Origin of the sequence: uncultured Roseovarius sp., assembly GCF_913057115.1 — a bacterium.
Taxonomy (GTDB): domain Bacteria; phylum Pseudomonadota; class Alphaproteobacteria; order Rhodobacterales; family Rhodobacteraceae; genus Roseovarius.
Genome location: NZ_CAJXNN010000022.1, coordinates 1 through 57,671, shown reverse-complemented (window position 1 = coordinate 57,671; position 57,671 = coordinate 1). Strand labels below are relative to the sequence as shown.

Genomic DNA, 57,671 nt, shown 5'->3' with positions numbered 1-57,671 from the left:
CATCTGGCCCGACAGCCAAAGCATGGCAGATTTTGCCCGTTCCAGCGGCCCGCATGCCCGCGCCATCCAAGCGGTGCGTGACGGCGATTGGTTCCGCGAGGAACTTTATGCCCGTTTCCGGATACTTAGCGATCATGGCACATGGCATGGGCAAAGCCCCCTTTCCAAGCTGGACATCACCACATGAAGACCCCTTTTCCATTCTCCGCCATCGTCGGCCAAGACCAGATGAAGCGCGCAATGATCCTAACCGCAATTGATCCCGGCATCGGGGGCGTTCTGGTTTTTGGAGACCGCGGCACCGGGAAATCCACAGCCGTACGCGCCCTTGCCGCATTGCTACCATCGATTCGCGCCGTGCGGGGCTGCCCGGTGAACTCTGCAAACCCAGCGGATTGCCCAGAGTGGGCCAGCGTCAGCGACCTAGAGGTGACAGAACGCCCCACGCCGATGATCGACCTGCCACTTGGCGTAACCGAAGACCGCGTCACAGGCGCGCTGGATATCGAACGCGCCTTGACGCAAGGCGAAAAAGCCTTTGAGCCGGGTCTTCTGGCGCGCGCAAACCGTGGGTACCTTTATATTGATGAGGTCAATCTTCTTGAGGATCACATCGTCGACCTTTTGCTTGATGTTGCCCAATCGGGCCAGAACGCGGTTGAACGTGAAGGCCTTTCAATCCGCCATGATGCCCGCTTTGTTCTGGTCGGTTCCGGCAACCCCGAAGAAGGCGAGTTGCGCCCACAACTCTTGGACCGGTTCGGTCTGTCGGTCGAGGTAACCTCGCCGGACAACATAGATGACCGGATCGAAGTGATCCGCCGTCGCCATGCGTTCGAAACTGACACCGATAATTTTCTGACCCATTGGCAGGCGGAAGATGCCAAGCTGTGCGACAAGATCCTGACCGCGCGCAGCGCGCTTCCAAACATCTCCTCCGATGATGGTATATTGCGCGCCTGCGCGCAGTTGTGCCTGACCCTTGGCGCAGACGGCTTGCGCGGTGAACTCACGCTTTTGCGGGCTGCGCGCGCCTTTGCGGCGTTTGAAGACACAGATCAAGTGACCCGCGGTCACCTCTCCGCCATTGCCCCGATCGCCCTGAGCCACCGCTTGCGGCGCGATCCGCTTGATGAGGCAGGGTCCACCGCACGTGTGAGTCGGGCCGTAGCAGAGGTGCTCGGATGACAGGCGACACGCCTCATCCATGGGCGCGCGCCATGCGGGCCATGGCGGCGCTCGCTGTGGACACCGACACATTGAAAGGTATGACGATCCGCGCCCGGGCTGGCCCGGTTCGTCAATCCGCCGAAGCGGCTTTGGCCAAACTTCCCGGCCCAAAACACCTGGTTCATCCAAGCGTCACGGACACACAGCTTTTCGGGGGTCTGAACATCTCTGCCTCGGTAGCCGAGGGGCGTATGGTGCATGATGCTGGTCTTTCGGATAGGCCCGGTATGCTTGTTATACCCATGGCTGAACGCTGTTCCCCCGGGCTTGCGGTTCGGCTTGGGCAAATTCTGGATTGCGGGCATGGTCACTCCCTTGTTCTGCTTGATGAAGGGGCCAGTCCCGAAGAACAAGCGCCCGCCGCTCTACTTGACCGGCTTGCGTTTCACATAAACCTGACTGGGCTGCGTTGGTCGGAGGCGTCGGTTTCCCTTCCCGCCCCTGCTGATATAGAGGCCGCGCAAAAGCGCCTGCCACAAATCACTGTGCCACAGAACGCACTTGAAAGCCTAACCTTTCTTGCCGCGCGTTTTGGGATCGACAGTTTGCGAGCCCCACTGCTGGCCATTGCAGCCGCACGCGCCCTTGCCTCACTCGATCATGCAACGCAGGTGAGTGAGGCACATCTGACCGAAGCTACCGAACTGGTCTATCCTGCGCGCGCCACAACGTTTCCGCAGGCCCCAGTTGAAGCTGAGGCTGAGGCTGAGGCTGAGGCTGAGGCTGAGGCTGAGGCTGAGGCTGAGGAAAACCCCGCCCGCCCAGAGACACAAGAGGATACCAAAAACGAAACCGATGGCGACTTGGGCCAAGGTGAAACCCTGCCCGGCGAGATGTTGATCGCAGCCGTGGCCGCCCTGCTTCCGGATGGCCTTCTGGATCGAGTGACCGCCAAGTCACGCAGCACGAAACCTGCATCAGGCAGCGGGGCAGGCGCGCGGCGGCGCGGCAACCGTATTGGCCGCCCGCTCCCGTCACGCCCCGGTCATCCCGATGGGCGCGCCCGGATCGACGTGATCGCCACCTTGCGCGCGGCTATACCATGGCAAGCTTTGCGCCCCAAACAAGACCATTCCCGCGTAAAGATTTATCCGTCTGATATTCGATTGCGCCGCTTTGAGGACCGCTCGGACAGGTTGGTGATTTTCATTGTTGATGCCTCAGGTTCAGCCGCAATGGCCCGCTTGGCTGAGGCAAAAGGCGCGATCGAGCTTCTTTTGGGTCAAGCCTACGCGCGTCGCGATCACGTGGCCTTGGTCGCGTTCCGCGGAACCACTGCCGAAACCCTGCTCCCCCCGACAAGGTCGCTTGTACAGGCCAAGCGCCGTCTTGCTGCTCTTCCGGGGGGCGGGGGAACGCCTCTTGCCGCAGGACTTGAGACGGCAGCGCAGTTGGCCGCCCAATCGCGTGATCGCGGGCTCAGCCCCGCGTTCGCGCTGCTGACTGACGGCCGCGCCAATATCGCGCTAGACCGAACGTCTAACCGCGCCCAAGCGCAAAGCGATGCGCAAAGAAGGGCCGCGCATTTACGCATGTTCACATTGCAAGGCTGTGTCATCGACACAGCCCCGCGCTCCAGCCCCGAAGCCACCTCTTTGGCACAAGCCCTTGGCGTTGACTGCATCGCCCTTCCTCGCGCCGATGCACAGCGCCTGTCCAAGGCAATTGATCAAGTGCTGGATGCGTAGCGCATGGATTGGGCACGCGACCTTCCGTCATGGCCGAACCATGAGACCTCAAAGCGCCTAAGCATCAGGCCGCACGAATGGCACATCCAAGAGATGGGCACGGGTCCGACGCTCCTTTTACTCCATGGTGCAGGAGCCTCCACACACAGTTGGCGTGATATCCTGCCGTATCTTGCAAAAACCCATCACGTCGTGGCGCTGGACCTGCCCGGTCAGGGGTTTACCCGGGCAGGCTCTTTGCGCCGCTGTGGCCTTGATCCGATGGCCGAAGACATCGCTACCCTTTGCGAGGCCAAAGCTTGGAACCTGCGCGCCATTATCGGGCATTCGGCGGGCGCGGCCATTGCACTTCGTCTTTCAGAGACTATGCCTGTTCCAACCCGTCCGGATATCATCTTTGGCTTAAATCCAGCCCTCGGGAATTTTCAGGGCATCGCCGGTTGGATGTTCCCGATTATGGCGAAATTTCTGGCCTTAAACCCTCTCACCTCATATCTGTTCGCTGGCCAAGCACCGCACGTTGGGCGCACAAGGCGCATTATCGAAAGCACTGGATCGCAGTTGGATGACGATGGGTTGATGCTTTATGCACGTCTCATCGCTGACCGCGACCATGTGGAAGCCACGCTACAAATGATGGCGCAATGGCAAATCGACCCACTGCTTGGCCGCCTCAACCGTATCGAAACGTCATGTCATTTCATAACCGGGGCGCGTGATCGGGCGGTGCCGCCTGAAACCGCTCAGACAGCGGCCGCCAGTATCCTAAATTGCAGGCTGACAAAATTCCCTGGCCTCGGGCATCTTGCACATGAAGAAGCCCCAGAGATGTTTTCGCGTTTCCTGAGCGAAAACTTATCCGAGCGGCCAGCATAGAAAGGCGTAGCATGCATGAACCAAAATCCAGAAAATATGTTGGCGCAGAAGCGGCTTGGTGCCCTAGAGGAAGCGATGGAAGACGCACCGCAGATGGTTTTCAGCACGAGACAATTCCGCGTTTATGTGTTCCGCACGCTTGCCACGATCATGCTTATAACCGCCACTAAATACCAGCAGCCCCGGTTTATGACTCACATGGGATTCCCTTCAGTTCGCCGCTGCGATTCCCTTCCATCGAAGCATGGCGGTTGCGATCACACGAACGGACTTGTCGGCGCGCGCGCTGAGGGCGGCGGCTTCGAAGGCGAAGGATGCCTAGGCGGCGCGGCGCGGGCTGGCGATCGCGCTGGTGCTGGAGGGGGTAGATCGCAAGACCTCCGCCGAGAGCTGCGGGATGGATCGGCAAACGCTGCGTGATTGGGTTCACCGCTACAACGCGGAAGGGCTGGAGGGGCTGTCCGACCGCCGCTCGGCCGGGCCTAGGCCGCGGTTGAGCCCGGAGCAGAAGGCGCAGCTGGCTCAGATGGTGCGCGAGGGTCCCGACCCGTCCGTGGACGGGGTGGTGCGCTGGCTGCGCGTCGACCTTCAGCGCAAGATCGAGGCCCGCTTCGGCGTCGCCATGCACGAGCGCACTGTGGGCAAGCAGTTGGCCGCGCTCGGATTTCGCCGCCTCTCGGTGCGCCCGCAGCACCCGAAATCCGATCCCGAGGCCCAGGAGGCGTTCAAAAAAACTTCGCCGCGACCGTAACCGACGCCCTCCCGGAATACGTCCGGGGCAAGCCCTTGGAGATCTGGTTTCGAGACGAGGCGAGGGTCGACTAGCGGGGCACGCTCACTCGCATCTGGGCCCCGCGCGGCAGTCGCCCGCGCGCCCCGCGCGACACCCGCTATACCTGGGCCTAAATTTTCGGCGCCGTCTGCCATGAACGCGGAGCTACCGCTGCGCTGGCCATGCCCAACGCCGACACCGCTGCCATGAACGCCCACCTCGCCGAGATCTCGCTTACCGTTGCCGAGGACGCACATGCCGTTCTCGTGCTCGACGGCGCAGGTTGGCACGGGTCGAAGGCGCTTCGCGTCCCCGACAACATTACCCCGCTGCCGCTGCCGCCCTACGCGCCGGAGCTGAACCCGATCGAGAACGTCTGGGCCTACCTGCGCGCCAACCGCTTCGCCATCTCCGTGTTCGAAACCTACGAGGACATCGTGGCACGATGCTGCGACGCTTGGAACTTCTTCGCCAACGACAGCGCCACCGTGCGCTCGATAACCACCCGAGAATACGTCAAAACGGTCAAAGGCTAAGGCCGGTAGTATAAACTGTCGATTTTTTCCCAGATAACGACGGCTCCGGCCCCACGCAAAAGATCATGCCCTGTCACGAACTCCGGATTATCCATCAGTTCGAGATTCCAGTCGTTCCGCTTTGCGGCGCGATCGAGGATTTCAACAGTTGCGGTGATGAGCAGGGGGACGACATACCGAACTGCTGGACCGATCTAGCAACCTTCTGGACCTACTTATTGCACAGTTTTCTATCGGGATTTTTCGGTGGCTAAAGGCTGTTGAGAGGAACATCATTCCACTCGAGCTTCGGAGCTGTCTTGCGACACACACTGCCCATCCAAAGACGAAATGAAGCAAAGAGCCCGTAGCCACGATAAATGCTGCGCCCGCCAGTTCCCAGCGGAACACAAGGCTGCACGACCGGCCCATCCTGGTGCCTTGTGTGTCACGCACCCTGACTATCCATTATACCGACTACAGTGGCGAAGCGTATGATTCCGAAAATCCAGCGCTCGCAAAAACTGGGACATGCTGTCTACCTGGTCATCGTATTTGCCATTGGGGAAGGCTGCGACCTCAGTCCGAAAGCCTTCTAGCCAATGTGCATTCTTGGGCAGGCGCACCTGACCTTCCTCGATCTTATTCGACTGCGCAATCATGCGTTCAATCTTTCCTTTTTCAGGAGAAAGCCAACAGGCCTCCGGAGCTCCCCGTTTAACCAAATCAGGCTTAAGCGAGAATCCCGTGACGGCCTTCTCAATAACTATGAGATTTGGCCTCCATGCCTTTCGCAATTTGAGCGCCGCGCCCAGCAATTGCGGGTACAGATGCTGTTCCCGATGCACGTCCAGAAGGTCCACATACGGCCCGATGAGGCCCCAGGTGGTGCAAACCGAGTAATCATTGGATTCTCCGGGCATGGCCGCTGTATCCCAGCTCTGAACCACCGCTTCGTAGTGATCTCGTGGCAGTGGTATCTCGTAGGTCTTGAACCATTCCAACTTGACCAGGTTTCCACCGGGCAAGACGGGCCGTTGCTGATATTCCGCTTCGAAAGCGCCGTTGCCGATTTCTGCTCGGATTTTGTCAAGCTCCTCAATACGCAGGCGATCCGGGTCCAGTGGTTCGCCGGGAACGCGCGTGAGAGCCATATTGTCGCCGAGGTCTAGTGTTTGCTCTTCGACGGCGATAGCCGGCAGGCTGATGACCTCCCAGTTCCCTGTCTGTTTCAGCCGTCCAATCAGATCATCCTCGTGAAGGCGCTGACCGACCAGGACAATTGCGCCTGCCTTTGGGTCATCAAGGCGGGTCGCGATCGTCTCCTTATAAATTTTGTGCGCATTATCGCGTGCCGCTTGAGAGTGTGTATCCTGCGCTTTCATGACATCATCAAGGATAACGATGTCCCCGCCCTTGCCCGTAAGCGTGCCCCCCATGGAGGTTGCCAGCCGAAAGCCCTTTTGGGTCGTATGGAATTCCGTCACGGCATTTTTCTTGGGGTCGAACTGCAGCCCCGGAAAGCATGCGCGGAAAAATGGCTCTTGCATGAGGCCACGGCACTTGTGACTGAAGGATTGGGCTAGGTCATTGCTGTAGCTGACACACACGATCCGCTTCGATGGGTCGCTTCCGAGAAGCCAGGCGGGAAATGCAACGGTCGCGATGGTGGATTTCAGGTGGCGTGGCGGGAGTTCGATGATCAAGCGCCGCGTTTCACCTCGAGCTACGCGCTCGAGAGCATAGCAGAGTCCGCGCACGTAATGCGCGCCGGAGAGCTGTCGCCCTGGGTTCAGCGACGGGAACGACCGTCCCAGCAGGGCTCTCAGACGGGTCCGAATGAGGATTCTGTAGATATCATTCGGAACCATCGGCCTTGAACTCTTTATGGGCTTCCCGGACCTCTGCAATCCAGTCCACCTCTTCCATCAACGCGTTAAAGTCATCGTCGGTGAACTGATATTCTGTCGGCTGCTGAGCGACGGCTTCACCATCTTTCAGCAAGTCGATGAGAAGCTTCAGCGATTGTGGGCGGCCTTCGAAAGATTTGTTCACCAGGACCCGCATGGCTCCTTCCAGCTTCTCGACCACCATTTTCTTACCGGCATCCGTCACCGTAATCTTCTCGTTCAGGATCTTTGACAGAACGTGATGGACATTTTTGCTACCTTTGGGCCGACCCTTTGGGTTGCCGCTTTGGCCGGGCTGGAATTGATGTTGTTTTGGAGGCTTGCCTTTACCAACCTCATAATCGTTATTTTTCCCGTTGCTCATCAGAAGTCTCCCTGCGCCGAGTGATCATCTTGCGGCTGCTCCACCGCGCGTTCGTCGTAGGTCTTGCCGCTCTCGACGTGCACTGCCTCTTCCCCGGTCATGGCCTGCCATCGGCGTATTGCGAGATCGACATACGCAGGTGAGATCTCCAGACCGAGGCACCGCCGTTGCATTCGCTCAGCCGCGAGCAATGTCGAGCCACTACCAAGGAAGGGATCCAGCACAACATCGCCGGCGCCTGTCACGTCAAGCAAGGCCTCGTCGATCAGCTTCAGCGGCTTGACTGTGGGATGCGACTTGAAATCATCAGCATCATCGGTCTTGCCACCGGTCGCACCAGGAAACTGCCAGACATTGCTGCGGTTCCGGCCGTGCGCGCCCAGCATAATGTTGTTACAGTGCGCGGCGCCTGGCTTCTTTACGACATAAACAAGCTCGTGCTGAGATCGGTAGAACGATCCCATGCCGGGATGATCTTTCACCCAGACACAAAGCTGGATCTGCTCCAGCCCGATGCGTTCGAGCGCCGCAGACAACTCTTTTGTGTGGCGCCAGTCGATGAATGTGTAAAGCAGCCCGCCTGGCTTCAACGCCTCGGATGCATGTCCCAGCGTTAGCGCAAGAAAATCCTCATAGCCTGGCGAACTGAGCTCACCATGCGCTTCGAGGAACTCCGGGTGATGACTGGAAGATGTCACGTGGCCCTTATTGGGCACGTTGAAAGGCACGTCGGTGAAGCACATCGAGATAGGCTTGCCATTGACCAGAGTGGTCACATCCGGCTTGGAGCGCGCGTTGCCACACAGGATCAGGTGTTTGCCCAGTTGCCACAGATCGCCGGTCTGGCTTACTGAACTGGCATTGGGATCGGGCAGTTGGACAACTTGGTCACCATCGTCGCCACCCTCGACTGCTTCGCCGATTTCGAGAACGGCATCGATTTCCCAAGCGTCGAAGCCTGTGACCGACAGGTTTGTGTTGATCTCCAACTGATACGCGAATTCCAGCTTCAGCGCGAAATCGTCCCAGGTGCCTTGTTCCTGGATTTTGTTCAAAGCGATCCTGACAAGCCGGATTTCATCATCGTCGAGATGTGAAACATCGATCGTCGGGATGTTCTCAAGACCGAGTTCTAGGGCGGCTTTCAAGCGAACATGCCCATCAACGACTTCGTCGCCGTTGACGAGGACAGGTTCGCAAAATCCGAACCTTTCAATTGACCGTGCTGCGCGCTTGACATGCTTGGGCTTGACCTGGCGGACCTGATGTTTGCTCGCCTTCAATTCATCAGTCCGGCGATATGTGATCTTAAGCTGAGGCATGAGATCATTCTTCAGGTTGTGGCCTGATGCAAAGTTAGAATCGTAGTTTTCAGATGCCATGATGGCCTCCTCATTCGAGTTCCTTATTTTCAGAAATCGCGAGGAGGTCGCTGGGCTAGGTCAGAAGTGGTGCGGCCATCGCTTTGATTCGGTGCGTGCGAACCCTAGCCTGAACCACCGAATTACAACTCGTTTACGAAATTCCGTTTCAAGCGTCAACCCCCTAACCCATTGACTTAAAACGCGTTTGTCAACCAGGGCGCCTTATCCGCCTCTTATTTCTTGACTACTTCATGAAAGGAAGCGTGACTTGATTGAGCGATTGAGTTCACCGAATTGCTTGGTCGCCACACGAAACAGAAAGCCCACCGTGTAAACTGCTCCATCTTCAACGCGGGATTTTTTCAAGGCGGAAAGAGTTTTGCGAGCTTGCGCCGAAAACGAGAGGGGTTTCCCTGCATTTCCCTGTTATGCACCCCTGCTCCACTTACCTATCATCCTGAAAATTCAAACTATAATCGCATCGAAGCTAAAATAGACGGCTCGTTTCTGCGATTTTCCCTGTATTTTTCCCTGTTAGCAGGGAAACTTTGCGAGACTGGATAGCCGGAGACTGCGTCCACAGCCAGTTTTCCTTAAGCGTCAAATTGATCGTCCACACGGATGCCATGCGGATGACAAGCACCAATCTGGTGCCCCGCGACGGGTGGTAGCTTGAGAACCCGGCGGAACGAGGTTTTCGGGAAAAAGCGAGAATTCGGCTTTAAGCCTCGCATGATGCTTACGCCGCTCTGACCCCACTCCGGGCATGCCTGACTTGAAAAGGTCATCAGGCATGGGGCCATCGGGCTTTTCGCCATTTGCGATCACGCCGAGGATGTCGCCCGTCATCAGGAACGATGTGCCCGTCGCGTCAATCACCGAAGCCGAGCTTTGCGTGATCAACGTTTAGGTCCGCCAATCGCGGCTGTGCCAACCGAAGCCTCGTCACATTCGATCGGCATTGTCGCGTGCCGCCGAGGGACGTCGGCAGCACGCGTTTCAACAATCCTAGAGGCAATCCGCCAGTGCCGTGGCGAGGTTGCGAAGGACCTTGCCATAGAGGTCCGGGCCGGGCTTGAGGTCAGAGCCCAACGGATCGAGCACGCCGGTGTTCGCCCTTGACCCGTCCATCACCGCGTCGACGATGCCGGGATCGAATTGCGGTTCGGACAACACGCAGGTCACACCCTGATCGACAACGCGCTTCTGGATCTCGGCGATGCGTGCAGGGCTGGGGTCGGAGGCATCGGAGACGGAAATGGCACCCGAGGCCGGGAAATCGAACGCCGACTCGAAATACTGGTAGGCATCGTGGAATACGATGAAGTTGCGGTCGCGCACCGGGTCGAGAATACTGTTGATCTCGTCACTCAAAGCGGCCAGCTCTTCGCGCCCCGCCGCTGCATTGGCGAAATAGGCACCCGCGTTGTCCGGATCAGCGGCAGACAATTGCGACGCGATGGCGTTCAGCCAGACCGCGCCATTGTCAGGTGACAACCAAGCGTGGGGGTCGTGGTCACCGTGGTTGTGGCCTTCGTGCCCATGGTCGGCGTGCTCTTCGTGGTCGTGATCGTGCTCTTCGTGATCGTGATCGTCATGATCATGTCCTGCTTCCTCGGCATGTTCCGCATGACCATGACCGTCGTGGTCCTCGTCATGCGCGTGATCATCGTGATCGTGATCATCATGCTTATCGTCGTGATCATGCGCCCCATGATCATGATCGTCGTGGCCCTCATCTCCGTGGGAATGCGCCTCGAACAACGCGCCTTCCCGGAACGGCAGTTCCATCGTCCCATCGACCTCAAGCAGTGCCGTAACAGTCGCGTCGCCGGCCAGTGTTTCAATCGCATCGTCCAGCCAGGGTGTCAGGTCGGGGCTCACCCAGAAAACAAGGTCAGCCTCCTGCAACGCGGCCGCCTCGGAGGGGCGCAGATTGTACTCATGCGGGGTTGCCCCGGGGGCCACGATGAGGGATGGCTCGCCCACACCCTGCATCACGCGCGCCACCAGCGAATGAACGGGCGCGATATCCACAGCCACACTTGGCACATCCGCCATGGCCGTGCCGCCAAGCAGAGACGCGGCGACAGACAGGGGAATGAGGTTTCTGGACATATCCGGCTCCATGTGATTATATAACGTTACCTTCGGACTACATGAAATGAAATAACATGACAAGCGCCTCCCAAGCAGGAAAAACTGTCCCCAACGACCCGATCGGGTTTGAAAAGCATGATCATGGGTCCTGCATCAGCGCCGGACTCGCGGCAGCCGAGGCGCATTGCGAAGCGGAAGGGCTGCGCCTCACGCCGGTGCGCCGCAAGGCGCTGGAAATTCTCTTGCAAGAGCACCGCGCGCTCGGGGCCTATGAAATGCTCGACAGGTTGCGCGACGCCGGCTTCGGGTCGCAACCACCCGTGGCCTACCGGGCGCTTGAATTCCTCGTTGCCAACGGCTTTGCGCACAAGATCGAACGGCTCAACGCCTTTATCGCCTGTGCCCATCCCGGGGCCATCCATTCCCCGGCGTTCATGATCTGCCGACTGTGCGATTCGGTGGCCGAGGCACAAGCATCCCCGGCGCGCGGAGCGCTGGGAGATGCTGCACGGAGCACGGGTTTCAAGATCGAACGAACCGTGGTCGAGGCGACGGGCATTTGTCCCGCCTGTGCGGAAAAGGCCGACGCATGACCCTGATCACAGCGGAAAATGTCAGCGTCAGCTATGGCGCGAACCGGGTTTTGCATGACGTGTCTCTCGCGGTGGAACCCGGCGAGATCGTGACGGTCGTCGGGCCCAACGGCTCCGGCAAGACCACCTTGCTGCGGTTGCTGATTGGTGCGGCCAGCCCATCATCGGGGCGGATCACCCGCAAACCGGGGCTGCGCATCGGCTATGTCCCCCAGAAGCTGCATATCGACCCGACGCTGCCGATCACGGTTGACCGGTTCCTGCGCCTGCCCGGAGGCACCACGAGGTCTGCCAGCGCCGCCGCCCTGGAACACGCCGGCGTCCCGGACCTGTCACACCGTCAGATGTCCGCCCTGTCGGGCGGCCAGTTCCAACGTGTTCTTCTGGCGCGGGCGCTGATCAATACGCCTGACCTTCTTTTGCTCGATGAGGCGACTCAGGGGCTGGATCAACCCGGTTCTGCCGCTTTCTACCGGCAGATCGAGGAGGTACGGCAAAACACCGGCTGCGCCATCCTGATGATCAGCCACGAGTTGCATGTGGTGATGGCCGCTTCGGACCGGGTGATTTGCCTCAATGGTCATGTCTGCTGCCAGGGCACACCCGAGACCGTGTCCGCCGCGCCGGAATACCGCGCGCTGTTCGGCACGGGCACCGGCGGCGCACTGGCCCTCTACCGGCACGAACATGACCACACCCATGACGAAACCTGCGCGCATGGCCATGCGGCGCCGGACAAGCAAACCGAGGCCGCCGAATAATGCTGGATGATTTCATGACCCGTGCCGCGCTTGCTGGCGTCGGCGTAGCCCTTGCGGCGGCCCCTTTGGGCAGTTTCGTGGTCTGGCGGCGCATGGCCTATTTCGGCGACGCCACGGCACATGCCGCGATCCTCGGCGTGGCCCTCTCGCTGGCCTTGCAAATCTCCATCTTCACGGGGGCCGTGGCCGTGGCGCTTGCGATGGCGCTGATCGTGACGGTGCTCACTGGGCGCGGCTATGCGATGGACACTCTGCTTGGTGTTCTGGCGCATTCCGCCCTCGCCTTCGGGTTGGTCGCCGTCTCGTTCCTGTCGGGAATCCGCATTGACCTGATGGCCTATCTGTTTGGCGATATTCTCGCCGTGTCACGCGGCGATCTGGCGGTAATCTGGGGGGGTGCGGCGCTGGTTGTCGGGCTGATCGCTTGGCGCTGGTCGGCGTTGCTTACCTCGACGATCAGCGGGGAACTCGCCTATGCCAGCGGGATCGACCCGAAGCGAGAACAACTCGTCCTGACACTTGCGCTCGCCATCACCGTCGCCGTTGCAATCAAGGTTGTCGGCGTGCTGCTGATCGCGGCAATGCTGATCATTCCCGCCGCCGCCGCCCGGCCGCTGTCACGCACGCCCGAACAGATGGCGCTTACCGCTGCGATCATCGGCAGCGCATCCGCCGTCATCGGCTTGCGCGCGGCTTACGCGCTCGACACGCCCGCAGGGCCATCCATCGTCTGCGTCGCCGCCCTCGTGTTTCTCGGTACTAGCATTCTCCAAAGCCTGCGGACCTGAGGTGCAGTGTCGACGTCTGGTTGTCGTTGTCGGCGGGTATGGTGGCTCGCAGGGTCTGTCATGGAATTGCCAAGGCCTTACCGAATGACCACGCAGCCTGCGTCGTGAACCGACCCAAACAGTGCTTTTATGAGCACTGATTTCACGCCCCCGTCACAAACTTTGCTCATAAGAGCACGCAGGGGGCATCGAATGAACAGACAATCGGCGATTCTCGAAACGGCACAGTCCCGCGGGCGTGTCATGGTGGACGAACTGGCAGAGGCGCTGCACGTTTCCGCCCATACCGTCCGACGCGATATCAACGCGCTTTGCGCGCAGGGCAAACTGCGGCGCCTGCACGGCGGGGCCGAATTCATCGAGGGCAGTTCGAACCTGCCCTATTCGGCGCGCACCTCGCTGAACGTGGCGGCCAAGCAGAGGATCGCGGCCCAAGTCGCGGGGCTGATCCCGGACGGAGCCACGCTGTTTTTCTCCATTGGCACGACCCCGGCCGTGGTCGCCGCCGCGCTGGCCGAGCGGGAAGGCTTGACCGTCATCACCAACAACCTGAACGCGGCGATGGCCCTGTCCGAGGCGCCCGGTGCGCGGATTGTCATCCCCGGCGGGGAATTGCGGCTGCCTGATCGGGATGTTCTGGGGCCACTCGCACAAGAGCTTTTCGGGGCCTACCGCGCGGATTTCGCCATTTACGGTGCCGCCGGGATCGACACCGACGGCTCGTTGCTGGATTTCCACGCCCCGGAGGTGCGCATCCGCCGCCAAGCACAGGAAAACGCCCGGCAGTCCATTTTCGTTGCGGACAGTTCGAAATTCGGTCGCCGCGCCCCGGCGGTCGGCGGGCACCTCGACGAGGCTGGTCATGTTGTGACCGAGGCCAAGCCCGGTGCGCCTTTCGCCACCCTGCTGGAGTCGCTGGGCGATCGGTTGATCATCGCGGGGGAGGACACATGAGCTTTCTGGCGCTTGAAAGCCTCACGCGGCAATGGAACGGACAGGGCGGGGTCTGCGATATCAGCCTTGAACTTCAGCAAGGCGCCTTCCTGTCGATCCTTGGCCCCTCGGGCTGCGGCAAATCCACGATGCTGCGCCTGATCGCGGGGCTGGAACAGCCGCAGGCAGGGCGCATACGGATTGATGGCCGCGACGTAACGGCCCTGCCGGCCGCGCAACGCAACCTGTCGATGGTGTTCCAGTCCTACGCGCTGTTTCCGCATCTCAGCGTGGCCGAGAACGTGATTTTCGGGCTTAAGGTGCGGCGCATCGCCCGCGCAGAGCGTGAGCGACGCCTGTCAGAGGTGCTTGCCATGACGGGGCTGCAAGGTCTGGAGCGGCGCAAACCCTCCGAACTCTCGGGCGGGCAAAGGCAGCGCGTGGCGCTGGCCCGCGCGGCGGTGGCGGAGCGGCCGCTTTGCCTGATGGACGAGCCGCTATCCAACCTTGACGCAAAGCTGCGCCACGCGGTGCGCCGGGATATCCGAACGCTGGCGCGCAAACTTGCGCTGACGGTCGTCTACGTGACCCATGACCAGGGCGAGGCGATGAGCCTGTCGGACAAGGTCGTGCTGATGCGGGAGGGCCGCATTGAACAGGTTGGCACACCCGCCGAGCTTTACGCGCGCCCGGCCAGCACCTTCGCCGCCCAATTCATCGGCGATCCGCCGATGTCTCTCATCGACGCGGCCGCACTTGGGCATGAGGGTGAATGGACCGTTGGCCTGCGCCCGGAAGCCATTTCACTTGTGCCCGCCGGCCAAGGCGATCTTGACGCCCGGATCGACGATTTCGAATACCTGGGCGGCGAAACCCGGCTTGCGCTCAGGCATCCGGCCGCAGACGGGCTTGCCGCGATCCTGCCGGGCCCGGCCAAGTTTGAACCCGGCCAGACGGTCGGTGTCGTCATTCCATCGGAAAACCGGCTCCTTTTCGACTCCGTCACCGGAAGCCTGAAAAAGGAGCCGCAGCAGAATCCAAAGGCGCGCATTCGCCAAAATCCCGCGCCCGAGGATGGCCATAGGGCCCCAACTTCAACCCAAACAGCCAAAGAGGACCTTTCGAAATGACCCGTATCACTGCTGTGTCCGCCATATTGGCGGCCTCCACCGCGCTCGTCAATCCGGCCGCGGCCGAGACCGAACTGACCATGTATTACCCCATCGCCGTCGGTGGCGCGCTGACCGAAGTGGTCGATGGGATCGTCGCCGAGTTCGAGGCGCAAAACCCCGATATCAGCGTCAACGCGATCTACGCCGGCAACTATGACGACACGCGCATCAAATCTCTTGCCGCACTCGAATCCGGCGATCCGGCGCAGCTTGCCGTGATGTTCTCGATCGACGCCTATGACCTGATCGAGCAAGACCTGATCGTGCCCTTCGAGGACGTCATCGAGACCGAGGCCGAGAAGGAATGGTTGGGCAGCTTCTACCCGGCGCTGATGGCCAACGGCAAGATCGAGGGCCAGACATGGGGCGTGCCGTTCCAGCGGTCGACCATCGTGGCCTATTACAACAAGGACATGTTCCGCGAGGCGGGCCTTGACCCAGAAACCGCGCCGACCACCTGGGAGGAACTGGTGGAGATGGGCAAGGCCCTGACGGGCGACGACCATCACGGCCTGATGATCCCCTCGACCGGCTATCCCTACTGGATGTTCCAGGCCTTGGCGATCCAGAACGGCCAAGAGCTGATGTCGAATGACGGGCTGACCACCTATTTCGACGACCCGGACACCGTCGAGGCGCTTGAGTTCTGGAAATCGCTGTCCACCGAGCACGGCATCATGCCCGAGGGAACCGTGGAATGGGGCACGTTGCGCCAAGCCTTCCTTGAGGGTGAAACCGCGATGATGTGGCACTCCACCGGCAACCTCACGGCGGTCAAGAACAATGCCGAGTTCGATTTCGGTGTTGCCATGCTGCCCGGGAAGGAACGGTTGGGCTCGCCGACCGGAGGGGGCAATTTCTACCTCTTCAAGGACTCCACCGAAGAGGAAAAACAGGCAGCGCTTGACCTCATCAAGTTCATGACCGCGCCCGAGCAGGCCGCGAAGTGGTCCATCGAGACAGGCTACATGGGTGTCTCGCCCGCCGCTTATGAGACCGAAGCGCTCAAGGCCTACACGGCTGACTTCCCGCCTGCCCTTGTGGCACGCGATCAGCTTGAGCACGCGGTTGCCGAATTCTCGACCTTCGAGACAGCGCGCGTACGTGACGGCCTGAATGCCGCGATCCAATCGGCGCTGACCGGCGACAAGAGCCCAGCTGAGGCACTGGCCGAGGCACAGGCCGCCGCCGAGCGCCAACTGCGCGCCTACAAGTAAGCGACTGCCATGACCCTGTTTCGGGCCGGTTGAATGAACCGGCCCGGCCACGGAGACCCGCATGACCGACGCCTTCACATTCGAGCGCCGCCGCCGCGCCCTCCACGGATGGCTCTTGTTGTCGCCCGCGCTCATCATGCTGACGGCATTTGCCTTTTACCCGTCGCTGGCGACCATGGTGACCTCGCTCTGGTCGCGCGGCACCCGGCGCAATCCGGCCGAATTCGCGGGGCTTGAGAATTACCGCTACCTGTTTGACGATCCGACCTTCTGGCAGGTGGCAGGCAACAACCTCTCCTATGCGCTTGTCACCATCCCGATATCCATGGCGCTGGCGCTGATCATGGCGCTCTGGGCCAACTCCAAACTGCCTGCGCGCGGCTTTATCCGCACCGCTTACTTTACCCCGACCGTGCTGCCGATGATCGCGGCGGCGAACCTTTGGTTGTTTTTCTACACCCCCAGTTTCGGCATCCTCAACCAGATCGGCGCGTTGTTCGGAGCAGGGCCCGTCAACTGGCTGGGTGAGCCTGAAACCGCGCTTTGGGCGATTTGCGTGGTGACGATCTGGAAAGAGGCGGGGTTCTTCATGATCTTCTACCTCGCCGCGCTGCAAACCATCCCCCCTGACCTGAAAGAGGCCGCCGATATCGAAGGGGCAAGCCGCTGGACCTATACCCGCCGCATCGTGCTGCCGCTTTTGATGCCGACCACGCTCTTCATCCTCGTCAATGCGATGATCAACTCGGTCAAGCTGATCGACCATCTGTTCATCCTGACCAAGGGCGGCCCGTCGGACAGTTCCAAGCTGATCCTCTACTACATCTGGGAAAACGCCTTCGCCTATTTCGACAGGCCATCAGCCGCGGCGATGACCGTGCTGGTGCTGGCCCTGATGGGGGCGCTGGCGGCCTTCCAGTTCCTCGTGCTTGACCGGCGGGTGCATTACCGATGATCCGTTATATCGAACCCGCCGCCGCGATCCTCTTGGCCCTGCTGTGGATTTCGCCGCTGCTTTTCGCATTCTGGGCGGCGTTTCACGATGTCAGCGACGCGGTGAATTTCCGGCTGACCGCGCCCCTCACGCTTGAGAATTTCCGCACCGCTTGGGCCGGTGCGCCGTGGCTGCGGTATTTCCTCAACACCTTCATGCTGGTCTCGCTGATCCTTGCGGGGCAGTTCCTGCTTTGCACGCTGGCCGGATTTGCCTTTGCCCAGACAGAGTTTCGCGGGCGCGACGCGCTTTTTATCCTCGTGCTGATGCAGCTTTTCATCCTGCCCGAGGTTTTGATCGTCGAAAATTACCGGGTCGCGGCCTCCTTGGGATTGCTTGACAGCATCCTCGGGATAGGCGCGCCCTACATGGCCTCGGCCTTTGGCATCTTCCTGATGCGACAGGCGTTCAAATCCGTTCCCAAGGATCTGGACGAGGCCGCCCGCGTCGAAGGCTGCGGCACATTGGGCGTGCTCTGGCGGGTCTATGTGCCCGCCGCGCGCCCCACCTATCTGGCCTATGCCCTTGTCTCGGTGGCGACGCACTGGAATAATTTCCTCTGGCCGCTGATCGTGACCAATTCGCCCTCCACCCGGCCGCTCACCGTGGGCCTGTCGCTCTTCGGCGCGCCCGAGAACGGCGTCGATATCTCGGTCATCTCGGCGGCCACGGTCATGGTGATCGCACCGCTTTTGATCAGCTTCCTGATCTTCCAGCGGCAATTCGTACAAGCCTTCCTGACCGCTGGCGTCAAATGAGGACAGCATGACCCGCATCCTGCAAATCTCCGATCTGCACATCATGCCCGAGGGGCAGCTTTTCAACGGCCGCATCGACACGGCGGCGGCGCTGCGGCAAATGCTGGCCGGGCTGACGGGCCTCTTGCCGGTCATCGGCCCGGTGGAACGGCTGGTGATTTCGGGCGACCTGACAGAAACGGGGTGCAAGGGCGCCTATGACCACCTGCGCGACATCATGGCCGACGCGCCGCTGCCATGGCGCGCCATCCCCGGCAATCATGACAGCCGCGAGCCGATGCGCACCTTTGCCGCGCAAGAGGACTGGATGCCCGATCACGGGCCGATCAACTGGCGTGAAGATCTGGACGATGTCACCATATTGGGCCTTGATACACTGGTTGAAGGGGTGGCCGATGGCGCAGTGACCGACGCGACGCTGGCGTGGCTCGAGGCAACGCTGCGCGACCTGCGGCACCGTCCCGTGCTGATCTTCATGCATCACCCGCCCGTTGATACGGGCATATCCGCGATGGACGCCATCGGCCTCGCCCCCAATCCGCGATTCGAAGCCCTGCTGCGGGACCATGACGGCCCGGTGCAGATCGCCTGCGGCCATGTTCACCGCATGATCACGGGGCAATTTGCCGGACGCCCGGTCATAATTGCCCCGGGCACCTCACATGCTGTTGGTCTCGATCTTCGCATGGATGCCGGGATCAGCTTCATACAGGGTCACTCCGGCGCCGTTCTGCACGATATCGGAACCGAGTCCCGGGCCCTGCTGATATCCTCTCGCGACTTTCGGTGATGCAACCATACCCGCGCCATCCGCCATCATGAAGCTGCACAGGCCCTTCGCGTCGCGCGGGCGATGACGCGTTCTTCGTCGGTCGGGATCACGAGAATACGGGCCGGGCCGCTGCCGATATCGCGGGACGTGGGATCGGGGTCCGGGGCCATGCGCAGCCCGAGGTAGTCAAGACCCTCGACGATGCGGCGGCGAATGATCTCCGCGTTCTCTCCGATGCCGCCACAGAACACGAGCGCGTCCAACCCGCCCAGAACGGCAGACAGGGCCCCGATCTCGCGGCGCGCCCGAAACACGTAGTAGTCGATCGCATCCCGCGCTTCGGGCTGATCCGAGGCAAGCAATCTGCGCATGTCGCTTGAGATGCCGGACAGCCCCAACAGCCCGCTTTGCTTGTAAAGCAGTGACAAAACCTCTTTCGCAGTCATGCCCCTCTCTTCGATCAGGTGCAGAACGGCCCCCGGATCAATCTGGCCACAGCGCGTGCCCATCGGCAATCCATCCAGCGCCGAGAAGCCCATCGTCGACCCGATGCTTTTGCCCTGCCGCACAGCACACATGGAGGCGCCATTGCCAAGATGCGCGATGATAACCCGGCCCGCATACAGGTTGGGTTCGTCGCGGCTCAAGACGCTGGTGATGTAATCGTAGCTCAACCCATGAAAGCCGTAGCGCCGTATGCCGTCGTCGTAAAACTGACGGGGTAACGCGAATGTGTCGTTGACCCAAGGGTGCCCTCGGTGAAAGGCGGTGTCGAAACAGGCCACCTGCACTGCGCCGGGAAAGAGGCCCCGCGCGGCAGCGATACCGGCAAGGTTATGCGGTTGGTGCAAGGGGGCCAGCGGGATAAGGGCCGTCAGGGCGGCCTCGATCTCCGGCGTGACAATCACGGGGTCCGCGAGATCCGGCCCGCCATGCACGACACGGTGCCCGACACCAGTGATCGTGGTGTTGTCGAGATATGGCTCAAGGGCATCAATGACATATTCAAGGGCTTCGCGATGCGTGGCCGCACCGCAGGGCGTTTTCGTCGTCTCATCGCCCGCCTGAAGGATGAGTTGCGCGGCGCTGCCAATGCCGTCCACCTGCCCGGACACGCGCAGCACCGGCTCTGGCGCGCTGTCATAGAGGCCGAATTTGAGAGAGGACGACCCGGCGTTGAGCGTCAACAACCCTGTCACGGGCGTTGGGCCGCGCTGTAGAGCGCGGCAATCGCCGCTGAGGCGATACGGGTCTTGGTATCATCGGCCCGGCTGGTCAGGATGATCGGCACACGCGCACCAAGCACGACACCGGCGGCTTCAGCCCCGGCCAGATACATCAACTGCTTGGCGATCATGTTGCCCGCCTCAAGGTCGGGCGCAACCAGTATGTCGGCCTGCCCCGCGACGGGCGACACGATGCTTTTGGTGGCGACAGCGCGCATCGAGATCGCGTTGTCGAAGGCCAAGGGGCCATCCAGAAGCCCGCCCGTGATCTGGCCGCGATCCGCCATCTTGCAAAGCGCCGCCGCCTCGATCGTGGATTGCATGCGTGCGTTGACGGTCTCGACTGCTGACAATATGGCCACCTTGGGCACGTCGATGCCGATAGCACTGGCAAGGTCGATGGCGTTCTGGATGATGTCGGCCTTGGTCTCAAGGTCAGGCGCGATGTTGATCGCGGCATCGGTGATGATCAGCGGCTTGGGATAGGTCGGCACATCCATCACGTAAACATGGCTCATCCGGCGCTCGGTGCGCAGGCCGCCGGTCTTGGATACAACCGCCGACATGACCTCATCGGTATGCAGCGCGCCTTTCATCAAGGCCCGCGCCGCGCCAGTGCGGACCAGATCGACAGCCGCCTCCGCCGCGGCATGGCTATGTGGCGTGTCGACAATCTCCAACCCCGTGATGTCGAGATCGTTTTCCTCTGCCACGCTGCGGATTCGCGCCGCCGGGCCCACGAGGATCGGGGCAAGCACCCCAAGATCACGCGCCTGAAGCGCCCCTTCAAGCGAGGACCTGTCACAGGGATGCACGACAGCCGTGGCCATCGGGTCAAGCGCCTGCGCACGGGCCAGCATTTCGCCATGGGCTTTGCCGTGTTTGTGCAGGACGATATCCGGCATGGTCATCCGGGGCCTGCGTATCTTGCGGTCTGGTGCAATGACGCGGGCCACGCCTTCGATCACGGGCTTTCCGTCACCGTTCGTGCAGGTGCAGGCCAATGTCAGGCGGTGCTTTTCCTCGTCGCGCTCTGTCACTTCCACGCGCACCACGACGGTATCGCCAACCCCGACCGGTTTCAGGAACTTCAGCGATTGTTCAAGATAAATCGTGCCCGGCCCGGGCAATTGGGTGCCCAGAACGTTCGAGATCAGGGCACCGCCCCACATCCCGTGCGCCACGACCTTGTGAAAGATGTCGCCTTCGGCAAACTCCTCATCCACATGGGCCGGGTTCACATCCCCGGACACGACAGCGAAGGCATCAATGTCCTGCGCTGTGAGCGTGCGCACCAGTTCGGCAGAGTCGCCGATCTTGATCTCGTCAAACGGGCGGTTTTCAATAAAGCCAAGCGGTTCCGGGTCAGACAACGTGGTGTCCTCCATCGATATAAGCGGTGTTGCCGCTGACCGAGCTGGCAAAGTCGGACACCAGACAGGCGGCCATCGCGCCAACCTCTTCGATGGTGGTGAGGCGATGCAGCGGCGCGCGACTGCGGGCATCATCCACCAACGCGTCAAAGTGATCAATCCCCGAGGCGGCACGTGTTTCCAGCGGTCCGGGCGACAAGGCGTTCACGCGAATGTTCTTGTCCCCAAGCTCCACCGACAGATAGCGGGTCGTCGCTTCCAAGGCGGCTTTGACCGGCCCCATGATATTGTAGTGATCCACCACTTTTTCGGCCCCGTGATAGGACACGGTCAGGATCGTGCCGCCCTCCGCCATCAACGGCTCGGCGCGCTTGGCAAGCCGGATCAGCGAATGCACCGAGACATCCATGGCCTTTGCAAACCCGTCCCGAGAGCAGTCCACCACGCGCCCATGCAAGTCGTCGCGCGGGCAATAGGCAATGGAGTGCACAAGAAAGTCGAGCTTGCCCCAAGTCTTTTCAATCGCGGCGAAAACCGCGTCGATTTGGGCGCTGTCGGTCACGTCCAGAGGCAGCAACAACTCGGCATCGACCGAGGTGGCAACCGGTTCGACAAATCGGCGCGATTTGTCGTTCTGATAGGTCACACAGAGTTGCGCACCAGAGGTATGGAACGCCGCGGCGCACCCCGCCGCGATGGACTGTTCATTGGCGACACCCACGACAAGACCCACCTTGCCCTTGAGAAAGTCGTTCCGTGGAAACATGCGGCTTACTCCTGAAATACATAGGTGCCGGGCGCGTCGCCCAAGGCTTTGCCCATCTTGGGCGGTTTGCCCTTTGTCCCGGAGTTGTCTGCCAGCCAAGACGCCCAGGCCGGCCACCAGCTTCCGTCTTGCAACGGCGCAACCTCCATCCAATCTTCTGGCGACAAGGCCTTGTCCTGATCCCGGACGGTATGGATGCGAAAATGGCGGCGCTTGTGGCCCGGCTCAGAAAGGACACCGGCATTGTGTCCGCCATTGGTCAGGGCAAAGGTCACATCGGCGTGTCCAAGGGCGTGGATTTTGAAAACCGATCTCCATGGCGCGATATGATCAGTCTCGGTGCCCACAGCGAAAACGGGAATCCGGATATCACGCAGCGACACATGGTGCCCATCGACATGATAGCGCCCCGCGGCAAGGTCGTTGTTCAGGAACATGTGCCGCAGGTACTGCGAATGCATGCGCGCGGGCATCCGCGTGGTATCGGCATTCCACGCCATCAGGTCATTCATCGGAAGATCGTCTTCCCCCAGCAGGTATTTGCGGACCATCTGCGACCAGATCAGATCGTTGGAGCGCAGCATCTGAAAGGCGCTCATCATCTGGCTGGCGTCCAAATAGCCCTGTTCATGCATCACGTCCTCAAGGAATGACACCTGGCTTTCGTTGATGAAGAGGTTGAGTTCCCCCGGTTCGCTGAAATCCGTCTGCGCGGCAAAGAGCGTCATGCTCGCCAACCGGTCATCGCCATCGCGCGCCATGGCCGCCGCGGCGATCGACAAGAGCGTACCGCCAAGGCAATAACCGGCAGCATGCACCCGTCTGGCACCCGTATGGCTTTCAATCACGTCCAAAGCCGCACGCGGCCCGAGGTCGAGGTAGTCCTGCATCCCATAATGCGCGTCCTCTGCCGTGGGGTTGCGCCATGAGATCATGAACACCGTAAAGCCCTGCTCGGTCAGGTAGCGCACGAGTGAGTTCTCTGGGCTTAGATCGAGGATATAGTATTTCATGATCCACGCAGGCACGATCAGGACGGGTTCGGGATGCACCGTATCGGTGGTTGGCTCATACTGGATCAGCTCGATCAGATGGTTGCGATACACCACCTTGCCCGGCGTGGTCGCCACGGTCTCCCCGACCTGACTGTTTCCGGCGGGGTGCGGCCCGTCCTTGATATCGCGAAGCGCGCTTTTTAGCCCTTGATGGATATTCGCCCCGCCCGTCGCCAAGGTGCGGGTCAGAACCTCGGGATTAGTTGCCGGGAAATTGGACGGCGCCATGGCGTCGAGAATTTGCCGCGTTACGAAGGCCACGGAGTCTTTTTTGGAGGGTTCAAGCCCGGGAACGTTTCGCGCCGCCTGATCTGCAAGGTCTTCAAGCAACAGAAAGCCTTGCGCCATGGCCGCGAAGGGCGGTTGGCTCCACCCATCACTCCGAAACCGACGATCAGTTTTCGCTGGCTCGATGGGTTTGAGATCCGGGTCATCCGGGCAGCCCGTCGAGACATATCGCGCCCATTGCAGCCAGCTTTCGCTTGCCGATTTGACCATGTCGACCTGAAGGTCGGGGGCAATCGCGAAATGCACGGCCCAATCGCTCCACATGGCCTGCATGGATGCAGGCGAGCCACCAAACGACAATTTCGCCAGCTTTTTGCGAAGTGGCCGTTGCGGAAATTCACGGGCCTGATTGTCGTCTGTGTTGGATCGCTCGGATTTCAGATCTTTCATCGGGGCCCACCGGATTTGTCATACGCGCCCCCTCTTAGGACCGTTACATGACAGGCAGACAACAGGACGAATATTCATCATACGTGCGAATTGGGCGGCACCGGGCTCCCCGTCAAAATCCGCAATGACCGTTTGAACGACGGCGTCCCATCCATGCCTGAAAGCCAGCAAGCACGGCAGCTTGTCTTGCTGACGAAACGATCCAAACCATTGGCGTTGCAGGCAGTCTTGGAGAACCCACCTAACGCTTGCCTGAGTGCCTAAAGCGTCCTGCTTTGAACCTGACACATCAGATAAAGACAGGGCGCGAGCAACAGTCACATGTTGCGCGGCCTGCGCCCCAAAGCTGTGACTCATGTTTTGGGTCGAAGGCTTTCGCCTTGGCACCCAACAAAAGGGTTTTATCCGATATCATTGCCCGAATCATGCTTGAGCAAGCATCATGTACCCTGCCACTATTACTCGGCGCGAGGGGGGGATGCGCGATGAAACGGAACACGATCAAGCTAGTTCTTTTTTTCACTCTGGCTGCGACACCGGGGTATTCTTTCGACCTGAATGACGTTGTTACGGGCATAAACGTCATCAATGAGCTTTCCAAACAACAGCAAGAACGCCAACCGCAAAGAGACCGTGCAGAGCCCCGCACAGAACAACGCCAACAGGTACAATCGGACCGGCGCACCATCCGTCAAATTCAAACGACACTGACCGATCTGGGCTATGCCCCCGGGCCGATTGATGGCCTGATGGGCAGCCGGACGGCGCAGGCGATCCGCAGGTTCGAGGCGGATATCGGCGCACCGGTCACGGGCCAACCCACGCGGTCGATCCTGCGGCGAATGCAAGCCGAACGGCAAGCTGGCGGCACGACACCCACCGCAAGCAATACGCCAAACCCGAGTTTTGATTGCGCCCGGGCCGGCACCTCGACCGAGAAGGCCATTTGCAGTTCGGCCAGTCTGGCCACCTATGATCGCGAGATTGCCCGCTCGTTCTCAACCGCCCGGGATCGCTTGGATGCATCCGCCGCCGACGACCTTCTCCAAGGTCAGCGCGCTTGGCTGAGGGAACGCAACGCTTGCGGCGGCAACCGGGCCTGTCTTGAGTCAACCATGCGCGACCGCGCCGCCTACTTGCAGCGCGTCACAACAGATGGATCGACAAACAGAGTTGCAAACAGCGACACGATGCCAGGCGCATCCGGGGCACAAGGCAACCTGCCCCTGTTCTTCATCAGCAACGATTTCGTACCACGCAGCGCTAGTTCGCGATACGAAAACTCGCGGGACGATATGGTGACGCGGCTTGAGTATGCCGCGAATGCGGATTTGATTAACGATACCGATTTCATGATGCGGCTTCTGGATACGCTTCCGGATGAGGACATCGACGCCTTGATCGGCCTTGTTCACGAGGGCAACCCGCCACAAATCCTGCTCAACAATCTGGCGGCGAAGCGCAAGGCCGGTGGCCCCACACTCGCGTCGATCTCGACCTATCTTTGGGAGAACGAATTCGACCGGCGGCTTTTCATGTCCGAGGGCCGCGCCCTTGTCGAGGCGCGGATCGCGCAAGACCAGCTTGCCGGCTCGATTGACGTGATGCTGATCTGCGCGGCCAGTTTCGGGGAGTACGACTTCGACGCAGAAGAGTTCCCGCAAAGAACGACCTCTTGTAGAGAGAAACGTTTGGACCTGAACGGGCGCTCAGTACTGGCCGAGTACCGTTCTGGCCCGGGGATTGGCCCCATTTCCATGGAGGTCTCCGAGGCACGGGCCTTCTCGGATCAGCTTGGCAGCCTGCGTAAGCTCCTGGTGTCCTCTCCTGCAACCTTGTCGATTGAACCCAATGACTCGATGAATCGCTTGAGTATCGAAGTGACAGGGCCGCCCCGGTTGCATCCGATGCATTCGCTGGAAGAGGTGCTTTATACCTATCCCGAAACGCCAACTGCGGATGCAGGGGACGCAGGCCAACCGTCCTATGCGCCGCCGGTTTCGGATATATGGCCGCGCGTCCCGGGCGCGTTTTTCGTGCTGCGCCTCGCGCCTGACGTTCTGACCGAGGATGAATGGCTGCAACTGACAGAGCGGCAGGTTCAATACGACCAGGACCGCAACGGCCCCAGCGTTTTCTCGCCCGATCAGGTGAGGGGCCGGAAGCCATCCTTCGTTGCGCCCGAATTGGTGGATGACTACAAGGCCGAGGTGCAGCGACTGCTTTCCGATCTCACCCCGAGGGCCGTTACCCCCATAAAGGTCGAGCCAGAGTGGGTCGGATACAAAGATGGCAAACTGACCGCATCCCGAACCAATGGAGGCTATCTGCGCGAAATTCATCGCATGGACCGGATGCAGAACATGGCCGAGCACTTGGGCAAGTCCGCCGCATTCGGTGACCCCGGGTTGCAGCAGGATTTCAACGTCAAGGAGCTGCCCGAATCATTGGTCCAAGGCCTGCGGCCACTCATCAGGAATGTCATTCTGGTGTCGGACCGCTTGCCGCGTATTCCCGCGCTGGAAATGGAGGCAGCCAAGGCGGAAAGCCTTTTCCTGCAAGACAACTGCCATTCGGAGCGCGACGCCCTCAATGATCTGATGCAAGACGGATCAGGTGCGTCGGCTTATGACGTCAATAACGCCAATGAGACATATTACGATTGCCTGGGGCGCAAGCGTGATCTGCCCGAACACTTCGTTTTCGACATCTCCATGGAATTCACCGGCGTTCAGCGCAACGAACGGGGCTTTTTCCTTGAAACCAAGCTGTTGGGGGCCGAGCTTTATGACCTCAAAGGATTGAACTTTGCCAGTCTCACGCACGAGGATTTCCCCGCCGGGGATACCGGGGACAACCAAAAGCAGGATCAAGCCGAACAGGAGCAAGTTGATCAGGCCGAGCCAGAAGCGGAAAGTGACGACGCCCCGACGCTGATCGACCCCGACATCGTCGGGCTGAAACTCGGCATGTCATTGGACGAGGCCGACAAGGTGATCCGCTCGCATTTCGAGAAGATCGACGGGATTGTAGAACGGCACATGGCAAAGAACGTTTTTGCCAACTCCATTGCCTATGGCAATGCGTCCACGGGTGAATCGATCGCGGTGTATCATCTGGTCGATCGGCCCGAGGAGGGTGTGATCGCGATCACGCGAACCTTGGACCTGCCGGGAAAGCGTCCGATGGCGGGGGAGTTTCGCAAGCTGATTTCGGAAAAATATGGTTTGGAAGACAGCAACTGGGGCAACCACCTTCAGGTCAACGACACGGGCCATAGAAACTGCCTTCCGCTGTTTCCAACCAGCCTTGGCCGCTACTTGCCCAGTGGCCTCAGTGAAACATGGCGCCAAGGCTCACGCGCCGACGTTGGCTGGGAGTTGTTCTCGAATGTCCTGTCGTTGCCGTTCCCGCAAGGCGAGGTCGGCAGGCGGATGATCCTTGAAGAGGCGGATTGCGTTCCGGCCCTCGCCGTCAGGTTCTTCAGCACGAACGATGACCTGAGCATTCATACCCTGCTTGTCGATGCATCGGCACCACGCGAGGTGATGCGGGAGGCGCTGACTGCCGAAAAGGACGACATAACCACCAAGTTCTGATCGTGGTGGGTTTCGTGATTGGCCGGGCGCACCCTCGCCCCGGCTAGTCGCAGTCAGCCACTGATGATACGTCGATTTTGCTTAGGCTCTCGCGCCGCATTATGGCCATGTGGGCATCAAGAATTGCTTGGGCAAGCTCCCCGGTGGTCGGCACACAATCCCTTTTTTGACTGCACCCCCAGTCCTTCGTCAGCATGTTCCCATGCAAACGGCACACGGATTGTTGGACGCGGCTTGCCAAGCGCCAACTGGCGTTGATCTCGGCGATCGTGATATCGCGTTTAAATCGCAGGGCCGACACAAGCTCTTCGTACTTGCGGTCCAGAATGGCCAATCGCGCGTCCGTCCAATAGTTGATGCAGGCCTTTTTCTTCATTTCCGCATCGGTCAGGCGGTTGCGCTCGTCAGCATCGTCGACGTGTTTTTTCCTCTCCGCGTAGGCCCTGTCGATCTCCTGCCGCGTGAGCCATCCGTTCTCATGCAATTCCTTCTTCTTTTCGCGAAACGCCTTATCCAATTTGTCGCGCTCGGAATTGAAATCATCACGCGCGGCCTGAACGTCTTCGCGGCGCTCTTCGCGCAGCAGTTGCAATTGCGGGCAAGTGTCACTCATCGCGACCCCGGGCAAGATCAGGCCGATACAAAGGCCCACAATCATTGCGATATCAGGTTTTGCCATCATATGCAGAGCAGCCCCAGCGACCCGGTTTTGCACGAGTACGATAAACAGTTTGGCACGCTATGTATACGCGCAACGTACCATGCTTGCCTTGCAACCCATCCGGCGAACGCCTTGACCCCGGTCATCCTGCGTGGATTTCGAAAGAGACCAGTTCAACCACGGTTTCGCCCTGCTCGCCGTCCCAACTCAGGTACACGGGGCCGCGTTTAGGGGAAATGTGAAGGCGACTTGTGTACGCGGGTCCATCGTCACTATGCCTATAGGTCGAGACGATGCTGGCACCCAAATCGCTGGACAGGGTTTCAAGCCGCGAAGACACATGCGTCAACGGCGCACCGAGAAGCGGTATCATCATATCGCGCAAAGAGCGTGTCTTGAGCGAAACCGGCAGATAAAGCGCATCATCCCATTCGATACCCGGAAAAGCCGCGTAGGGTATCGTCGACATCGCGGTTGCAAGCGCGGCAATGGGCCCGCGCCGGTCGCAGGACACGCTGACGATACGGAAGGCGTCGATATCCAACTCCGCCTCGAAATAATCGCCGTCCCGGTCCTCCATTCGAAACAGCCCGTCTTCGGTAAAGCGGGTTGTCACAACCAGTGAACCGGCCTTGCTAGATCCAGACATCGCCCCCCTGTTGATCGTCCAAAGGCCACGGCCCGGGAGCATTCCGGTCACAAGATCATGGATTACCGGGTTCTGGCTTGCCGCGGCGATAACCTGCCGCTCGGATGGCAAACCCGACGCCAACCAGCGCCGGTATCGCCCATCGCTCATGTCGACCTCGAAATAATTGGCCAGGCGAAACGGCTTGGTCGGCGTGCCAAGTTTCGGGCCGGACTGTTGCTGCAGATGAAGATGCGGCACGGCAGAGCGGCCTGAATTGCCGACCTTCCCGAGGACGGTATCGAACGACACCCGCTGCCCCGGTTGCACCGCGACCGACCCCGCCATGAGGTGACACACCGCGACATGAGGGGTTTTGTCGGACTGGATGATAACGTGGTTTCCCCAGTTCTCGCCGTAGTTCACCGTGCCAATCGGATTATCCGGAACCCCGTTCTGAACCGAGACGACCTTGCCTTCGACCGGGGAATACACCTCAGCCCCCCAAATGGACGGGCGGTTTTCCGCGTTCGTGCCGAGGTTCGTCCGGGGCTTCTCGAAATCAATCGCATGACGCCAGCGACCGCGATGTGTCAGCGGCCCATCCATACCCTGCGTGATCTCGACCGGGCCATGGACCGGTACGCTGAGAAGTTGGTTCTTCTTGCTGCCCCATCGCGACTCCAGCCAATCGAAGGATATCCGTGCCGTTTCGGGGCGCGCCCATAACGCCAAAGCCCCCCAATCGCGCCCGACCAGCCCCATGCCGGTCATCGTCGCAAGACCGGAATAGAGCGTGATGATGAACGGGATCGGAAGATAGGACACACCCGAATGGTTCGTCTGGATCTGAAGGAAGGCCGCCAAAAGCGCGGCGAGCATTCCTGCAAAGGATGCCGTCACAAGCCCATGCAAACCGGGCACGACGAACACCGCCCCAAGTGCCATCCCCGCAAGAAAGGAATTATAGGACGCAGGCACCCAATCCACCGGGGCACCGATCGAAATGATCGCGATGGAAAAAAGCGCGCCCGACATCCACCCGATGAGGCCGGTCAGGAACATCACCGGAGACCATAGCGCGATCAAGATCGCGATAACGGCCCCGGACAGAACCGAAGGCGAAAACACGAACACCCCGAGCCCGTACAAGAAGGCCGCTGGCAGGTCTGCCCAATCTTGGTAGGCCATGTCCGGCCAGCCGAAATACTCGGCAGGATGGCTGCCCATGCCGGAAAACAGGGTCAATATGATGGCCGCAACGATACAGTAGGGCCAAACCGTTACCGGAAGACCCTGCTCAGGATGCAGGGATTTCCCAAGAAAGACGAGATAAAGCGCCACAAGTACCGCCGTCCCGGTGGCCAAGGTCAGCGCGACCGCGGACAACCCGATCGGCCCAAGGACCCAATAAGAAACGAGCGCGGCCAAAAGGCCGTTGGCGCGAAACTCGATCGTCAGCGACGACATTTCGGCGTGAACAAGAAACCTGTCCAATGCGGCCATGAACAACAGGGCCAGCAAGCCCACCAAGGCAAGGCTGGGCGACAGCAACAAAGGCACCCACAACCCAAGGCCGACAAGCGAAGACTGGATCAGCAAAAGGGCCGAGAGCGGACGCAGGAAAACATCTTCGACAAGACCCAAGAGAGCCCCGCCCTTGCCGGTCCCCCGGTCATGCAGGCTGCACGCCCGGATTGATCCACGAAGCTCAACCATGCCTGCCAACGTCAGGTTCATCCCCAAAAACTTCCGGGGCTTCAATGTCATTCAGGTCTTCGCGGCGCCGGATAAGACGCATCTCGGAGTCTTCGCCTATCATCACAACGGCCGGACGCAGGTGGATGAACTGCATGGATTGGCCGAGGTTATAGGCCCCCACGGGCCACAGCGTCAGCCGATCACCCACCCTCAACCTTGGCAGCGCGACATTCTCGCGGATCACGTCGATTTCCATGCAAAGGTCGCCGACAAGCCTTGTCTGCTCGGGCAGTTCATCCATTCTGCGCGCCGGGCGAACCGAGATTTCAAACCACGCCGCCGTATAAAGAAGATTGATCCCGACATCCGCGACATAGGTGACCTTGGAATATCGCCCCAAAAGGCTTCTTTCCTTGATGCGCATGGCATCCTCGGCGGTGCCGCGCGGCTGCCCGGCGGCTTCTCCCTGCTTGACCGCGACGACACTGCTGATGAGGTAGCCGGACTCGTCAACAAGATGGCGACCACTTTCCAACCGCAATTCCGGGCGCCTGTCACTGGGAAGCCTGTTCAGCTCTGAGGTGATGGCGTCTGCATATTTCTCGATTGGGGCAATGGTCGTCTCGGCGGGCCCCTTCATGCCGTGCAGAAGGCTGTAGGATGGAAAACCGCCACCAAGGTTCAAGCATGCAGCAAGATGGCCCGTGTCGTCCTCCACCTGATCCCGAAGCCCAAGAAGCAGTTTCGTTGCAACGCGATAGGCTTCGGGGTCAAGCATGTAGGTCCCGATGTGACTGTGCAGCGTGTGCAGGTTCAGGTTAGGGTTCTGTGCGACACGCCGCGCCGCGCGCTGTGCTTCGCCGCTGGCAAGATTGAACCCGAACTTGGACCACGTCGGCCCATGGCCTGTCGCGAACCAGACCCGAATGCCGACATCGAAGGGTCCATCCATCTCCTCGGCCGCGGTTTCGACACGGTCCAGATCATCCCAGTTGTCGATCTGGATGAGCGCGCCTTCGGCAAAGGAACGTCGTATGGCCGAGGGGCTTTTGTAAGGTCCGTTGAACAGGATCTCGTTGCCTTCGTACCCAAGATGCCGGGCCTTTTTGTACTCGAAATTCGAGACGATCTCGGCACCCCACCCTTCGTCTTTGAGAACCCGGCAAATCGCATCGAGGTTGTTGGTCTTGTAGGACCAGAAGAAGTGGGTCTCGGGATAGCGTGACCTGAAGGCCGTACGCATCCGGTTGATTTTCCGGCGCAGCGTCCGTTCGGAAAACACAAAGGCGGGCGATCCGGCGCGTTCGATGATGTCTTCGATCTTGCAGCCGTCGATCTCGGTCAGCGGCTCCACGGAATAGCCACGCGCGAGCGGGTTGCGTTCCGCCGACATGGTGGGCGACAGATTGCCCAGTTCTTCCGAAATCCGCGGGCTTTCGTAGTCGTCATTCATGGGTCAGCCCGTCCTCTGGTTTGTGCTTACTGGAATAGTCGGTCAGTTCCCGGTCGATACCGAGATCTGCCAAAAGCGTGATATCTGCGACGATGTCCTCGCAGTGCCGGAGAAACATCTTGCCGGCCGGGCAATCCGACAGCGCCGGTGGCGTGGTTCCAAGCGCATGCGCCGCACTGTAGGCGGGAAGGTTCATGCCCGTCTTCGCGGCAAAGGATATCCACGCCGGGAAGCGCGGGTTGATCTCGAACAGGACAAAGGGCCGCCCGATCGGTTTGACCAACTCAATCTCAAGCGGCCCGTCCCATTCGAGTTCTTTGAGCAGCCGCCGGGTGATACCGTCGATGTCCGGGTTTTCGACGACCACGCCACCAAAGCCCTTGCCCATCCTCGAACGCAGGAGTTTGCGCAGCGTGATCGCGCCAACCAACTCGCCGCCCTCGGCAACCGCGGCAACATCGTATTCTTCACCATAGATGGCCTCCTGCACCATGACAGGCGTCCCCCAAGTCGACACAACCCTGTCGAAGGCGGCAGCAAGCTGTGCCTCGGTATGAACCAGATGGGCCTCGTAGTGCAGGCCCTTGATGTAGCACGGGTAGCCAACGGCGATAGCGCGTTGCGCCGCCGTGGTCACGTCACTGGCAGGAAAGGTCCGCGGCCCCGCGACATTGGCCTTCACGCAAAGCTCGTTGAGCCGGATTTTCGAGCGCTCGGCAAAGGATTTCGCCGTCGGCGCGACAACCGCGATGCCCATTTTTTCCAGATCATCGCGCAGGCCGATCAGGTTGTCGAACTCACTGTCCAATGTTGGCATGACAAGGGACAGTCCCTCGCGCTCATGGACCTCACGAATGCGCGCCAGATAATCCCTCTGGCCCGCCCCGGGATAGGGAAACAGATAGGTCGCATCCACACGATCAGGACCGTCAGAATAGATTCCGGTCTCCATGGGGTCATAGCTGATGCCGATGAAACGCGCATGCGGGATATGGCTGCGGATGGATTCGATGACCGCTCCCCCCGGTTGCGGACTTTCACCACGATGAAGGCCGCTGACGGCGATCACCACGGGCTTTTGTGTCGCCGGCAAGACCTATGTCTCCTGCATTTCGGAGATCAGCCCCAATTGGATGAGCCGGAACTTGAACTGTTCAAAATCACGCATGGCTGTCCCCCGATTGATTCCATAGCGTTTCATAAGATTTTTCTCGATCTCGGCGCTGCATTGACCCGAGACAATGGCGCGCAAAATCCAAACCCCTTCCGCGCTGAGCAGAAAGAACTCGCCGCTTTCGGAATCGAAGACGAAACGATCCCGGATGATTCTGAGCGTACGATGATCAGTGCCGATATCGCGCGCAGTATCGGTGCCCTTTGATTGCACGCATCCCCCTACAGTTAATTTCCCCCGAGCGAACACTTTTTCACGTGCGACTCTGTACCAACATAATCTTCTAATATTCTCAGCACGTTGACGGTTATCAATTCGGTGATGCCACAGCTCACTATGCTTGGGCTCAGCCTACGCGCGAAGCGTCAAATACCGACTCGCCAACCCGAAGGGAGGACACACCATGACCGTCCAGACATCCTTATTCCGCAACGCTTTGGCCGGGGTCGTCTTTGCGGCGGCCGGGTTGGCAGCGGCCCCGCTTGCCGCTCAGACATTGCGCGCGGTTCCACATGCGCAACTGGAGGTTCTCGATCCGATATGGACCACCGCATATATCACGCGCACCCATGGTTTCCTTGTTTACGACACTCTGTTCGGGTTTGATCGCGAAAACGAAGCCCAGCCGCAGATGGTCGACAGTTGGGACGTTTCCGAGGATGGCCTGGAGTGGAGCTTCACGCTGCGTGACGGCCTGAAATGGCACGACGGCGCGCCGGTGACTGCGGAGGATTGCGTCGCGTCGCTGCGCCGTTGGGGGGCGCGTGACGGTGTCGGACAAGCCTTGTTCAAGCAAATCGCCGATATTCAGGCCGAAAGCGAGGACACGTTCAGAATCAGCCTCAGCAAACCCTATCCAAGGATGAAAGAAACGCTGGCGCAGATGTCGTCGGGCGTTCCCTTCATGATGCCCAAGCGTATCGCCGAGACCGACCCGGATGTTCCCATCACCGACCCAACGGGGTCGGGCCCGTTCATCTTCGATCTTGAAGAATGGGTGCCGGGTGAGCGCTCGGTCTATGTCCGCAACGAGGACTACGTTCCACGGTCTGAACCCACATCGCTGGCCGCCGGTGCAAAAATCCCCTTCCTTGAGCGCATCGAATGGGTCAGCTTCCCCTCGCAGGACGACGCCGTTCAGGCGCTGATCGACAACGAGGTTCAATATCTGGAGTCGCCGACAACGGAACACGCTGAACAGCTTGAAGACGAGGAAGGGATCACGGTGGTGCTTGCCGACGCCGTCGGTAGCATTGGCATGGGTGTGTTCAACCATCAAATCCCGCCCTTCGATGACGCCGCTGTCCGAATGGCCGCGATGACCGCGATGGACCAGAAGGCCTATATGTCCGCCGCCATCGGAACGACCGATTATTGGCAGCTCTGCCCCTCGATCTACCCTTGCGGAACCGAATATGCCTCTCCCGTTGGCGACAAGGCGTTCACCACGGGCGATGTCGACAAGGCGCGTGAGTTGCTGGAACAAACAGACTATGACGGCACGCCGATCATCGTGATGGACCCGGTCGACAGCCCGGTGATCTCAGCCTTCACCGAGGTGTCGCTCACCGCACTCGAAGATGCCGGCTTTACCATCGACCATCAGGAAATGACCTGGTCCGAGCTTGTCCAGCGCCGCGCAAATCGCACCGGGGAAGACGGTGAGACATGGAACATGTTCCATACTTGGTGGTTGGCCCCCGACCTTGTCGATCCTTTGCGGATCGCCTTCTCGGGTGACCCCGAGAGCGGTTGGATCGGCTGGCCGGACGACGCCGAGGTCGAAGCGCTGCGCGCCGACTACATCGCATCAGATAATGATGCCGAGCGCGCCCGGCTTGCAGGGGAGATACAGGACCGTATCGCCGGTCAGGCGCATTTCGTGGTTCTGGGCCAGTTCTTCGAACCGATTGCCTTCCGCGACAGCGTGGTCGGGTTACAGCGTCCGATACAAATGTATTACAACCTGACCTTCTTCGAGGAATAGCGCGCCACGCCATTAGCGACTTCTCGCCGTTATGTGCGGATTTGGCAGCATTTCGCCACAGATTGACACTCCAGGCCCCGCCCGCCTTGCCAGCGTGCGGGGCCTTTTGCTACCCAATCCTCAAGAGATCGCACAGATCCGAATGAGGAAACGAGGGCCGGGCAGAGAATAACCCCTAATTTGCCGTCGATTCGCCACTTTCACGCGCCAGGTTTGCGCGTGCTCGTGCGCGGACTGGCCGGGATTGCCCTTCGCGCTGTCGTGCACGCATTCGGCGCTGCGCAAGCGAGGAGGACTATTCATGTTTAGAATTCCAAGTCTCAAGTATGCCACCAAGAAACCTTTGATACATCTGCGCTTTGCGCTTTTGGCCTTGGCGACAGCGGCGTTTTTCGTTCCGGCCCCGGCCATGGCCAAGGTGCAGGCCGTGTCCATTCCTTCAACATCAAATTCAGGCCTGTCTCTGAATGCCCACCTGCATCGTCCCGCCGGCGGCGGGCGGGCGCCTGCGGTGGTTTTGATGCATGGCTGCGGCGGCTGGCAACCAGCGGTCCGGAAAGGCTTGGACGCCTACGCCAGGTTCCTTGTCGGCAATGGATTCGTCGTCCTCAACGTTGACAGCTTCGGCCCCCGCGGCAATCAAGGCGGGACGGTCTGCCAAAGCCTCAATCGCCTGTCCGCCGCGCGGCGATACCGCACAAGCGATGCCTATGACGCGCTGCAATTCTTGCGCGCACAGCCCTTCGTCGATGCCAAAAGCGTTTTCCTCATCGGTCAAAGCAACGGCGGCAGCGTCGCGATGATCGCGGCCATGGAGCGGACCCGCCGCAGCCAGATCGGTGGGCAACAGGGCTTTCGCGGTGTCGTGGCCCTTTACCCTTGGTGCGGCGCAACAGGATCGCGCCGCCCAAATCTGGACTCACCGCTTCTTATTCTCGGTGGTGCGCTGGATGACTGGGTTCCGCCCCGGGAATGCCAGCGGATGACCGCGCGCGGTCGCGAATTGCAGGTGCGCGTCTATGCCAACGCGGCCCATTCCTTCGACGTGCCCGTGCCCGTCCACCGATACTTGGGCAACCTTGTTGGATACAGCCCCTCGGCAGCACGCGACGCAAGGTCGGAAATCCTGCAATTCTTCAACACCCATATGTAACGCCTTGCAGCCTCTTCGTAGGTGTAACGCATATGCACATCTTTGACGCCTTGTGCTTTTGCAGGGCGTCTTTTTCTCGCAGCGGTGGTGATTTAGCGATAAGATAGTGTCAAAGCCAACCATCATTCGGGGCAATACCGTCACCTCGCACGGTCGTCAGCCTCGTGGAGGAAAACCGGATGTTTCGTAAACTTGCCTTGATCGCCTCTGCCATCACTTGCGGGGTCAGCACTCCCGCAGTGGCCCAGGATTTCAACGTCCTGCTTGGCGGGCGGGCAACCGAAAGCTCGACTTACACCAGCTATCTTTCGGTCACCGGCACCTACGGCGCAGAGGGCGCAGGTGGCCTGACCTTCCGCGCCGAGGCCGAAAACACCAAGACGCAGTTTGCAGGCTCAAGAACAAAGCAGGACATGCAGCGCATCCTCGCCGGATACACATTCGTGACCGACAGCGGCACATTCACGGCGCTGGCTGGCCCCACGCATGTGAAACGTTCGGTCAATGGCGGCCCAAGCACGATTTCCGAGGTTGGCGCCTATGCCGGCTTGGAAGGCTACGGCTTTTGGGGCACGCGCGGCTACTGGGCGGGGATCACGCAATACTCCACCCCCGACGAGGCATTCTACACGCGCGCCTTCACAACTTATCTTGTCGGCGGCAACACAAGCATCGGGCCTGACATCTCTTATCTCGACGAGCCGAATTTTGAACGTGGCACGCTTGGCCTGCGCTCGGCATGGACGTTCGACCAGAACGTCATCGCCCTGATCGGTGGCATGTCGAAGGAAACCGGCACCGCCGGTCCCAGCGAAACCGAAGGGTTCTTGGAATTGCAACTGGGCCTGTCCTTCTGATCTTGCATCGCTACGTAAAAGCAGAACGCAGCTTCACTCCCGGCTAGCACAGGGCCTCCAAGGCGCTACTCGCCGTTCTGCGCAGTCAACAGCGCATCAATCTCACCGCCCGGCATGGCTGTCGCGATGTCCGAAAACTCCCCCTCTCCCAAGATACGCTTGGCCGCGTGAATGAAAGCGGTTTGCGCCACCCGTGCCAACCCGGAGCCCACCGAAATCCGCGCCGCCCCCATGGCGGCAAATTCGGCCCGGCTTACCCCGGCATAAGGCCCCACCGCCAGTACGTTCACCGGCTTTTCGGTCACCTCGAGAATACGCTTTTGATCCTCCAGAGTGGCCGGCAAGGGAACAAACAGGCAATCCGCGCCGGCCTCGTCGAAGGCCCGCACCCGGCGCAAGGCCTCCTCGATGTCATAAACCCCGTTCATCACCCCATCGGCCCGCGCCACGAAAACGAAATCGCGCCCCAAGGCGCGCGCCGTCGCCGCGCCTGCGCGCACCCTCTCCACCGCCAGATCGAAGTCATAGGAGCCTTTATCGCCCATATCGGTGTCTTCCACCGAACAGCCCGCAAGCCCGACCTCCCCGGCCCGCCGCACGGTCTCGGCAACGTCTTCCGGTGCATCGCCATAGCCATTCTCGAAATCCCCCGAGACCGGCAAATGCGTCGCCGCAACCAGATCCTGCGCATGGGCCAAGGCCTCGTCGCGCGTCACATGGCCCATATCCGCCTTGCCGATCGTAAAGGCATGGCCGCTTGAGGTGGTGCCAATCGCCTCGGCCCCCATGGCGGTCAGCACCTTGGCGCTGCCCACATCCCAGGCATTGGCCAAAACAAACGGCTTGCCCGGCCTGTGCAACGCTCTGAAATCGGCACCAATATCTCTCACCTCAAACCTCCATCCCCGCCTTACGGCCCTCGTAAAACGCATAGGGTGCCTGTCGCGGTGCCTGTGCATCGCCCACGATCCGTACCTCCAGATCGCCCAATTCCTCCGAAAGTGGCTCAAAGGCCCGGTTCGTCGTCGCCATGACCAAGGCACTGGCGGCAACTTCCACCTCCGCGCCGGTCAACAGGTTGCGCAATGTCGCCCCCTGCCCATGCCACGCCGCCACCGCATGTTCCGTCATGAACCGCGCCCCCAGTTGCGCCAGCTTGGCGCGGATCGGAATATCGGCACTGGTGCGCGCCAATTCCTTGCCGACCATGGGATCAGGCGTGACAATCACCACCTCATGGCCGGCTTCGGCCAAATGCCACGCGGTGCCAAGCCCGCGCATGCTGCCGCCCTCGTCATAGACGATCACAGTACCGCCAAGGCGCAGCTCGCGCCGCATCACCGTCTCTGGCGACACCACGTTGCCATGCTCCACCCCCGGCAAACGCTCCATCTGCGGCAACCACCGCTGCGTCGCCGCCTCATCCGGCAAAGACCCGGTGGCAAGGATCACCACATCCGCCCCAATCGCGCGCACCTCCTCGGCCTCCAAGAACGAATTGAGGTGTAACCGCACCCCCAACCGCGCGAACTGCCGCTCGTACCAATCCATCAAGTCCAAAATCTGCGCCCGGCGCGGCTGTTCCCCGGCAAGGCGGAACTGCCCGCCAATCACGGGGGCTGCCTCATGCAACGCCACGCTATGCCCGCGCTCGGCGGCCACCCGTGCCGCCTCCAACCCCGCAGGCCCAGCGCCCACAACCAACACCCGGCGCGGGGCCTCGGACCGCTCAAACCGGTCCCCACCCCACTGATACTCCCGCCCCACCGACGGGTTCACCAAACACGAAATCCAATAATCGCGCGACCGCCGCCCCCAACACATCTGGTTGCAGGAAATACAGCCGCGAATATCCTCGGCCCGCCCCTCGGACACTTTCCGCGCCCAATGCGGATCAGCAATCTGCCCCCGCACGATCGACACCAGATCGGCCTCGCCTGCGCTCAATACCCCTTCGGCATTCTCCGGCGTGCGTATCCCGCTTTCCGCCTGCACCTTGGCATGGCTGACCACCCGCATAAGCTCGGCGCAGGCATTCACCGTCAGCTTCTCGCCCATGGCAAAGGTCGGCATCAGCTTTTCAAAATCCAGATAGCCACCCGACCCGCAGGTGACATAATCCAAATGCCCCGTCGCATCATGCCGCGCCACGATCTCACACAGCGCCTCAACCCCATGCAGCACCGGGTAGCTATCGGAATAACTCACCGACATCCCAACGATGAAATCCTCGCCACAGGCCCGGCGGATGCCTTCCAAAATCCGCATCGACATCCGCGTGCGGTTTTCCAGCGATCCACCCCATTGATCGTCCCGCAGGTTGCTCCACGGGGTCCAGAACTGCTCAAGCAGCGAATGATAGGCGGCCCAAATCTCGACCCCGTCAAAGCCTGCTTTCTGACAACGCACCGCCGCCGCGATGAAGGCCTCGATCATCTCCTCGATCTCGGCCTCGCTCATGGCGTGGCTGCCATCGCTGTCGTGATAACTGGGCCCGCCCGACGGCCCCCAATGCGGCTGATAACTCAGGTCGGAATCGCCATGCGCGCCAACATGGTAAAGCTGCTGCAAAACCACGGCACCGGCATCCTTCACCGGCTCCACGATCTTGCGAAAGGCGGGGATCACGCTGTCATCCTCGGCCCGGAAATTGCCGCGAGTCAGAACCCCGGTGCGATGCACCGGCACAGGTTCGGCCACGATCATCCCCGCGCCGCCAATCGCCCGCTCCAACAGATAGGCACCAAACTGCGCACCGGGCAGGCCCTCGACCGACATATTCGCCGTATGCGCCCCGAATGTGACCCGGTTGCGCAGCACCTTGTGCCGCAAAGTCAATTCCGAGGTCAGACGCGGAAAGCCCATCACGCGGCCTCCCAATCCATGACAACCTTGCCCGATTGCCCCGAGATCATGGCGGCAAACCCCGCCTCGAAATCGTCAATCCCGATCCGATGGGTAATCACGCCAGACACATCCAAGCCCGACTGCACCAGCGCGATCATCTTGTACCATGTCTCATACATCTCGCGCCCATAGATGCCCTTGATATGCAGCATCTTGAAAATCACCGTGTTCCAATCCACCGGAAACTCCGTTGGCGCAATGCCAAGCAAGGCAACCTTCCCGCCGTTGTTCATCCGCGCGATCATCTGCTGCATCGCAGGCGCCGCGCCCGACATCTCAAGCCCCACATCAAAGCCTTCGGTCATGCCGATATCGGCCATCACCTCGCGCAGCGTCACAGCCGAGGTATCGACCACATGCTGCACCCCCATCTGCCGCGCCAGTTCCAGCCGGTAAGGGGCGATATCGGTGATCACCACCTTGCGCGCCCCCGCCCGCTGCGCGACCAGCGCGCCCATAATGCCAATCGGCCCGGCCCCGGTCACCAAAACATCCTCCCCCACCAGATCGAAACTCAAAGCGGTATGCACCGCATTGCCGAAGGGGTCGAAAATCGCCGCGATCTCATCGGGAATATCATCGGGGATCGGCACCACATTGCTTTCCGGCAGGCAAATGTATTCGGCAAAACTCCCCGGCCGCTGCACGCCCACCCCCTTGGTATTGCGGCACAAATGCCCCCGCCCCGCGCGGCAATTGCGGCAGGCATTGCAGACGATATGCCCCTCGCCGCTCACCCGCTGACCAAGGCGGTATTTGCTGGCCCCCGGCCCACAATCCACCACCTCGCCCATGAACTCATGCCCCACCACCATGGGCACCGGCACCGTCTTGGCGCTGAACTCGTCCCATTTCCAGATATGCACATCCGTGCCGCAAATCGCCGATTTGCGCACCTTGATCAGCACCTCACCGGGGCCAACCTCCGGCACCGGCACATGCTCCATCCAAAGCCCCGGCTCGGGCCGCGCCTTGACCAGCGCCTTCATCCGGTTTTCCATCAGATCACCCCCAGTTCACGGCCCACCGCCTCGAAGGCATCAATCGCCCGGTCCAGCATCTCGCGCGTGACCGCCGCACTCATCTGCGTGCGGATCCGGTCTTGCCCCTTCGGCACCACCGGGAAGCTGAAGGCAGTCACGTAAACCCCCCGCTCCCCCAAACGCGCTGCCATCTCCTGGGCCAGCTTTGGATCGCGCAGCATCACCGGGATGATCGCATGCTCCCCCGGCAACAGCTCGAAGCCCAAGGCCCCCATCCGCTCCCGAAAATACGCCGCATTTTCCCAAAGCCGTGCGCGCATCTCCGCGCCCTCGCGCTCCAGCAAATCAAACACCGCCAAGGATGCCCCGGCAATCACCGGCGCCAAAGTGTTGGAAAACAGATAGGGGCGCGAGCGTTGCCTGAGCCAATCCACCACCCGCGCTGATGCGGCGGTATACCCGCCCGAGGCACCCCCCAAAGCCTTGCCAAGCGTCCCGGTCAGGATATCCACCCGCCCCATGACCCCGCAATGCTCATGGCTCCCCCGGCCCCCTTCACCCAGAAACCCGGTGGCATGGCAATCATCCACCATGACCATCGCATCATACCGCTCGGCCAAATCGCAAATCGCCTCCAGCTTGGCGATATAGCCGTCCATGGAAAACACCCCATCGGTGGCAATCATCCGATGCCGCGCGCCCTGCGCCTCCTGCAAACAGCGCTCCAAATCCGCCATATCCGAATTGGCATAGCGATACCGCTGCGCCTTGCACAAACGCACCCCGTCAATGATGCTCGCATGATTCAGCGCATCCGAGATGATCGCATCCTCCGGTCCCAGCAATGTCTCAAACAGCCCCGCATTGGCATCAAAGGCGGCGGCATAAAGGATCGCATCCTCCATCCCCAGAAACCCGGCAATCCGCGCCTCCAGCGCCTTGTGCTCCTCTTGGGTGCCACAAATGAACCGCACGCTGGCCATGCCAAACCCATAGCGGTCCAAGGCCTCATGCGCCGCCGCGATCACCCGCGCGTCATCGGCCAAACCCAGGTAGTTGTTGGCGCACAGGTTCACCACCTGCGCACCGCCCTCAAGCTCCACCCCCCCCGCCTGCATCGAGGTGATCACCCGTTCCACCTTGTAAAGCCCATCCTCGCGCAGCCCCTCAAGCCGCCCGTCCAAATCCTGATCGAACCGTTCCGATGCCCGCATGACATCCCCCTTTCTTCTGGCCAAAAATATCCCGGGGTGAGTTGAAAATCCCATTTTCAACGAGGGGCAGCGCCCCTCATTTTCCCAAGCCCGGAATTTGCCTTACCCCACAGCGTCGCGCACCGCTGGTCACAGGTCCAGACCCAAGTTCGACAATTTTACCCACCCGAATGTCGCTCCGGGAACAGGCGCATGATCCGGCTTTCGTACGACTCGTACGACCTCTCTCGGGACCCGCCGGATTTTCGTACGAAACTTGGGGGTAAAACGTACGACTCGTACGTTAACGTTTCAGGATCCGGGCCAGTTGTACCCGGTCGACCTTGGAATGGTGTCGCGCGTCCATCGGCATGGCCGAAATCACCTCAATCCTGTCGATGCCCAAGGCCCGCGCGGCCTTTGTCCACTGGGGTAAACGCGCCCGCTCGCCCTCAATCACCAAGACAGGTTTACCTGATTTTTCCATTAAAGCGCAACGGGTTACACCTTTCCAACCGGTAGCCGCCACCTCAACGGCAAAGGGATAGAGCGGCCCGTTTTGCCCTGCCACATCATCCCCCACTCGGCCCAAAAGCCAAAGCCGCCCTTGCTCATCCAGCCGCCCGGCATCGCCCGTGCGGTGCCAAACCTCATCGCCCTCAAAAACCTTGTTCTCGCGGGTTTGAACCGGATCAAGGTAAGATTTGTTAACATGGTCTCCGGTGACTTCGATCTCATCATCGCTAATCCTTAACCGCACTTCCGGCACTGGATGACCCACCAAAAGCCCCGCGCCTTGGGCCATTTGCTCCATGTCTTCCGGGTGGAAATCTTCGGCCCTCAAATGGGCAATCGGTTCCGCCTCGGTTGACCCGTAAACACAGGTCACATCGACTCCAAGATCGTCCTTTATCGCCCTGACCACATTCGGAAAAACCGGCCCACCGCCAGTGTAGACATGGCGCAGGTCGCTCTGCCCCGCCAGTGGCAAAAGCCCCGCCAAAGAAGGTGGCAACAGCGCCCGCGTGGCGCGGGTTTTTCGTAGCCATGCGCCCAAGCGGGCGGGCGTGACATCGGCCAAACGGCTCATCTTCCAGTTCGGCAGGATCGAGGTTCGTCCCGCCGCCAGATTTACCAAGGTAAAGACCGGGAAGGCGACAAGGTCGCGCTCTTCTCTGTCACTCGCCAAGATCGGGGCCACCGCATCATATTGCGCCATAAGGAAAAAATGACTGCGTGGGATGGCCTTCGGCGCCCCCGTGGTGCCCGAGGTGAACGAGATCAACGCCACCTCGTTCTTAACCCGGTCTTTAACCTCGGTTACCGGCGTCGCTCCGCCCGCCCGCAACAACGGAAGGCCCCAAAGCGGCGGCAAAAGCCACTTGAGAGAACAATATAACCCATTGGCACAAAAGAACTTTGGCTTGGTTGCAGCCACCGCATGGCGCAGCCCTTTCAACCCCATCGCGGGTTCGGGCAAGACCACCGTGGCCCCCAAGGACCACAGCGCAGCAAGGCTCGCGTAAAGCTCGGCGTTAACCCCCATGGCCAAAAGCACTCGGTCCCCCGGCCTCACCCCCTTGGCCCGCCATTTCTCGGCCAAGCCATTGGAAATGCGTTGCAATTCCTCGAACGTAACCTCTTGACCGCGACCATCGACAATCGCCACCCGGTCCGGGTGCCGCGCCACCGCCGCATCAAAATGATCAAGCAAATCAGTCATTTAACCGAAGGCCCAGCAATTCATATCGCCGAAAAATCTTGCCGCCCTCTTTTTCGCTCCGCTCCGCCGATTGGTTGGCATCATGGATCAGGGCGTGGATTAAAGTCTTATATCCCAAGGCCTTGGCCGAGATCTGACAGGCATGCACCAAGGCCCGCCCGGCTCCGCGCGTCAGGCTGGCATAAGTCTTCAGGATCACCGTGTCGCTTTGTGGCCCCTGCGCATAATCGGGGATGGCAAACAGGAAGCCCGCCAACTCCCCATTCGGCGTGCGGGCGAAAAGGATCAGCTCCTTTTTCAGCATAGGCACGGTGGGCATATACATCGCAAGAAAGTCGTTATCGGGGATTGGTTTGTAAAACGCATTCTTTTCAAAGGCTTGACACGACAGCGCAAAGACCTGACGAAACAGTCGCTCAGGATCGCTGCCATCCCAAGTCTCGATCCGGAAAGCCTCGGTTTCGGGCGGCGGCGCACCGATCTCCGCCAAGCTCTGCCGCGCCGAAAAATACTGCCCAACGGACGAAAATCCGGCGGCATGGAACACCGCCCTCGCCTGCGGCATCTCCTTGGGCTCCATCAAGAACGCCGGGCTGCCATCGCTTTCGCTGACGAAGCGATAACTGTGCCATGTGTCCCCGGCCATCGGTCCGATCACCCGCGTTAACCCGGCGTCCTTAACCTTTTGGACCGCCCGCGTTAACACCTCCGCCCCCGCCGCGCGCGATGTGAACGCAATCTCCCCAAGGGTCGCCGTTGGCCTTGCATCCCATTCAGGCCCGTCCCAAAACAGCGTCAGCCGCGCACCATCGGTTTTCAGTGTTTCCTGTGTCATGCGGAGCCTCCAAGACCCGGGCCGCTCTGGCCTTGAGTCAAAACCATGTAAAGATATGCCATCAAAGGAAAAATCAGCGCCAAACAGGTCAGCTTCAGCACCCGGTCACGCCGAAAAAAGGCAGGTATCGCCCATGGCACGGCAGCCATCACGACAAGCGTAAGACCCGATAGCCAGAACAATGGTTCCGGCCACGCGGACTCGGGCGGGTTCAACACAGCAATGGCCTCGCGGAACGCAAAAAGGCCCAATGAAATCAATATGATCCATGGCACATAGCCGCGAAGCGCGATCACCGACAACCCCATCGTCAGGCCCATGGCGGTCACACCGTAAAACCCGATCGCGCTCCACCCCATGGCGTTGCCAAGAGCCAGCCAACCAAAGCTGATGATCGCCAGACCCGCCACCACGTCAAGATCACCATACTCATCCCGGCCCGGCGCCTGCACACGCGCCCAAGCATGCGCGCATAGCACAAGCGCCGGTAAAAGCGCGTTCTGCGGCGAGACGACGGCCAGCACCAGGAACATCGCCACCACGTAAACACGGCAGGCATGGCCGCTTAGCCCGACGCGCGTCCCGATCATGTGAAACCCAATGATCGCGCAAAGGAAAAAAATTGCCAAAACAATGAGTTCCACAAGGCTGCTATCCAGATGCACCGACAGGAAGACCAACAGGCCAAGCGGCAAAAACAGATTGTCGAACCCGCGCCAGCTTTGCGCCTCCACCAGCGTGCCGAACCCCGTCACCATCAGGGCCAGCGCCAAGACATTGGCGGCCGGCAGATCGGTGAACCCCACCAAAGACAGGATCGACAAAACCAAGGTCACGGCAAAGAACGCCGCCGTGCCCTCAAGGCTCTTGTGCCCGTCCTCGACCCTGTAGAGCCGCGTGGCATAGCGCGTGCCCACAAGCGCCGCCGCCGCATCCGCCAGCGTCAAGACCGCCAGTGGCAGCACGTACAAGAGCGGCTCGCCACCGGAAAGGAAAAAACAAAGCCCCACCGACCCAGCCAAAAGGAAATCGCCATAAGACCTGCGTTCTACACCATGCAGCGCACCGCCGACCCCCTTGGCAAAGCGCGGCAGGCGCAGCACAACCATCACCGCCAGGGTCAAGCCGATCAGCATGTAGACCGGCCAACGGTCCGGAAAAAGCCAAGGCAAAACAAGCGCATAAAGCCCGGTTCCCACATGCACCAATTTCCGCTGCACCTCCGCGCCTAGGCCCACGGCTCGCGCCCCCCGGCGCAGCAGTGCCATGAGCCCAAGCAGCACCGCGACCGAGGCCAAAGCCAGCCCGATTTGCGCCGCCACGCTCACCCGCGCACCTCTTCGACCACGAAATCGGAATAGAAAAACGCCATGTCCCGCGCCTTCAACCGATCTTCCAAATCGGTCAGCCTGTCCACCCGCCCGGCATAGGTCTCCGGCACCCGACGCGGGGCCATCATGTTCCAATAAACCAAGCGCGCCCCGGCGGCCGAGGCTCCAAGGATCGTGCCATAAACCTGCCCGAAAACCTCCGGCGACATGTATTCAAAAATATCCGACAGGTTGAAGCCATGCGCCTTTTCGCCTGTTGAAACAAAGGCTTCCAAAGAACCGGGGCGAATGTCCAAGCGGTCCAGCCGCGCGCGGATCACCTCGAAATTCTCGGCCCGCCATGCCATCGGCAAAGCCACCCCATGGGTGCCGGTCATGATCCAGTGCAGATAGGGGTTTTGCGACGGCTCCGTGGTAACGCCCGCATGCCGCAACCGCCGCGCCACATGCTGCGCCGGGCTGCCCTCCACATGGTCAAAGAAAGCCTTGTCGCGGCCCATGCGGCCCATCACGAAGCGCGAGAAAAACACCCGCAGCAACAACCGCCACCGCCATGTGTTGAACCGCGTATCGAAAAACACCTCGCGCGCTTCGCGGTCACGCGGCTCGAAAATCGCGTCAACGGTTCGGCGTGAATGGACAAGCGGCAATAGCCAACGGCGGAAGATGCGGAAATAGCGCTCGAACTTACCGACCCCGCCAAGCCCATGCGCCTCCACCTCGGGCGTCAAAGCCTGCCAAAATCCGCGCGTTTCGGCATCCAGACCCTCACAGGCCCGCGCCAAAAGCGCCGCACGCCGCGTGCTGGGGCGCGACCCCATAAGCTCCAAAAACTCCGCATGCGATAGCGCCCGATGGGCCCCAATCCGCACCTTCAAACAGGCAATCTGCGCCGGCGACAGGTCCACCACCACAACCTTCGCAGGGTCCAGCGTCAGCATCGCCAGCGCATTGTCCCCCGCCGAGCAAATCGACACCAAGGTATTCCCCGTCTGCTCCCCCAACCCTTGGGTGAGCACATCGGCATCTTCCCACAACTGCGCGTAGCGGATGTGGTCAAACGCGGCGCGGGCCTCAATTTCACTCCTCGCCATCAAACCGCTCCACCTCGCCCGTCGCCCCGTTTACGGCCAGCATTTCACCATCTTCAATCCACTGGGTCGCGCCCTTCAGGCCCACGACACAAGGGATGCCCAACTCCCGCGCCACAATCGCCGAATGCGACAGGAGCGAGCCGCGCTCGACCACAATCGCCGAAGCATTGGAAAACACCGCGATCCAGCCCGGATCGGTATGCCGCGCCACCAGAATATCACCCGGCTCAAGCGCCTCGGTCCGTGGGTCGCGAATGACCCGCGCCTTGGCCTGGACCTGCCCCGCTGAACAGCCTGTCCCGACCTTGCGGCGGCTGTCATCACGCGCCACCTCGCCTGCCTCCCAACGTGGCAAGATCGCAGGGCCGCGCACCTCGATCCGCTCGGGCGGATCGGGCCGCTGGGCCGAAGCTGCATCCTCGGTCTGCCGCATCGCCACGATGCCCTTGAGATCCGGCGACAGATTGAACCCCTCAACCGCGCCCAAAACCTCCTGCGTGGTCAGGTGAAACACATCGCGCGGCGCGCAAAGATGCCCGCGCGCCGTCAACTCGCGGCCAATCCCCAGAAACACCCGCCGCGCATGGCCGAAAATCCGAGTGCGTTCAAAGCGCAGGTTTTCCCGGTCGCGCACCCGCGCCTTGGTCCAGGTAATGATCCACCGGGCCACACCCCGGCGCACAGGCTTACCCGCAAAAAGCGCCTGCCAATCCGGCTCCCGCACCTCATGCTTGGTGCCCTCCGCGCGCCCGGCACTCGCCGCCACCGCCGCCAAAAGGCTGCTGGGGTCCTCGCTCAAAGGGATGCTTTCCAGCTTCAATTCCTCGGTACACCGGTCGCCAAACCGCTCCAGATACCCCTCCACTTCGGCGCGGATTTCCGGCGCATTGTCAAACGCCGCTAAGCCCCGCGCCCGCACATCCTCGGCCAGCCCGGCCTGTTGCACCATCGCCCCCATCCTTGCGATCCGCTGCGCCGGTTCAGCCGAGACAATATCGCCCTGCCCGATCATCACATCGTTATGCAGTTGCAGGCCCTCGTCACCCAGCCATCGCTCCATCAGCTTGCGCGACGCGCCAAAGGCCATCATGCACAGGAAATCATTGACCAAGGGCGCATCCCACCGGTCCAACAGCGTGCTCTCGATCCGCCGGTATTCGCGCGCCAGCTCGCTGGCATTGGCCGTGGCGACATCCAAATCGCCCTCCAAGGCCGCATTCAGACGGGCAAAAAAATCCCGCCGGGTGCGCGGCAACCGAATGGCCTGCCACAACAGCCCCAAACCCACACGCGCCAAATTGGCATATTCCCAAACCCGTGCCAGCCCCGTGGCGGGCGGCGGCCCGACCGCGTCGGTCACCTCGCGCGGCATCGGTTCGGACACGCCCATCATGGTCTCCATGTGATCGCGGTTCAGGGCAAACCCCGGCAACAGCGCCAAGGCCCGATACCAATTCACAAGGTTGTAATAGACCCGCCCATCAACTCGGCCCAGCATGTTGTCAAAGACGGCGGCGTTCTCACCCACCACCGCCTCCCGCACCCCCAAAAGCCGCACGAAGGCTCGGTAAACGCGGGCATAAACATGCAAGGCAAAGGAATAAGTCAGCGGGCTAACCATCCCCGGATAGCTTTCCACGATGTTCGAGTTGTCGAAAATGGTGAGGGTCTCGTCGGTCTGCGCTGCGGGCAAAAGCGCCGTGGTGATGGGCCGCGCCTGCAAGATATGCAGGCCCGCCTCATCCATCGCCCATTCGATATCCTGCGGGTGGCCAAAACCCGCCTCGGCCCGCCGCGCCAGATCGGCCACCGCGCGGGCCTCCTCCACGTTCAATGCCGCAGGCACCTCCGGCGCAACAACAACCTGCCCCTCGGCATCCAGCGCCCAATCCTCGCCATCGGCCTCGCCCGAAACCAGCCGTTCACCAAGCCCCTGAATGGCCGAGATTACGACCCGCCCGCGCTGCCCGCTCACCGGATCGGCGGAAAAGGCCACGCCCGAGGCGCGCGCGTCAATCATCCGCTGCACGATCACCGCCGGGGCCTCCGCCCCGTCGCCCGTGGTCTTGGCGCGGTAGGTCTCCACCGTATCCCCAAACCCCGATTGCCAGACCTGTTTTGCCGCCGTCAAAACCCCATTCGCCTCGACGTTCAACACCGTGTCGAACTGCCCGGCATGGCTATGCTCGGCCCCATCCTCGGCCCGCCCCGAACTGCGCACCGCATAAGGCCCCGCGCCCAAATCCTCCAAGGCGCGAACCACCTCAGCCTTCAATCCCTTGCCCATCACCGGCCCGGTTTTTCCGTGGCTGAACGCCTCCGCCCGGATCACGAAAAACGCAGGCGGGGCAAAGCCTTCCTCGGCCAACCGCGACAAGGCCGCCGCCTTGCCACCAACTACCTCGGCGTCCTTCGCCTGATCCGAGGTCAAAACAAAGCTCATACCAACCACCCGATGACAAAGGGCAAAAAGCCCGCCGTTGCATAACAGAAAAACACCCACAGCCCGGCCACGGTATCCATCCGCTCCTGCGCCTTATCCGTGGGGTTCGCGCGATACCTCGAAGCGGCCCAAAGACAGGCCACAAGCGCCACAGCGGCCAAGCCAAGGGTTGTCCATCCAACCCCGGTGGCAAACCCGGTGCCCACCAAAAGCGCCGCCGACACACCAACACAGCCCATCCAAATCAGCGCCGCGCGCCCCGGCCCCCAGAGGCCCGAATAGGTCTCGACCCCGGCAATCTCATTCTCCGGCGCCCACAGCTTGCGCCCGATCTCCAGCACGCAACCATTCACAAAGGACAACGCCAGAAACAGCCACAGTTGCGGCGCGGCCCCACCACCGGGCAACCACTCCAACCCGGTCAGCAAAAGGTCGATCAGCGGCATGATCATCATGTGACTGAGCAAGTACAAAACCGCCCGCGCCTTGAGCCACTCCGGCGCGCCAAACTCCACGGTCATCGCGCCCAGCCACAACCAGACCAGCGCCAAAAGCCAAAGCGCGGGCGGATGCCACAGCCACACCGCCACCGCCGCCACAGGCAGCGTCGCCGCCCCAAGCCACAAAACCGTCGATTGCGCGATCAACCCGCGCGGAATGGGCCGCTCAGGGCGGTACAGCCGATCATCCTCCGCGTCCTTCCATTCATCGCAAACCCGCATCTGGAAAAACAGCGCCATGGCCACCACAAAGCCCACCATGAAAGCGCGCCAATCGGGCAGTTCCCGCCCCGCCAGTTGCGCCGAAACACAAATGCTCGCCGCCGAAAACACCGCCAGCAAGGGTGCTGTTTTCTTGAGCGGAAAGCGCTCCGCCTGATAGGTCCAAAGACGTGCGCCGAAACTCATCTGTGCCGCGCCAGATTTTCATGCGCCCGGGTAAAATCCCCCGCCGTGATCGCCGCCACGATGGATATTTCCCCACACAGGCAAGTCGCCGCTGCAATTTCCGCCAAGGCCGCCCCATGGCCCGCGCCCTTCAGGCCAAGAATGTTCAGCGCCGCCGACTGGCTGGGCAATCCGGTGCCGCCCCCAACCGATCCCACAAGGATATTCGGCATGGTGACGGAAGCATACAAATCCTCGCCCCGTGGCTCCATCCGGGTCACCCCCATCGCACTTTCCGCAACACAGGCCGCATCCTGCCCGGTGGCGATGTAAAGCGCCGCCAACCCATTGGCATAATGCGCCTGCGCGCCCAACTGTCCGGACAACAGCGAGCCCAAGTTCGCCACCCGCCCATAGGCCAGCATCTCGTCCACCGTGGTGCCAAGCACCTGCTCCACCACCTCGCGCGGCAAGGTGACCGAGGCACTCACCTTCCGCCCCCGCCCGGTGACCATGCCTAGGGCCGAGGCTTTCTTATCGCCGGAAAAATTCCCCTCGATATACCACCCCTCGATCGGCACCGGGCACTCCTCGGCGATCCGCTTGCACAGGGCATCGGTGGCAATCGTCACCATGTTCTGCCCCGCCGCATCGCCGGTGGTATAGCGGCAGATCAAAAAGGCGATGTTGTTGTCGATGAAGGGCTCCAGCGACACCAGCTTGCCGTGCCGCGTCGTGCCCTCCGCCGCCGCCTGCAAGTCATCGACATTGCGCACCACCCATTCCACGAACTGGCCCGCGCTCAGCAGGTCTTTCATCACGAAAGCCGGGGTGCGAATGACCCCCTCATACAAAACGGCGGTGCTGATCCCGCCCGCCTTCGTCGCCGCCGCCGCCCCTCGGGCGTAGGAGGCCACCAAGGCCGCCTCGCTGGTGGCCAGTGGCACATGATAATCGCCGTTGGCATTCATCCCCGTCAGGCGCAGCGGCCCGATGATCCCCACCGGCAGCTTCACCGTGCCAATGAAGTTCTCGATGTTGGCGCTATAGGACTCGGCCTGTTCCATCGTCACCGGATCGGCCAATTGCGCCTGATCCGCGTCCCCCGCCGTGGGCTTCAACCGCTCCCAATATTTCTCGACCGTTGCCGCAGAGATTTTCCGCATGGGCCGCAACAGGCTGAAGGCATCGTCGTTCGGGGCCATCTTCTGCGGGGTCTTTTCCGCGTCATAGCGCGCCATCACCCGGCGCAGCATCTCCGTCACATGAAAGGGAATCACCACCGCCAAACACTCCGCAAAAATCTATGCGCCCATGAAATCAATAAACTCAGGCAATTTTATGCTTAGCAAGCCCAGCGTTCTATGAAAACATCCGGCAAGCCGTACCTTGAATTGGATGATTTCGGACCGTGGGGTAGACATATTCCATTTTCTATATATATCGTGATCCAACACCCGGGGTGCGCGACCCCGCCCCACGGACACCAAAGGAAACGCAACAGATGATAACCGAATTTACACCAATCCAATCCCTGATCGGCGGCTCGCTGATCGGGCTGGCCAGTGTCCTGCTGATGCTGACACTGGGCCGCGTCATGGGGGCCACCGGCATCCTTGCCGGCTTCATGCAACCCGCCTCACCGCGCGATTGGTCATGGCGTGCCGCCCTTCTGGCGGGCATGGTCACCGCCCCCGGCCTGATTCTGCTGACCACCGGCCAAATGCCCGCCATTGACGTGCCGGTCAGCACCCCCATGCTGATCCTGGGCGGCATCCTCGTCGGTATCGGCGTCACCTATGGTTCCGGCTGTACCAGCGGCCATGGCGTCTGTGGCAATGCCCGGCTCTCGCCGCGCTCCATCGCCGCTACCCTGACATTCATGCTGTTTACGGGTATCACCGTCTACATCCTGCGCCACGTGATCGGGGGGTAAGCCAATGCAACGTATCATCATCACTTACCTCATCGGCCTGATCTTCGGCCTCGGCATTATGATCTCCGGCATGGCCAACCCTGCCAAGGTCCTCAATTTCTTCGACGTGGCAGGCACCTGGGATCCCTCGCTCATCTTCGTGATGGGCGGCGCGCTTGTGGTCACCTTCATCGGCTACCGCCTGATCTTCGGCAAAGGCCCGGAAAAACCCATGCTGGACGACACCTTCCACGTCCCGCAAAACCGCGTGATCGACACCCGCCTTCTGGGCGGCTCGGCCATCTTCGGCGTGGGCTGGGGCATCGCGGGCTTCTGCCCCGGCGCGGCCCTGCCCGCCGTCGGCGCCCTCAAGCCGGAGGTGCTGATTTTCACCGTCGCCCTCATCGCGGGCATCTTCATCGCCAAGGCGCTGCAGGCCCGCACCGCCCGCCACGCCCCTTCCTGAGACACCCAAGTAAAGGAGTCCGCCCCATGACAGACTATCCCGTCAACATGGAGATCAAACCCGAAGTTCAAGCCTTCTTTGACGAGGCCACGAACACGATCTCCTACATCGTCAAGGATCCCGCCTCCGATAGCTGCGCCATCGTGGATTCGGTGATGGACATCGACTATGCCGCTGGCCGCATCACCTATGACCACGCCGATGAGTTGATCGCCCAGATCCAGAAACAAGGCCTCAAGCTGGAGTGGATCATCGAAACCCACGTCCACGCCGATCACCTCTCCGCCGCACCTTACATTCAGGAAAAAATGGGCGGCAAAATCGGCATCGGCTCCAACATCCTCGTGGTGCAGGATACCTTCGGCAAGATCTTCAACGAAGGCACCGAATTTCAACGCGATGGCTCGCAATTCGACGCCCTGTTCGAAGATGGCGATACCTACATGATCGGCCAGATGCAGGCCGTGGCCCTCTACACCCCCGGCCACACCCCCGCCTGCATGACCCATGTGATGGGCGATGCGGCCTTCGTGGGCGATACGCTTTTCATGCCCGATGGCGGCTCGGCCCGCGCCGATTTCCCCGGAGGCGATGCAGGCACGCTTTACGACAGCATCCAGAAGGTGCTGGCCCTGCCCGACGACATGCGCCTTTTCATGTGCCACGATTACGGCCCCAACGGTCGCGACATCGCATGGGAAACCACCGTGGCCGAGGAAAAAGCCCACAACATCCACGTCGGCGGCGGCAAAACCCGCGAGGAGTTCATCAAGTTCCGCACTGAACGCGATGCGACACTGGCCATGCCGCGCCTGATCATCCCCTCGCTGCAAGTGAACATGCGCGCGGGCGACGTGCCCAAGGATCGCGACGGCAACCCGATGCTCAAGGTGCCGGTCAACAAACTCTGATCCATGACCAAGGAACAGGCGCAGCCCGCGCCTGTTCGCCTTCCCGAAAGCATCCCCATGACCCGAACCCTCGCCCGCTATCTGCCTATCCTCACATGGGGAAAGGCCTATAGCCGCTCGACCTTCGCCCAAGACCTGATCGCGGCGCTGATCGTCACGATCATGCTGATCCCGCAGTCGCTGGCCTATGCTCTGCTGGCGGGCCTGCCGCCCGAGGCGGGGCTTTACGCCTCGATCCTGCCGATCATGCTTTATGCGCTCTTCGGTACCTCCACTACGCTGGCCGTGGGGCCGGTGGCGGTGGTCTCGCTGATGACCGCCGCGGCGATTGGGCAAGTGGCCGAACAAGGCACCGCAGGCTACGCCACGGCGGCGCTCACCCTGGCGGGGCTGTCGGGGGCCATCCTTCTGGGCCTTGGCCTGCTGCGGCTTGGCTTTCTGGCAAATTTCCTCTCGCACCCGGTCATTGCGGGCTTCATCAACGCCAGCGGCATCCTGATTGCCCTCAGCCAATTGGGCCATATCCTTGGGGTCAAAACCTCGGGCCATACCCTGCCCCACCTGCTGCATAGCCTCTGGTCCGGGCTTGGCGGGATCAACCTGATCACCCTGCTGATCGGAGCCTCTGCCGCCGCCTTCCTCTTCTGGGTCCGCAAGGGCCTCAAGCCCTTGCTGCTCAACCTCGGGCTTGGCCCCCGCCTCGCCGATGTGCTGACCAAGGCCGGCCCGGTCGCCGCCGTGGTCGTCACCACCTTGGCCGCGGGCCTTTTCCGGCTGGATACCCAAGGCGTCGCCATCGTCGGCACCGTGCCGCAATCCCTGCCGCCCTTCACCCTGCCCGATGCCTCACTTGACCTGATCAAGGCGCTGATCCTGCCCGCCGTGCTGATCTCCATCATCGGCTTTGTCGAATCCATCTCGGTCGCGCAAACGCTCGCGGCCAAGAAACGCCAGCGCATCGACCCCAACCAAGAACTCATTGGCCTCGGCGCGGCCAACCTCGGCGCGGCGGTCTCAGGCGGCTACCCGGTGACAGGCGGCTTCGCCCGCTCAGTGGTGAACTTCGACGCTGGTGCCGCCACCCCCGCCGCCGGGGCCTTCACCGCCATTGGCCTTGCCATCGCGGCCCTTGCGCTCACGCCGCTCATCTACTTCCTGCCCAAGGCGACACTCGCGGCCACCATCATCGTCGCCGTCCTTAGCCTCGTGGACCTCTCGATCCTGAAACGCGCATGGAACTTTTCAAGCGCCGATTTCGCGGCGATCCTGACAACCATCCTATTGACCCTTGGGATGGGCGTCGAAATTGGCGTCTCGGCGGGCGTGGTGCTTTCCATCGCCCTGCACCTCTACAAGACTTCCAGACCCCATGTGGCCGAGGTGGGCCTTGTCCCCGGAACCGAGCATTTCCGCAACATCAACCGCCACACCGTCACCACCTGCCCCAGCGTGGTCAGCCTGCGCGTGGATGAAAGCCTTTACTTCGCAAACGCCCGGTTCCTTGAGGATTATGTCACCGACCGCATCAGCGATGACTGCGCAGTCAAACACGTCATCCTGCATTTTGCCGCGGTGAACGAGGTGGATATGTCCGCCCTCGAAAGCCTTGAGGCGATCAACACCCGCCTCAAGGCCATGGGCATCAAACTGCACCTCTCCGAGGTGAAAGGCCCAGTCATGGACCGCCTCAAACGCAGCCATTTCCTGGAAGAGATGGGCGGCACCGTGTACCTGTCGCAATACGAGGCATGGCAAGCCCTGCGCGAGGGTTAAACCACCGGCGCGGGCAGCCCCTCGATCATCACATTGACACAAGCGGGCCTGCCGCTCGCCACGGCCCGCTCCAGCGCGGGCCGCAACTCCGCGGCCTCTGTCACGAACTCGCCATGCGCGCCCATGGCTTCCGCCGCCAGATCATAGCGCGCCGCCGTCAAGCCACAGCCCGAAAGCCGCGCCTCGCCATAGTCGCGCAACTGAATCTGGTGCTCCGCATTCCACCGCTGGTCATTGCCGATCACCATGACAAAGGGCAGCCCATGCCGCGCCGCCGTTTCAAACTCCGCAAAATGAAACCCGATGGAGCCATCGCCCGACAGCGCAAAGACCGTGGCCTCCGGTCGCGCCACTGGTGCCGCCATGGCATAGGGCAAGCCGCCGCCAATCGCCCCCGACACGCCGTTGATTACCCGCGCCGTGCCACAGGTCAGCGCCTGCGCCCACTGGCCAAACTCCCCGCCATCGCAGATCACGACGCTCTCATCGCATCCGGTAACAACCTCCTGCACCGCCGCGCAGAGGCTGGCCGAGGTCAAACCGCCGCCCACCTCGGGGCGCACCCGCGTCAGGCCCGCCGCCTCCGCGCACCACGCCTCTCGCGCCGCGGCCTCGCCCTCACACAACGCCCGCGCCATACCCAAACCCGGGGCCACAACCCCCGCCCGATGCCGCGCGCCCAAGTTGCCAGCAGCCATAGCATGGCCAACACCATCGGCGCTCACCGTCACCCACTCTGCCTCACCGGCCCCAAAGCCAAGCGTGAAATCCACCCGCTTGCCCAAGCACAGCACCAGATCAGCCCGCGCCACCACCTCGGCAATCCGCCCAAGGCTCGGGTCGCACAGCCCGCGCGGGCTTTCCATCGCATAGATCGGCGCAGCCAACGCCGCGCCTAAACCCTCGACCAAACCCGCCTGCCGCGTCGGCGTCAAAGACGGCCCCAGCAACACCACGGGTCGCTCTGCCGCCGCCACCAAGCCCCGCACCGCCTCAACGTCCGATGCATCCGGCGCGGCCTCGCAAAGCTCCACCCTAGGCACCTCGACCTCACCAACCTCGGCCTTCACCAAATCAAACGGCAAGGCCAGATGCACAGGCCCCGGTTGCCCCGTCATCGCCGCCTCCACGGCCCAAACCGCATCCCGGCCCAACGCCTCCGCCGCCTCCGATCGATAGGAATATTTCGTCACCGCATGGGTGATCTCAACCTGCTCCATCTCCTGAAAGGCCCCGCTGCCGTCCTGCGCACGCGGGCTATCGCCGGACAGCAAGACAACCGGCGTATCGGACGCCCGGGCCGAGGCCAAGGCCCCCACGCTATTGGCCAAGCCCCCCCCGGCGGTGACCAGCGCAACCCCAACCTGCCCGGTCAGTTGCGCATAGGCTTCGGCCATGAAGACCGCCGCCCCCTCGTGCCGGGTGTGGATCAACTCGATCCCGGCATCCAGACAGGCATCGAAAATCGGCATGATCTGATTGCCCGACAGGGCAAAAACCCGGCTCACCCCGGCCCGCGCCAAGGTCTGCACCAACAGGTCCGCCCCACGCATCAACCCAAACCACGCTTGCGGGCCGCGCGTCCCTCGCGCGCCGCGTTCACCCCCATCCGCACGATGGCGAAAATGGTGATCGCCGTCACCGTCCAGAAGAACCAGGTGATCGGCCCCCGGAACAGGATTTTCCAATCGCTCCCGGACATCAGCATCGCCTGCCGGAAGTTATCCTCCAACAAAGGCCCAAGAATGAAGGCAATCAGGAAAGGCGCCGCCGGAATGCGCCAGCGCATCATCGCATAACCGACCCAGCCCATGGCGAACATCACGCCCACGTCAAAGATGTTGTTGTTGACCGCGAAGACGCCATAGATGCACAGCACCAAGACCCCGGGGATCAACAGCCGCTTGGGCACATCGGCCACGTATTTGAACCCCTTGATCGCGACCGAGCCCACGAAAAACAGGCAAATCGAACTGACGATCAAGCCGATGAAAAGCCCGTAAATCAGATCGACGTTCAGCACGAACATCATCGGCCCCGGTTGCAGACCATGGATCATGAAGGCCCCGATGATGATCGCGGTGATCACATC

The 57,671-nt window shown here is 61.1% G+C and carries 47 protein-coding genes and 1 pseudogene (1 of these 48 running past the window's edge); 23 read left to right on the top strand and 25 right to left on the bottom strand.

The annotated features are described in order from the left end of the window. The 5 genes and pseudogenes from crtA to QZ498_RS10705 all read left to right on the top strand — a co-directional run. Positions 1–187 carry the 3' portion of a spheroidene monooxygenase gene (gene crtA / locus QZ498_RS10725; RefSeq protein WP_367117641.1) on the top strand. 521 nt of this gene lie to the left of the window's left edge, so only the last 187 of its 708 coding nucleotides appear in the window; its start codon lies beyond the left edge, outside the window; the stop codon is at positions 185–187. Further along, entirely contained in the window at positions 184–1,188 is a 1,005-nt protein-coding gene (bchI, locus tag QZ498_RS10720) for a magnesium chelatase ATPase subunit I (RefSeq protein WP_294622078.1), read from the top strand. Before crtA ends, bchI begins: the two co-directional genes overlap by 4 nt. After that, positions 1,185–2,918, top strand: coding sequence for a magnesium chelatase subunit D (locus QZ498_RS10715; protein ID WP_294622076.1), 1,734 nt, complete (start codon positions 1,185–1,187; stop codon positions 2,916–2,918). The genes bchI and QZ498_RS10715 overlap by 4 nt, the downstream gene beginning before the upstream one ends. Positions 2,919–2,921: 3 nt before the next feature. Continuing rightward, positions 2,922–3,794, top strand: a complete 873-nt coding sequence (bchO, locus tag QZ498_RS10710; RefSeq protein ID WP_294622074.1) for an alpha/beta fold hydrolase BchO — start codon at positions 2,922–2,924, stop codon at positions 3,792–3,794. A 244-nt stretch (positions 3,795–4,038) separates the two neighbouring features. Continuing rightward, positions 4,039–5,030, top strand: a pseudogene (locus tag QZ498_RS10705) (IS630 family transposase); the annotation flags it as partial. Positions 5,031–5,542: 512 nt separating this feature from the next. On the opposite strand, the gene terL reads toward QZ498_RS10705, so the two are convergent. From terL to QZ498_RS10685, 4 genes are all read right to left on the bottom strand, one after another. Then, on the bottom strand, positions 5,543–6,787 hold the full coding sequence (terL, locus tag QZ498_RS10700; protein WP_294622072.1) for a phage terminase large subunit: 1,245 nt from the start codon (positions 6,785–6,787) through the stop codon (positions 5,543–5,545). 151 nt (positions 6,788–6,938) lie between these two features. Beyond that, the gene (locus QZ498_RS10695; RefSeq protein ID WP_294622070.1) at positions 6,939–7,355 is read right to left on the bottom strand and encodes a DUF5681 domain-containing protein; all 417 of its coding nucleotides are present in this window, start codon (positions 7,353–7,355) and stop codon (positions 6,939–6,941) included. Beyond that, positions 7,355–8,737, bottom strand: coding sequence for a DNA modification methylase (locus QZ498_RS10690; protein ID WP_294622068.1), 1,383 nt, complete (start codon positions 8,735–8,737; stop codon positions 7,355–7,357). Before QZ498_RS10690 ends, QZ498_RS10695 begins: the two co-directional genes overlap by 1 nt. A gap of 990 nt (positions 8,738–9,727) precedes the next feature. Continuing rightward, positions 9,728–10,837, bottom strand: coding sequence for a zinc ABC transporter substrate-binding protein (locus tag QZ498_RS10685; RefSeq protein WP_294622066.1), 1,110 nt, complete (start codon positions 10,835–10,837; stop codon positions 9,728–9,730). 56 nt (positions 10,838–10,893) lie between these two features. Between QZ498_RS10685 and QZ498_RS10680 the strand changes: the two genes are divergently transcribed. From QZ498_RS10680 to QZ498_RS10640, 9 genes are all read left to right on the top strand, one after another. Continuing rightward, complete coding sequence (locus QZ498_RS10680) at positions 10,894–11,412, top strand: transcriptional repressor (RefSeq protein ID WP_294622064.1); 519 nt, start codon at positions 10,894–10,896, stop codon at positions 11,410–11,412. After that, on the top strand, positions 11,409–12,173 hold the full coding sequence (locus tag QZ498_RS10675) for a metal ABC transporter ATP-binding protein (RefSeq protein ID WP_294622062.1): 765 nt from the start codon (positions 11,409–11,411) through the stop codon (positions 12,171–12,173). The genes QZ498_RS10680 and QZ498_RS10675 overlap by 4 nt, the downstream gene beginning before the upstream one ends. Next, positions 12,173–12,961 (top strand): metal ABC transporter permease, encoded by a 789-nt coding sequence (locus QZ498_RS10670; RefSeq protein WP_294622060.1) that lies wholly within the window; start codon positions 12,173–12,175, stop codon positions 12,959–12,961. Before QZ498_RS10675 ends, QZ498_RS10670 begins: the two co-directional genes overlap by 1 nt. Positions 12,962–13,153: 192 nt before the next feature. Continuing rightward, positions 13,154–13,915: a DeoR/GlpR family DNA-binding transcription regulator gene (locus tag QZ498_RS10665; protein ID WP_294622058.1), complete on the top strand. Its 762-nt coding sequence runs from the start codon at positions 13,154–13,156 to the stop codon at positions 13,913–13,915. Continuing rightward, positions 13,912–15,024, top strand: a complete 1,113-nt coding sequence (locus QZ498_RS10660; RefSeq protein WP_294622056.1) for an ABC transporter ATP-binding protein — start codon at positions 13,912–13,914, stop codon at positions 15,022–15,024. The genes QZ498_RS10665 and QZ498_RS10660 overlap by 4 nt, the downstream gene beginning before the upstream one ends. Beyond that, a complete protein-coding gene (locus tag QZ498_RS10655) occupies positions 15,021–16,283 on the top strand; it encodes an ABC transporter substrate-binding protein (protein ID WP_294622054.1) in 1,263 nt (420 codons plus the stop codon). Before QZ498_RS10660 ends, QZ498_RS10655 begins: the two co-directional genes overlap by 4 nt. A gap of 61 nt (positions 16,284–16,344) precedes the next feature. Beyond that, positions 16,345–17,238, top strand: a complete 894-nt coding sequence (locus tag QZ498_RS10650; RefSeq protein ID WP_294622052.1) for a carbohydrate ABC transporter permease — start codon at positions 16,345–16,347, stop codon at positions 17,236–17,238. After that, the gene (locus QZ498_RS10645; RefSeq protein WP_294622050.1) at positions 17,235–18,035 is read left to right on the top strand and encodes a carbohydrate ABC transporter permease; all 801 of its coding nucleotides are present in this window, start codon (positions 17,235–17,237) and stop codon (positions 18,033–18,035) included. The genes QZ498_RS10650 and QZ498_RS10645 overlap by 4 nt, the downstream gene beginning before the upstream one ends. Positions 18,036–18,042: 7 nt before the next feature. Then, on the top strand, positions 18,043–18,825 hold the full coding sequence (locus tag QZ498_RS10640; protein ID WP_294622048.1) for a phosphodiesterase: 783 nt from the start codon (positions 18,043–18,045) through the stop codon (positions 18,823–18,825). Positions 18,826–18,851: 26 nt separating this feature from the next. On the opposite strand, the gene QZ498_RS10635 is transcribed toward QZ498_RS10640, so the two are convergent. From QZ498_RS10635 to QZ498_RS10620, 4 genes are read right to left on the bottom strand one after another with little or no spacing between them, the layout of a single operon-like run. Next, entirely contained in the window at positions 18,852–20,006 is a 1,155-nt protein-coding gene (locus QZ498_RS10635; protein ID WP_294622046.1) for an acetate/propionate family kinase, read from the bottom strand. After that, positions 20,003–21,406: a bifunctional enoyl-CoA hydratase/phosphate acetyltransferase gene (locus QZ498_RS10630; protein WP_294622044.1), complete on the bottom strand. Its 1,404-nt coding sequence runs from the start codon at positions 21,404–21,406 to the stop codon at positions 20,003–20,005. The genes QZ498_RS10635 and QZ498_RS10630 overlap by 4 nt, the downstream gene beginning before the upstream one ends. After that, positions 21,399–22,172: an enoyl-ACP reductase FabI gene (fabI, locus tag QZ498_RS10625; RefSeq protein ID WP_294622042.1), complete on the bottom strand. Its 774-nt coding sequence runs from the start codon at positions 22,170–22,172 to the stop codon at positions 21,399–21,401. Before fabI ends, QZ498_RS10630 begins: the two co-directional genes overlap by 8 nt. Before the next feature lie 5 nt (positions 22,173–22,177). After that, positions 22,178–23,905, bottom strand: coding sequence for an alpha/beta fold hydrolase (locus QZ498_RS10620; RefSeq protein ID WP_294622040.1), 1,728 nt, complete (start codon positions 23,903–23,905; stop codon positions 22,178–22,180). A gap of 485 nt (positions 23,906–24,390) precedes the next feature. On the opposite strand from QZ498_RS10620, the gene QZ498_RS10615 reads away from it, so the two are divergent. Further along, positions 24,391–27,504, top strand: a complete 3,114-nt coding sequence (locus tag QZ498_RS10615; protein WP_294622039.1) for a peptidoglycan-binding protein — start codon at positions 24,391–24,393, stop codon at positions 27,502–27,504. A 43-nt stretch (positions 27,505–27,547) separates the two neighbouring features. On the opposite strand, the gene QZ498_RS10610 is transcribed toward QZ498_RS10615, so the two are convergent. The 4 genes from QZ498_RS10610 to QZ498_RS10595 form a co-directional block, all read right to left on the bottom strand. Beyond that, positions 27,548–28,096, bottom strand: coding sequence for a hypothetical protein (locus QZ498_RS10610; RefSeq protein WP_294622037.1), 549 nt, complete (start codon positions 28,094–28,096; stop codon positions 27,548–27,550). Positions 28,097–28,307: 211 nt separating this feature from the next. Then, positions 28,308–30,563, bottom strand: coding sequence for an urea transporter (locus QZ498_RS10605; RefSeq protein WP_294622036.1), 2,256 nt, complete (start codon positions 30,561–30,563; stop codon positions 28,308–28,310). Then, on the bottom strand, positions 30,505–31,947 hold the full coding sequence (locus tag QZ498_RS10600; RefSeq protein WP_294622035.1) for a hypothetical protein: 1,443 nt from the start codon (positions 31,945–31,947) through the stop codon (positions 30,505–30,507). The genes QZ498_RS10605 and QZ498_RS10600 overlap by 59 nt, the downstream gene beginning before the upstream one ends. Continuing rightward, positions 31,940–33,040: an ATP-grasp domain-containing protein gene (locus tag QZ498_RS10595; protein WP_294622034.1), complete on the bottom strand. Its 1,101-nt coding sequence runs from the start codon at positions 33,038–33,040 to the stop codon at positions 31,940–31,942. Before QZ498_RS10595 ends, QZ498_RS10600 begins: the two co-directional genes overlap by 8 nt. A 36-nt stretch (positions 33,041–33,076) precedes the next feature. On the opposite strand from QZ498_RS10595, the gene QZ498_RS10590 reads away from it, so the two are divergent. From QZ498_RS10590 to QZ498_RS10575, 4 genes are all read left to right on the top strand, one after another. After that, on the top strand, positions 33,077–33,328 hold the full coding sequence (locus tag QZ498_RS10590; RefSeq protein WP_294622033.1) for a hypothetical protein: 252 nt from the start codon (positions 33,077–33,079) through the stop codon (positions 33,326–33,328). Positions 33,329–33,524: 196 nt separating this feature from the next. Beyond that, on the top strand, positions 33,525–35,108 hold the full coding sequence (locus QZ498_RS10585) for an ABC transporter substrate-binding protein (protein ID WP_294622031.1): 1,584 nt from the start codon (positions 33,525–33,527) through the stop codon (positions 35,106–35,108). A gap of 301 nt (positions 35,109–35,409) precedes the next feature. Continuing rightward, complete coding sequence (locus tag QZ498_RS10580; protein WP_294622029.1) at positions 35,410–36,261, top strand: dienelactone hydrolase family protein; 852 nt, start codon at positions 35,410–35,412, stop codon at positions 36,259–36,261. 179 nt (positions 36,262–36,440) lie between these two features. Next, on the top strand, positions 36,441–37,118 hold the full coding sequence (locus tag QZ498_RS10575; RefSeq protein WP_294622027.1) for a hypothetical protein: 678 nt from the start codon (positions 36,441–36,443) through the stop codon (positions 37,116–37,118). A gap of 65 nt (positions 37,119–37,183) precedes the next feature. Here QZ498_RS10575 and QZ498_RS10570 read toward each other — a convergent pair whose 3' ends face one another. The 11 genes from QZ498_RS10570 to QZ498_RS10520 all read right to left on the bottom strand — a co-directional run bounded on the left by QZ498_RS10570 (position 37,184) and on the right by QZ498_RS10520 (position 51,797). After that, positions 37,184–38,008, bottom strand: coding sequence for an isocitrate lyase/phosphoenolpyruvate mutase family protein (locus QZ498_RS10570; RefSeq protein WP_294622026.1), 825 nt, complete (start codon positions 38,006–38,008; stop codon positions 37,184–37,186). 1 nt (position 38,009) lies between these two features. After that, positions 38,010–39,983: an FAD-dependent oxidoreductase gene (locus tag QZ498_RS10565; RefSeq protein ID WP_294622024.1), complete on the bottom strand. Its 1,974-nt coding sequence runs from the start codon at positions 39,981–39,983 to the stop codon at positions 38,010–38,012. Then, positions 39,983–41,014, bottom strand: a complete 1,032-nt coding sequence (gene tdh / locus QZ498_RS10560; RefSeq protein WP_294622090.1) for an L-threonine 3-dehydrogenase — start codon at positions 41,012–41,014, stop codon at positions 39,983–39,985. The genes QZ498_RS10565 and tdh overlap by 1 nt, the downstream gene beginning before the upstream one ends. An 11-nt stretch (positions 41,015–41,025) precedes the next feature. Then, complete coding sequence (locus QZ498_RS10555) at positions 41,026–42,222, bottom strand: glycine C-acetyltransferase (protein WP_294622022.1); 1,197 nt, start codon at positions 42,220–42,222, stop codon at positions 41,026–41,028. Positions 42,223–42,505: 283 nt separating this feature from the next. Beyond that, positions 42,506–43,924, bottom strand: a complete 1,419-nt coding sequence (locus QZ498_RS10550) for an AMP-binding protein (RefSeq protein ID WP_294622020.1) — start codon at positions 43,922–43,924, stop codon at positions 42,506–42,508. Then, the gene (locus QZ498_RS10545; protein WP_294622018.1) at positions 43,917–44,759 is read right to left on the bottom strand and encodes a hypothetical protein; all 843 of its coding nucleotides are present in this window, start codon (positions 44,757–44,759) and stop codon (positions 43,917–43,919) included. The genes QZ498_RS10550 and QZ498_RS10545 overlap by 8 nt, the downstream gene beginning before the upstream one ends. Beyond that, a complete protein-coding gene (locus QZ498_RS10540) occupies positions 44,756–46,087 on the bottom strand; it encodes a hypothetical protein (RefSeq protein ID WP_294622016.1) in 1,332 nt (443 codons plus the stop codon). The genes QZ498_RS10545 and QZ498_RS10540 overlap by 4 nt, the downstream gene beginning before the upstream one ends. Next, complete coding sequence (locus tag QZ498_RS10535) at positions 46,084–47,184, bottom strand: DUF3419 family protein (protein ID WP_294622014.1); 1,101 nt, start codon at positions 47,182–47,184, stop codon at positions 46,084–46,086. The genes QZ498_RS10540 and QZ498_RS10535 overlap by 4 nt, the downstream gene beginning before the upstream one ends. After that, positions 47,171–49,627: a PEP/pyruvate-binding domain-containing protein gene (locus QZ498_RS10530; RefSeq protein ID WP_294622012.1), complete on the bottom strand. Its 2,457-nt coding sequence runs from the start codon at positions 49,625–49,627 to the stop codon at positions 47,171–47,173. The genes QZ498_RS10535 and QZ498_RS10530 overlap by 14 nt, the downstream gene beginning before the upstream one ends. Further along, positions 49,624–50,535, bottom strand: coding sequence for a UbiA family prenyltransferase (locus tag QZ498_RS10525; RefSeq protein WP_294622010.1), 912 nt, complete (start codon positions 50,533–50,535; stop codon positions 49,624–49,626). Before QZ498_RS10525 ends, QZ498_RS10530 begins: the two co-directional genes overlap by 4 nt. Further along, complete coding sequence (locus QZ498_RS10520; RefSeq protein ID WP_294622009.1) at positions 50,532–51,797, bottom strand: hydroxymethylglutaryl-CoA reductase; 1,266 nt, start codon at positions 51,795–51,797, stop codon at positions 50,532–50,534. The genes QZ498_RS10525 and QZ498_RS10520 overlap by 4 nt, the downstream gene beginning before the upstream one ends. Positions 51,798–52,018: 221 nt before the next feature. On the opposite strand from QZ498_RS10520, the gene QZ498_RS10515 reads away from it, so the two are divergent. The 4 genes from QZ498_RS10515 to QZ498_RS10500 are packed head-to-tail and all read left to right on the top strand — an operon-like array spanning position 52,019 to position 55,579. After that, on the top strand, positions 52,019–52,450 hold the full coding sequence (locus QZ498_RS10515) for a YeeE/YedE family protein (RefSeq protein ID WP_294622008.1): 432 nt from the start codon (positions 52,019–52,021) through the stop codon (positions 52,448–52,450). Between the two features lie 4 nt (positions 52,451–52,454). Then, positions 52,455–52,895 (top strand): DUF6691 family protein, encoded by a 441-nt coding sequence (locus tag QZ498_RS10510; protein WP_294622007.1) that lies wholly within the window; start codon positions 52,455–52,457, stop codon positions 52,893–52,895. A 26-nt stretch (positions 52,896–52,921) separates the two neighbouring features. Further along, positions 52,922–53,806 (top strand): MBL fold metallo-hydrolase, encoded by an 885-nt coding sequence (locus QZ498_RS10505; RefSeq protein WP_294622006.1) that lies wholly within the window; start codon positions 52,922–52,924, stop codon positions 53,804–53,806. 57 nt (positions 53,807–53,863) lie between these two features. Next, on the top strand, positions 53,864–55,579 hold the full coding sequence (locus tag QZ498_RS10500; RefSeq protein WP_294622088.1) for a SulP family inorganic anion transporter: 1,716 nt from the start codon (positions 53,864–53,866) through the stop codon (positions 55,577–55,579). On the opposite strand, the gene QZ498_RS10495 is transcribed toward QZ498_RS10500, so the two are convergent. Together QZ498_RS10495 and QZ498_RS10490 are read right to left on the bottom strand one after the other, a co-directional pair. Continuing rightward, entirely contained in the window at positions 55,576–57,132 is a 1,557-nt protein-coding gene (locus tag QZ498_RS10495) for a thiamine pyrophosphate-binding protein (protein WP_294622004.1), read from the bottom strand. The genes QZ498_RS10500 and QZ498_RS10495 overlap by 4 nt on opposite strands. After that, positions 57,132–57,671: tripartite tricarboxylate transporter permease (locus QZ498_RS10490; RefSeq protein WP_294622003.1), on the bottom strand; the 540-nt coding region annotated here is incomplete at its 5' end. The genes QZ498_RS10490 and QZ498_RS10495, both read right to left, overlap by 1 nt.

What these genes read in the sequence shown, in the direction of transcription:
- bchI (WP_294622078.1), top strand. Translation starts at nt 184, where the DNA reads ATGAAGACCCCTTTTCCATTCTCCGCCATCGTCGGCCAAGACCAGATG.
- QZ498_RS10715 (WP_294622076.1), top strand. Translation starts at nt 1,185, where the DNA reads ATGACAGGCGACACGCCTCATCCATGGGCGCGCGCCATGCGGGCCATG.
- bchO (WP_294622074.1), top strand. Translation starts at nt 2,922, where the DNA reads ATGGATTGGGCACGCGACCTTCCGTCATGGCCGAACCATGAGACCTCA.
- QZ498_RS10695 (WP_294622070.1), bottom strand. Translation starts at nt 7,355, where the DNA reads ATGAGCAACGGGAAAAATAACGATTATGAGGTTGGTAAAGGCAAGCCT.
- QZ498_RS10690 (WP_294622068.1), bottom strand. Translation starts at nt 8,737, where the DNA reads ATGGCATCTGAAAACTACGATTCTAACTTTGCATCAGGCCACAACCTG.
- QZ498_RS10685 (WP_294622066.1), bottom strand. Translation starts at nt 10,837, where the DNA reads ATGTCCAGAAACCTCATTCCCCTGTCTGTCGCCGCGTCTCTGCTTGGC.
- QZ498_RS10680 (WP_294622064.1), top strand. Translation starts at nt 10,894, where the DNA reads ATGACAAGCGCCTCCCAAGCAGGAAAAACTGTCCCCAACGACCCGATC.
- QZ498_RS10675 (WP_294622062.1), top strand. Translation starts at nt 11,409, where the DNA reads ATGACCCTGATCACAGCGGAAAATGTCAGCGTCAGCTATGGCGCGAAC.
- QZ498_RS10670 (WP_294622060.1), top strand. Translation starts at nt 12,173, where the DNA reads ATGCTGGATGATTTCATGACCCGTGCCGCGCTTGCTGGCGTCGGCGTA.
- QZ498_RS10665 (WP_294622058.1), top strand. Translation starts at nt 13,154, where the DNA reads ATGAACAGACAATCGGCGATTCTCGAAACGGCACAGTCCCGCGGGCGT.
- QZ498_RS10660 (WP_294622056.1), top strand. Translation starts at nt 13,912, where the DNA reads ATGAGCTTTCTGGCGCTTGAAAGCCTCACGCGGCAATGGAACGGACAG.
- QZ498_RS10655 (WP_294622054.1), top strand. Translation starts at nt 15,021, where the DNA reads ATGACCCGTATCACTGCTGTGTCCGCCATATTGGCGGCCTCCACCGCG.
- QZ498_RS10650 (WP_294622052.1), top strand. Translation starts at nt 16,345, where the DNA reads ATGACCGACGCCTTCACATTCGAGCGCCGCCGCCGCGCCCTCCACGGA.
- QZ498_RS10645 (WP_294622050.1), top strand. Translation starts at nt 17,235, where the DNA reads ATGATCCGTTATATCGAACCCGCCGCCGCGATCCTCTTGGCCCTGCTG.
- QZ498_RS10640 (WP_294622048.1), top strand. Translation starts at nt 18,043, where the DNA reads ATGACCCGCATCCTGCAAATCTCCGATCTGCACATCATGCCCGAGGGG.
- fabI (WP_294622042.1), bottom strand. Translation starts at nt 22,172, where the DNA reads ATGTTTCCACGGAACGACTTTCTCAAGGGCAAGGTGGGTCTTGTCGTG.
- QZ498_RS10620 (WP_294622040.1), bottom strand. Translation starts at nt 23,905, where the DNA reads ATGAAAGATCTGAAATCCGAGCGATCCAACACAGACGACAATCAGGCC.
- QZ498_RS10615 (WP_294622039.1), top strand. Translation starts at nt 24,391, where the DNA reads ATGAAACGGAACACGATCAAGCTAGTTCTTTTTTTCACTCTGGCTGCG.
- QZ498_RS10605 (WP_294622036.1), bottom strand. Translation starts at nt 30,563, where the DNA reads ATGACATTGAAGCCCCGGAAGTTTTTGGGGATGAACCTGACGTTGGCA.
- QZ498_RS10600 (WP_294622035.1), bottom strand. Translation starts at nt 31,947, where the DNA reads ATGAATGACGACTACGAAAGCCCGCGGATTTCGGAAGAACTGGGCAAT.
- QZ498_RS10585 (WP_294622031.1), top strand. Translation starts at nt 33,525, where the DNA reads ATGACCGTCCAGACATCCTTATTCCGCAACGCTTTGGCCGGGGTCGTC.
- QZ498_RS10580 (WP_294622029.1), top strand. Translation starts at nt 35,410, where the DNA reads ATGTTTAGAATTCCAAGTCTCAAGTATGCCACCAAGAAACCTTTGATA.
- QZ498_RS10575 (WP_294622027.1), top strand. Translation starts at nt 36,441, where the DNA reads ATGTTTCGTAAACTTGCCTTGATCGCCTCTGCCATCACTTGCGGGGTC.
- QZ498_RS10565 (WP_294622024.1), bottom strand. Translation starts at nt 39,983, where the DNA reads ATGGGCTTTCCGCGTCTGACCTCGGAATTGACTTTGCGGCACAAGGTG.
- tdh (WP_294622090.1), bottom strand. Translation starts at nt 41,014, where the DNA reads ATGAAGGCGCTGGTCAAGGCGCGGCCCGAGCCGGGGCTTTGGATGGAG.
- QZ498_RS10555 (WP_294622022.1), bottom strand. Translation starts at nt 42,222, where the DNA reads ATGCGGGCATCGGAACGGTTCGATCAGGATTTGGACGGGCGGCTTGAG.
- QZ498_RS10550 (WP_294622020.1), bottom strand. Translation starts at nt 43,924, where the DNA reads ATGACTGATTTGCTTGATCATTTTGATGCGGCGGTGGCGCGGCACCCG.
- QZ498_RS10545 (WP_294622018.1), bottom strand. Translation starts at nt 44,759, where the DNA reads ATGACACAGGAAACACTGAAAACCGATGGTGCGCGGCTGACGCTGTTT.
- QZ498_RS10535 (WP_294622014.1), bottom strand. Translation starts at nt 47,184, where the DNA reads ATGGCGAGGAGTGAAATTGAGGCCCGCGCCGCGTTTGACCACATCCGC.
- QZ498_RS10530 (WP_294622012.1), bottom strand. Translation starts at nt 49,627, where the DNA reads ATGAGCTTTGTTTTGACCTCGGATCAGGCGAAGGACGCCGAGGTAGTT.
- QZ498_RS10525 (WP_294622010.1), bottom strand. Translation starts at nt 50,535, where the DNA reads ATGAGTTTCGGCGCACGTCTTTGGACCTATCAGGCGGAGCGCTTTCCG.
- QZ498_RS10515 (WP_294622008.1), top strand. Translation starts at nt 52,019, where the DNA reads ATGATAACCGAATTTACACCAATCCAATCCCTGATCGGCGGCTCGCTG.
- QZ498_RS10510 (WP_294622007.1), top strand. Translation starts at nt 52,455, where the DNA reads ATGCAACGTATCATCATCACTTACCTCATCGGCCTGATCTTCGGCCTC.
- QZ498_RS10505 (WP_294622006.1), top strand. Translation starts at nt 52,922, where the DNA reads ATGACAGACTATCCCGTCAACATGGAGATCAAACCCGAAGTTCAAGCC.
- QZ498_RS10500 (WP_294622088.1), top strand. Translation starts at nt 53,864, where the DNA reads ATGACCCGAACCCTCGCCCGCTATCTGCCTATCCTCACATGGGGAAAG.
- QZ498_RS10495 (WP_294622004.1), bottom strand. Translation starts at nt 57,132, where the DNA reads ATGCGTGGGGCGGACCTGTTGGTGCAGACCTTGGCGCGGGCCGGGGTG.